The sequence below is a fragment of the Flavobacterium sp. LK-23 genome, assembly GCF_058135255.1.
The window spans coordinates 115,344-173,014 of sequence record NZ_JBYUVT010000006.1; the positions used below are offsets into that span (position 1 = coordinate 115,344).

Consider the following 57,671-nt stretch of genomic DNA (forward strand, 5'->3'; position numbering starts at 1 on the left):
CAGTTCTTCCTGTTGGAGTCTGCATATAATTGCTGAAAGGTGCCCACACAATCGAAAGCATTGCTGTGGTCATGATATAATTTGAATATAAATTTCCATTTAGATTAAAAAGATAATCAAATTTTGGCTCGATATAATTTCGCGAAAATTCCAAAACGGCTTCAGTTTTCGGAATAAATTTGGTTTGAACATTGGCGCGCCATCCTATATACTCATAGAATGTACTAATGTTTATCGGACGCGGATCGTAAATTTTAAAAACACGTTTATCAACAGAAAAAACGGTACTTGCAATTTCTCGCACATCATCAGTATAATAACCATTAAACCAAGTATTGGTGTATTTGTCTAATAAAACGCCACCTCCAACACTGTATTTAAAAACACCATCTTTTGTTCCGTATGCGGTGTAGCCTTCTAGACGGAAGTTTTTAGATAAACGATCGTTTGTAATTCCGCCTACACCAATACGAAAACCTTCGTAATTGTTATAACTTATGATTTTTTTCAAATCTAAATCGACAGGGCCAATCGGGTAGAAGCCATTAATGATTTTTCGGCCAATTCCTAAACGTTTTTCGATTCGATTTCGAATTGAAAGACTATCTAATAGCAAATAAGTTTTTTGGCTTTTTAAATCCAAATTTTCCTTTCGGTAAGCTTCCCAGAAACTTTCCGGTTTTTTGGCCGCATCGTCTTTAATTTCGATATAAAGCGAAGGGTTTTTTATTGGACTGTCGGTGTTTACACGAATATCAAAACTATTACTTTCAGAAAGGAGATAGGTAAAATCTGAAGCCACTTTTTTTCTGGGTTCGAAATTCTCTTCAACATCTCCGTCAAATTGAATTGTACCGCCCAAAATTCGAATATCATCATCATTTTTACCTTTTACGATTTTAAAAGTGGTGTTGCTTTGAAACCATATTTTCTCTTTCGGAATATATTCAAATTCGTGGATTCCACTAATATCCAAAACGCCCTTTATGCGCATTACAGCTTTCGCTACAGCGTAATTTTCTTTGTCGATATATAAAACCCCTTCTAATCCAGAGGTTCTGTGTTTTGATTTATTTTTAAAATAGATCATATACGCGTCACGACCTTTAATGCTAACAGTGTCTAAGAGTTTATAATTGTAGTTAGAAGGCGCATTTTTCGAAATCGGATTTTCATATTTGGTTTCGAATAATTCGTACTTAGAATCATAAATCGAGATAGATTGAAGATTGAAGGCCAGAACTTCATAAATAGGCTGTTTGAAACCTGCAATTTTGGTTCCCAAAACGGTTTCTTTTAGCTTGTGATCTCCAAACTGATATTGAGAAACTTTCTCGGTCTGAAACAAATGCTGTTTGCTTACAATTTCTTTAAACTTATAATCGGAAGAATCGATATTGATAACTTTTTTGCTTAAATCTTTATATGCCGCCGAAGTATCGATACGTCCATCAATCGAATCGGGATTAGCAGTAACTATAAGTTTGTTATAAGTTTTATATTCAAAATTATTGAGTTTTTTCTGCGGATCATTTGTCGCTTTATTGGCAATAACTTTTCTAATTATGGCAAGCGCAGGGTTTTCATTAGAAACAATAACTTCTTTTAGATCATCTGTCTGCTGTAAAAGCGCTACCGAATAAAAGGTTTTGGTATTGATTAATGCAATAGTTTTAGTTTGGAAACCTACATAAGAAACCGAAAGTGATGTAGCCGAACTGCTAATTTTAAAAATAAATTTTCCATCAACATCTGTAATAGTGTTATTGCTTTCTGAGGTGGTAATGGTGGCAAACGGAAGAGGTTTGTTGTTTGAATCGGTTACGATTCCGTTTATTTGAATTTGCGCTTGAAGAGTAAGCGTAAAAAACAAAGTCAAAAAACAAAATAGCTTCATACAGAATGATATAGTTTCAAAAACGAAAAGAATTTAATTTTCGTATGCAAAAATAGCAATAAAAAAATCCGTCTGGTACAATAAACCAAACGGATTTTTTATTTTATCTCAATCTCAAGATTACACCTTCATGATTTCGGCTTCTTTTGCAGCCAATAACTCATCAATTTTTTTGATGTAAGAGTTTGTTAAGTTTTGAACTTCTTCTTCAGCAGATTTGCAGATATCTTCAGAAGTTCCTTCTTTTTCTAATTTTTTGATATCAGTATTAGCATCTTTACGAGAGTTACGAATACCAATTTTAGCATCTTCAGCTTCAGATTTTGCTTGTTTCGCTAAATCGCGACGACGCTCTTCTGTTAATGGCGGTACGCTAATGATTACCATATCTCCGTTATTCATTGGGTTGAAACCAATGTTAGCGATCAAAATTGCTTTTTCAATTGCCTGCAGCATATTTTTTTCAAATGGCTGTAATGTAATTGTTCTAGCATCTGGAACACTGATTTTAGATACTTGAGAAAGCGGAGTTGCAGATCCGTAATAATCTACAAAAACACCTCCAAGCATAGCTGGAGAAGCTTTCCCTGCACGAATATTAAGAAATTCTTTCTCTAAGTGTGCAATAGTACCGTTCATTGATTCCTCAGTACTTTCTAAAATAAAGTCTATTTCTTCAGTCATTTTTTTTTAGTTTTCAGTTTTCATTCTCAGTTTTCAGTTAAAGTCTTGCGTGACTGTAAAACTGTTACTGATGACTATATATTTACTACAGTTCCAATGTTTTCGCCTTCGCAAATTTTCAATAGGTTTCCGATTTTGTTCATATCAAAAACAACGATTGGCAATTTGTTTTCTTGGCTTAATGTAAATGCAGTGGTGTCCATTACATTTAATCCTTTTTTGATTACGTCATCAAATGAGATAAAATCAAATTTTACTGCAGAAGCATTTTTTTCTGGATCAGAATCGTAAACACCATCAACACGAGTACCTTTAAGGATAACATCTGCATTGATTTCGATACCTCTTAAAACAGCAGCTGTATCAGTTGTAAAATATGGATTTCCAGTTCCAGCACCAAAAATTACAATTCTGCCTTTTTCAAGGTGGCGATCTGCTCTTCTTTTAATATATGGTTCTGCAATAGATTCCATTTTCAAAGCAGTCTGCAAACGCGTTTTCATTCCTTTATCTTCAAGAGCGCCCTGCAAAGCCATTCCGTTAATAACAGTCGCAAGCATTCCCATGTAATCGCCTTGTACTCTATCCATTCCAGCACTTGCTCCGGCAACGCCTCTAAAAATATTTCCTCCTCCAATAACAATAGCAATTTCTACTCCCTTTGCGTGAATCTGCTTGATTTCATCTGCATATTCGGCTAATCTTTTCGGGTCTATACCGTATTGTAAATCACCCATTAAGGCCTCGCCGCTAAGTTTAAGAAGAATTCTTTTATATTTCATGTGTGTGTTGCGTTAATTTGTGCAAATATAGACATATTCTGATTTTTAAAAATAATGTTTGCAAAAAATTAATTGGTGTTACAAATTTAGGTTTAGAAAGGCCATACAGTTACTTAATTTGAAATGTGACAAATGTCATTTCTAAGTCATTTCAAAAATTCGTATTTTTATTGTATCCTAAAAATGAAACAAATATGAAAAGCATCGTAGCCAAAGCATTATTCAATAGTCATTCTTATGCTGAATATAGAAAAATAGTGACCGATTTATTGACTGAGGGAAAATCTACAGGAAATGAACAATCTGAAAGTCTTACCAATTATTCCAAGTTGAATGAAGCCAGAATGAATAGGCTAGACAAAACGATTACTATTTCAGATTCGATTGCAGAGAAACTTCAAAATTTGGACAATCATTATATTTGGCTGGTTCTTTCAGAAGGTTGGTGTGGAGATGCAGCACAAATTCTTCCAATTTTAAATAAAATGGCTTTGGTTTCTCATAAAAAGATTGATTTGAGAATTGCATTTCGCGATGAAAATGACGATTTGATGAGCCATTATCTAACTAATGGAGGAAGAGCAATTCCTAAAGTAATCGTTATTTGTAAAGAAGCCGGAATTGTACGTGCAGATTGGGGACCAAGACCAAAAGGCGCGACCGAATTAATGGCCAAACATAAAAGAGAAGTTGGTGCTATTGATGAAAAAATAAAAACTGATTTGCAGTTATGGTATTTAGCAGATAAAGGAATTTCGGTTCAGGAAGAATTGGTTGAAATTATGGAAAATATCAAATATAATCGCCTTTAATCGGATTAAAGTGTTGATAAGCAGGTGATTTAGTTAATAAAATTATCTTAAAGTCTTTTTGACTTCAATAGATTTTTGTAACTTAGTAAAAGTAACCCACTTCTATTATAACTTTTAGATTTACTCTTTTTATTGGTGTTTTATTTATTGTTCAACAATTAAAATACACTATTATGAAAAAGTTATTCGAAAGGTTTTATGATTTCTTTTCTAAATTTCTATTTGGAGGGAAGAATGTGCCTCACTATTAAACAGAGATAAGTATGAAATAATTTTTACTTATTTTAGGAGCTTGGCACATTACTTTTCAAATTGTAATGTGCTTTTTTTTGCACCAAATATTTAGTTTGCTTCTGATGTGTAATAAAGGAAATCTTGAAGAGTTATTCCAAAAGAAATCATGCCAATACTTTTTTCATTGTGAAGTGGAAAATCATAATCACAGATTTCTGCAAAAAGAATAAAATCATCTGAGCCAATTCCGAGTTTTAATTTTTTGTATTCTCCATTCAAATTGCCACGTCCTATGGCAAAACCTTTTCCGTAACCAACCTGTAGCATAATTCGTGTTTCGGGTCCCACTTTTGGGCTTAAACCAAGATTTAAAAACACTGGAACAGCAACAAGTTTGTCATCCCATTTCCAGTCAATACCACTGTGAATGCCTAATGTCAGCCATTTTTTATAATGAACTCCATAGCCAATTTTTGAACCTAAACCATTTGGGACAAAAAAAGCATTTGAGGATGTTGATTCTGATTCTGAATATGAATCGTTTGTGTTATTAGGGTTTCCAGTTATAGAAACAGCAAAATCAAATTGTGAGTATGTGAATTTAGTTGCCTGACTATGTATAAATGAATTAAAAAAGGTAATAAATGTAATAGTCAGTAAAATTCTCTTCATACAAGGTTTTATTTTTTCAGGAGTTCTTCTTCAAACAAAGTAATGTCGATCGCATTTTTCACGTCATAATCGCCAATTTTAGTTCGGCGTAAAACAGTTAAATGCGAACCTGAATTCATTGCTTTTCCAAAATCATAAGCCAGAGAGCGAATGTAAGTTCCTTTAGAGCAAACTACTCTAAAATCTATTTCAGGCAATGCAATTCTTGTAATTTCAAATTCGTGAATCGTAGTTTTTCTGCTTTCGATTTCGATAGATTCTCCAGCACGAGCGTGTTCGTACAAACGAACGCCGTCTTTTTTAATAGCCGAGAAAATAGGCGGTTTCTGATCGATTTCTCCCAAAAATTGTTTTACAGTTTCATGAATCAAAGCTTCATCGATATGATCGGTTGGAAAAGTCTTATCGATTTCGGTTTCCAAATCATAAGATGGAGTAGTGGCTCCTATATAAAACGTACCTGTATATTCTTTTGCCTGACCTTGAAGTTCTGAAATTCTTTTAGTGAATTTTCCTGTGCAGATTAATAAAAGTCCAGTTGCTAAAGGATCTAAAGTTCCTGCATGACCAATTTTAAACTTCTTTGGAAGTCCAACTTTATTAATTAAAAGGTATTTTAATTTATTGACAGCTTGAAATGAACTCCATTTTAAAGGTTTGTCTATCAATAAAACCTGTCCTTCTAAATATTCTTCAGGTGTCATTATATAATCGTAAGCGGATGAATAAAAAAGTGAATCAATAATAAAATGATTCCAGCAATGATTCGGTAGTAACCAAAAACTTTGAATCCGTTTTTAGTCAAAAATCCGATGAAAGTTTTAATCGCTAAAAGCGCTACAACAAAAGCAACAATATTCCCAATAACCAACATGTTTACTTGGTCGTGAGATAATTCAAAACCAGCTTTGTAATAATCGTAGCATTTTTTTGCAGTTGCTCCCAACATAGTAGGAACGGCTAAGAAAAATGAAAATTCTGCGGCTGTCGTTCTTGATAAATTTTGAGACATTCCCCCAACGATGCTAGCTCCGCTTCGAGAAACTCCAGGAATCATAGCAATACATTGAAACAATCCGATTTTGAAAGCTTGTAAATAACTTATTTCTTGAGAAGTTTCAGCTGTATTTGGATTATTGAACCATTCGTCAACTTTCAATAAAATAATTCCACCGATTAAAAGTGAAATTGCGACAGTTACCGGATTTTCTAATAAGCCATCAATAAAATCGCTTAATAATAATCCTAAAACAACTGCTGGAATAAAAGCAACAAGAAGTTTAAAGTAAAAATCAAAAGTTTGAAAGAAACGTTTGAAGTATAAAATAACAACAGAAAGTATTGCGCCAAGCTGAATTACAATAGTAAAAAGTTTAGTGAAATCGTCATGCGCGATTCCAAAAAAAGAAGAGGCAATAATCATGTGACCTGTAGAAGAAACAGGCAAAAACTCTGTAATTCCTTCAATAATAGCAAGAACAATAGCTTGTAGTGTATTCATTTAAAATTTTAGATTTCAGATTTTAGATTTCAGATTGATTACTTCGCTTTGCTCAGTGTCTAAAATCTATAAATCTTTATTATTTAGATTTTTTGAATATAGAATAAATCGTGATTCCGAAACCGATTAAAACGGTAGTTGGTGCTAAACGAATACGTCTAAAGTTAAAAATATCTTCGTTAAAAACATTTGGATCTTTACTTCCTCCGCCAGACATTAAAATAAATCCTAGCGCAATTACAGCAATACCAATCAATAAAATTTTATAATTGATGCTGTCAAAAAGGAATTCCTGTTTTTGAACTTGTTGTTCTTCTTTATTATTGTTGTTTTTCATTTTTATCTTTATGTTAAACCAGCAAAGCTAAGTTTGTTTATTTGTAGCCTGAGCAAAAGCGAAGGCGTTATAATCTAAAATCTACAGTCTGCAATCTAAAATCAAAAATTAATAAAGATCGTCAGTTCTTAAATTCAAGAAACGTTGTGTTGCAAAATGCGTGCTAACCCAAGTAATTAAAACTCCTAATCCGAAAACAGCAACCAAAACTAAACCAGTTAAAGCTTTGTCTTCTAGGATTCCTAAACCAGGGAAATTAGTGTCTACATAAAGCAACAGTGCGATTAAAGCAATAATGGCCAAACCTGCGCCCAGCATTCCAAGTTTTACGCTTCGCATTACAAAAGGTTTACGGATAAACGCTTTTGTCGCTCCAACCATTTGCATGGTTTTGATAATAAAACGATTTGAATGTATAGATAAACGTAGCGAACTGTTGATTAATAAAACAGCAATTACAGTCAAGAAACCGCTGATAATCAAAATCCACATACTTACTTTTCTGATGTTATCATTTACCAGATTTACTAATTGTTTGTCGTAAACAATATCTGAAATCATAGTATTTTTGCGAAAATTACTTTCGATCTTAACGATGCTGTCTCTTTCTACGTAATCTGCTTTTAAGTGAATATCGTATGAATTCAATAATGGATTTTCTCCCAAAAAGGTTAAAAAGTCTTCTCCAATGATGTCAGTATGGTCTTTTGCCGCTTTTTCTTTGGTTACATAAACAAAAGATCTCGCAAAAGGAGCTCTTTTAAGTTCGGTATTAAATGCTTTGATAACACTGTCATTTGCTTCATTTTTAAAGAAAACCGTCATAGCGATTTTTTCTTTAAAATCGTCCGCCAGCTGTTTAGAATTAATAATGAATAATCCTAGTACTCCCAAAAGGAATAAAACCAAGAAAACACTTAATACTACCGAAAAATAAGAGGAAATTAACCTGCGTTTTTGAAATTTATCAAAGTTAGAACTCATAGTTTGCTTAAATTATGTGGTAAAAATAATAAAGAATTTCTTTATTTAAAGTTAATAACAAACTTTTATACTTAAAAGTACAATTTAAATCTTGAATAAAGTTTTTATTTAATCCCAAATTGTGCAAGGTTTTATGTGTAGTTTTTAAAACAAGCTTATTTAATCTCGCAAAGTCGCAGAGTCGCAAAGTAAAAAGTATAGCCACAGATTAAAAGGATTAAAATGATTTTTAAAATCTGTGTAAGTTCTTTAATCTGTGGCAAAAAAACTAAGCTTTGCATTTTGCACGTATTGTTTTTCAAATATAGCCCGTGGTTTCAAGCACGGGGACACAATCATGGGCACGATCCGTATTTCAGTGGATTTGATCACGGGACGAAAAATATATAAAAACGTTTCCCGTGGTTGAAACCACGGGCTATGTTTGACAATAAGATATTAAATTGGTTGAACAAAAACTTTGCGACTCCGCGACTTTGCGAGCAAAAAAACTTAGTAGCTTAGAATCTCAGAATCTTTACTTAACCTTATAAACTTCGATGCTTTTTAACCAATAAACATGACGCGGTCCAGTTTTAATATCATTTTTGCAAATCGCAATCATCTCTCCGTTTTTAACTGGTTTTCCATTTTCTTCAAAAAGGATATAAGCATTTTCGCCCGTCGGATTATTGAAAAGTTCTGCCCATGAAAAAGTAGCTTTGTAATCATCTGAAGCCCTTGCTACAATATAGAAGTTTCGATCTTTATGATCTTCCTGCTTGATTTTTGCTTTTTCGAGAATATCTTTTAAAAGAACGCCTTTGCAAACTTTAATTTCTCTTTTTACTTCTCCATTTTTCCCAGTAATTTTAAAATTGTCAAGGGTAACAACTTTCATTTTTTTAAGAGAATCGACTGTTAATTGTAGCGGAAATTCAACCTCGCCTTTTACTTCAATTTGACGATTGACTAATTTTAAACTGTCCTCTGCCGTAAGCGTTCCATGTTCATGTTTTTTAGTTTCAGAATTTTTTTCAGTTGAATTTTTTTCTTCTTTTTTAGATGAATTGCACATGGAGCATGAAAATGCAATTAAAAGAACGAGAATGTAATTTTGTGTTTTCATATAAGTTGTGATTTAAATTTTACTGCTTTCCCAAACCAATGATAAATAATATAATCCGCCAATTGATGGGCCGCCTAGAATTGAAGTGTAGGGTTTGTTAAGAATATTGGTTCCGCCTAATTTAGCCGAAATTCCTTTTTTGAAAGCATAATTAACCTGTGCATCCATTGACCAATATGCAGGAACCGTTCCGCTAACTAAGAATGAAACATAATCAAAATTGTTTTGATAGCGTGCCGTAACACTCGCGCCTAGATTTTTCCAGATATTTTGGGCAATCAAAGTTCCGTTTACATTAAATTCTGGCGTGTTGAAACCGTCTTCTAAACCATCTTTATCATCTGTTCTGTCTAGTTTGGTATAAGTTAAATTGGTAAGTGCGCTAAAAGTGTTATCAAAACGGTATTTCAAACCTAAACTTCCTCCGTAATTGTAAATTTTACTTTTAGAATTGGTCCAAAGTCTGTAGCAATTTTGTGTGTTTTTTGAATATAAAGCAGTCGGAATCAAATTTGGATCTGTTGTATTCGGAATGCTGGCTTCAACTTGTGCAATGAAATTTTTATAAGAGTTGTAATAGAAATCGGCATCAATAAAAAGATTTCTGTTTAATGCCAATCCTCTAAAACCAACTTCAAACGATTTTACAAATTCAGGTTCTAAATACGTGTACGGATTTTTCTGAATCGTATTTTTATTTTTTTCGATCGCCTGCGCTTGAGTCAAGCCATTTGTGTTCACATCGGTATTTACCTGCGCTTGAAATTTATCAATTGAAGCTTTGGTATAAGAGTTTTCGAAAATTCCGTCAGACATAATTCGAAGTCCGCCCACACGTTTAACGCCGCCTGAATTTACATTCGAAAACCCTTCAAAAATACTCGGAAAACGATAACCGTTTTGATATGAAGCTCTAAAGTTTAGACTTTCTTTTGGTGAATAAACTGCTGTGAACTGAGGCGTAAATTTCGCTTCAAAATAATCCGCTTTGTCCATTCTAATAGTTGCACCCAATCTTAATTTATCTGAGAAAAAATCTTTGGTTAATTGCGTGAAAGCACCGTTTTTTTGATACGTCAGATTTTCGTCAGCATGAACGGGATTAATAAAATAGTTTCCGTCGGGAACAATAATGTAATTTCTGTAATCGACACCGCTCAAAAGTTTCGCATCGATTTTTTCGAAAAAAGAAACAAAAGCTTTATCCCAATTAATCAATCCTTCGCCATGAACCAAAGTTGATTTTACACGCAAAGCCGCACCAATATCCCAATTATTGATATCAATCAATTCCTTTTTCTTCTCTTCATAAGCTTCGGTTCCAGGTAAAAATCGCCCCGCGTCAGATTGTGTTCTGGCAATTCTGTGGGCATCAGCAACGCTTGCTCCGCCTGTAACAGCATTTTTATAAGCTGTGCTGTAATCGGCAAACCATTTATCGTCAGATTTATAAGCGCGATCCATATTTTCTGCTAGCGAACGCATATTGTATGAATCTCCAGTATTTTCGGTAGTTGCGTAAGCTTTTACCTGAAAAATAGGAGTATGATAATCTGCCGAAAATTGATTTAAAGTATAGTTATCTAATCTAAATCTATTCGAGCGCTGATAAATCGTATTGATAAGAGCAGTTTTATAAGTCAGAGAAAGTTCATGATCTTTTTTTGGTCGAAAATACAATCCGAAATCGGCTTTATAATTTTTGATTTCGTAGTCAGAAATGTCGGTTTCTCGATAACCTGTTCTGGCAACAACATAATTTTTGCCATTTAAGTTTAATGTCTTTCGATTGGCCGATTCGTTCCCGTAACCGTTAACTTCGTCATAAGCTGGGTTATCTGCGCCAAACAAACCTGTCGAAGCATTTGCGTTTGGAGCTAAATCTGTTCGGTCATCTGCAACCCAGTCTGTTCCTCCTGTAGTTGAAGCATTGATTTTGAGAGCCAATTTTTCATTGAAAGCTTTGGCCAATCTTAAATTAAACTGCGAATATACTTTCGGTGAAAACCGATCAATATTCCCTACATGATTTACGCCAGTTAATTGTTGAATGGCGATTCCCTGATATTTAAAAGGATTTTTGGTCTGAATATTGGCTAAACCATTAATCGCATTCATTCCATACAAAGCGGCTGCAGTTCCGGAGATGATTTCGATTTTATCAATATCCAAATCATTTGCGCCCAAAGCGTTTGCAATTGGAGCGCCCAAATGCGGAGCCTGATTATCGATTCCGTCTACCAATTGAGCAAATCTTACATTGGTAGAATTGGCAAAACCGAGTGTGTTGATGACTTTAAAGCCCAAACTTGGTGTAATAATCTGGACCCCTTTTACATTTTCTAGTGCTTCGTAAATACTTGGCGATCCCATTGCTTTGGCTTCCGCCGATTTTAATTGCTCGATACTGATGGGAGAATGCATTAATCTTTCGGAACGGCGAGAAGCTGTTATGACAATTTCATTCAGTTCTTTTTTTTTAATGCTGTCTTGTGTTTTCGAATTTTGGACTTGAGAAAAACTTTTCAGGCTTATAAAAACAAAGAATAAATACAGTTTTTGGTTCATGGTTTTTTGGCTGTTAAATTCAGTATGTTTTAAAATGAATACTGATAGTTAAAAAAAAGTCGGTTTGGTTTGTTATTTTTTTTAACACATAGAAACATAGGTTTTTTTATCCTCAAAAAGATTGTAAAAAAGAAACTAGTTTCTAAAACATAGATTTGCTATGTGTATTTGAATTAAGTGAAACGTCTTTTTACGATTGCTAAAGCTATGTTTCTATGTGTTTAAATATTTGTTTTTAAAACTTCAAATTCTGAGTTTCTTTTTGAGCAAAATCTTTAATGCGTTTTTCAACTTCATAAAAAACAGTAATGGCTCTTTCTCCAGCATCAGTTAATCGTGCACCTCCGCCGCCTTTTCCTCCAAGAAGTTTTTCAACTAATGGACTTTCGGCACGCTGATTCATTTCTTCGACCAATTGCCAAGCTTGACGATATGCCATTTTCATTTCTTTTGCAGCATTGGTAATCGATCCCGTTTTCTTGATGTTTTCAAGAAGCCAGATTTTGCCAATGCCAAGAAATGCGCCTGCAGCTTCCTCAATCCAAACACGGACTTCAACATTGTATTTTTTACTGTCGGCCATTTTAATTTTTTAAATGCTATTCAAAAATAATTCTTTTCTGATAAAAATATTCTGTCTGCGCTATATATTTTCTAAGTATTAAAATGCAAACATAAGTATTTTTACGTAATTAAAATTAAGTATTTTGTTATTTTATTTGTTTGACAGTGAAATAGCTTTGCTACAATCCGCAATAAATGTAAATTTGCGGCTTAATTAATTTAGTGAAAAGCTTAGAACCTTAGTAACTTAGAATCTTAGTCACTTAGAAATGAAGTACAATCCAAACGAAATTGAAGCCAAATGGCAAAAATATTGGGCAGAAAATCAAACTTTTGCAGCAAAGAACAACTCTGAAAAACCGAAACATTATGTTCTCGATATGTTTCCTTATCCATCTGGAGCAGGATTGCACGTTGGGCACCCGCTGGGTTACATAGCTTCAGATGTATATTCTCGTTTCAAGAGACATCAAGGTTTCAATGTTTTGCACCCAATGGGTTACGATAGTTTCGGATTACCAGCAGAACAATATGCGATTCAGACCGGACAGCGTCCAGAAGATACAACGCGTGTAAATATTGACGGTGGAGTAGACAAAGAAGGAAAACAAATTGCGGGTTATAGAAAACAATTAGATAAAATCGGATTCTCATTTGACTGGGCGCGCGAAGTACGTACATCAAATCCGGATTATTACAAACATACACAATGGATTTTTATTCAATTGTTCAACTCTTGGTATTGCAGAAAACAAGGTCAGGCTTTTGATATTTCTGAGCTTGTAACTGTTTTTGAAGAAAGCGGAAATGCATTGGTTGAAGCAGTTTGCGACGATAATGTTGCAATTTTTACAGCTGACGAATGGAAATCTTATTCTGATGATCAAAAAGAGAAAATCTTGTTGCAATACAGAATGACTTATTTGGCAGAAACCGAAGTAAACTGGTGTCCAGGCTTGGGAACTGTTTTGGCAAATGACGAAATTGTAAACGGAGTTTCAGAACGTGGTGGCTTTCCTGTTATAAGAAAAAAAATGACACAATGGAGTATGCGAATTTCTGCTTATGCCGAACGCTTGCTTCAAGGTTTAAATGATATTGATTGGAGCGAGTCTATCAAAGAATCTCAAAGAAACTGGATCGGGAAATCGGTTGGTGCTTTGGTAACTTTTAATGTGAAAAATCACGATGAAGTAATCGAAGTATTTACAACAAGACCTGATACTATTTTCGGAGTTACTTTTATGACTTTAGCACCAGAACATGATTTGGTTGCTAAAATTACAACTCCAGAACAAAAAGAAGCTGTTGAAGCGTATATCGAAAAAACAGCAAAACGTTCGGAGCGTGAGCGTATGGCCGATGTAAAAACGATTTCAGGAGTATTTACAGGAGCTTATGCAGAACATCCTTTTACAAAAGAAGCTATTCCGGTTTGGATTGGTGATTATGTTTTGGCTGGTTACGGAACTGGTGCTGTAATGGCGGTTCCTTGTGGAGACGAAAGAGATTATGCTTTTGCTAATTTCTTTAAAGGTCAGAACGGAATGCAGGAAATCAAAAATATCTTCGCTAATGTTGATATTTCTGAAGCCGCTTATGGATCAAAAGACAACGTTGAAATCGCAGCTTCTGATTTCTTAAACGGATTAAATTACAAAGACGCTACAGCAAAAGCAATTTATAAGTTAGAAGAAATCGGACAAGGAAAAGGTAAAACCAATTACCGTTTGCGTGATGCAGTTTTCTCTCGTCAGCGTTATTGGGGTGAACCATTCCCAGTTTATTACGTGAATGGGCTACCTAAAATGATCGATACACAACATTTGCCAATTATTTTACCAGAAGTAGAGAAATATTTACCAACAGAAGACGGTTTACCTCCATTAGGAAATGCAGCAGTGTGGGCTTGGGATACAAAACAAAACAAAGTTGTCAATACAGATTTAGTTGATAATGTTTCGATTTTTCCTTTAGAATTGAATACTATGCCAGGTTGGGCGGGAAGTTCATGGTATTGGATGCGTTATATGGATGCACACAACGAAAATGAATTTGCAAGCAAAGAAGCTTTAGCTTACTGGGAAAATGTAGATTTATATATTGGAGGAAGCGAACACGCAACTGGACATTTATTATATTCTCGTTTCTGGAACAAATTCTTGAAAGACAAAGGTTTTGCTCCAACCGAAGAACCATTCAAAAAACTGATCAATCAGGGAATGATTTTGGGAACTAGTGCTTTTGTTTACAGAATCAATATTGATTATTTAATAGATCTTGATATTTTTAATGAACCACACCCAGTATTTTTTGTTTCTAAAACCGTGGCAGAAAGAATCGAGAGAGAAGGTTTGAATAGTAATGAAAAGGAAATCATTAGAAAGAAATATTCTGAACTAAATAATGGTTTGCCAAATGAACCTCATTTTTTAAGTATTTCTAAAATTCACGCAGATGTTTCAATGGTGAATTCTTCGGATGAATTAAATATAGAAAAATTCAGAGCTTGGAGAGAAGATTATGCTGATGCTGAATTCATTCTAGATGATAATGGAAAATACATTGTAGGTCGTGAAGTCGAAAAAATGTCGAAATCGAAATACAATGTTGTAACACCAGATGATATTTGTGACGAATATGGAGCAGATACATTACGTTTATACGAAATGTTCTTAGGTCCGTTAGAGCAGGCAAAACCTTGGAATACTGCTGGTATTTCTGGAGTATTTGGTTTCTTGAAAAAATTATGGAGATTGTATTTTGATGATAACGGTTTAATCGTAAACAACGACGAACCAACAAAAGATAATTTGAAATCATTACATAAAACGATCAAAAAAGTAGCAGAAGACATCGAGAATTTCTCTTTCAATACTTCGGTTTCTCAGTTTATGATTTGTGTAAACGAATTGTCTTCTCAAAACTGTCATTCGAGAGCGATTTTAGAACCGTTAGCGATTTTGGTTTCGCCTTATGCACCTCATATCGCAGAAGAATTGTGGGCACAGTTAGGACATACAACTTCAATTTCAGAAGTTGCGTTCCCTGCTTTTGAAGCAAAACATTTATTGGAGACTAACAAAGAATATCCAGTTTCTTTCAACGGAAAAATGCGTTTCACCATCGAATTGCCTTTGGATTTAACCAAAGAACAAATCGAAGAAATCGTAATGAAAGACGAAAGAACACAAAAACACTTAGACGGAAAAACGCCAAATAAAGTGATTATCGTTCCTGGAAAAATCATCAACCTTGTAGGGTAATAATTTTAAAATTTCAATATAAAAATTCCAAATTCCAAATTCCAATTTTACGATTGGGGTTTGGGATTTTTTTTGTGCTTATTTTTTTTTCGCCACGAATTCACGAATTATTTTTGACAATCTTTGAGAATAAAAAATAATTCGTGAATTCGTGGCGGAAAAAACCTTGCGTTCTTTGCGTAAATCTTCCCGCTCTTCGCGGTTAAAAACCCGCACCAGCACTGGGATTTGGTTTTTTTTTATTGAAATTTTCATTTTCGTTGTAACATTTTAATAGTTGTCGTATCAAAAGCATGGATCCGATTTAATTAACAACTTAAAACTATTAAAAATGAAAAAGTATATCATCTTAATTATCGCATTCTTATTCTCAGCATTATGTTTAAATGTTTTTGCGCAAACGAAACAATTTCCGTTTGAAGTTTTAAAAACCGGAAATGGAAATCAGTCTATTATATTTATTCCTGGTTTTGCATCTTCTGGAGATGTTTGGAATGAAACTAGGGCTACATTCGAAAATCAATTTACTTGTTATACCCTTACAATGGCTGGTTTTGCGGGAAGAAAGCCACAGCCGAATGCTTCGTTCGAAAACTGGAAGAATGGAATTGCCAATTATATCAAAGAAAATAATATTGAAAAACCAATCTTAATTGGCCATAGTATGGGAGGCGGACTTGCGCTTGCCATTGCAGCAGATTATCCAGATTTGATCAGTAAAATTGTAGTAGTAGATGCGCTTCCTTGTTTGGCGGCGTTAAGTGATCCTGCTTTTAAATCAAAAATGAATAACGATTGTTCTTCAACTGTAAATCAGATGACAGGAATGACCAATGATCAGTTTTATGATATGCAAAAAAAGACCATGCCAAGACTTTTGGCAGATGCGTCTAAGCTAGATATGGTTGTAGATTGGAGTGTAAAATCAGACAGAACAACTTTTGGGCAAATGTATTGTGACTTTTACAATATTGATTTAAGAGAAAGAATTGCACAGATTAAATGCCCAGCTTTAATTTTATTAGAATCTTATTTTATAAATTTAAAACCAGCTATAGAAGATCAGTATAAAAATTTGAAAACTGCCAATTTTCAGTACGCTACAAATGGACTGCATTTTATTATGTACGATGATACAGCTTGGTACTTAGAGCAATTAAGCACTTTTTTAAAATAGAAAGAATGGAATTTGAACAAATCTACAAAATGTATTGGGATCGAATTTTCAGGCTCTGTATGGGTTTCGTGAATGATTATGATGCCGCTCAGGATTTGACCCAGGAAACTTTTATAATTGTTTGGCAAAAGCTGGAAACCTTTAGAAATGAATCGGCTATTGGAACTTGGATTTTTAGAATAGCTTCCAATAACTGTCTAAGGCAGATAGAAAAACAAAAACGTTTCCCGAAATCAGAACTTCCTATTCATCTTTCAGAAGAAAAACAGCATTCTATAGAACCTCAGATTCAATTCTTGTATAAGTGTATTGCTGAGCTTCCCGAAACCGATCGTATTATTATTTCATTAGAATTGGAAGACATCAAACAAAATGAAATCGCAAAAATTGTCGGACTTTCTGAAGCCAATGTTAGAGTGAAAATTCATAGAATAAAAGAAAAACTGACTCAAAAATTTAAAGAAAATGAACAACGATAATAATATAGATTTTAAAGATTTATGGAAAAAACAATCCGTAAGTCAGCCAGACCTAACCGATTTGCTGGCGCGATTAAGTAAATTTAAAAAAGCGGCTTTACGCAGTTTATGGATGATCAATATTTTGCTTTCGGTAACAAGTGTCTTTATTGTTTTTATTTGGATATATTATCAGCCACAATTTGTTTCGACTAAAATCGGAATTGTGCTTACCATTCTGGCTATGGTCGTTTATGTATTTGTCTATAATAAGTTAATGGGCGATTATAAAAACATAGATGCTACACAGCCCAATCAGGAATACCTTCAAAAACTGATTTCGATAAAAAAGAAGCAACAGTTTCTGCAAACCAAAATGATGAGTTTTTACTTTATAGCACTAACACTTGGAATTTGTTTGTATATGTACGAATACGTTAGTAGAATGAGTGCTTTAGGAGCGAGTTTAACGTACGGAATCACTTTGCTTTGGATGATGTTCAATTGGTTTTACATTCGTCCAAAACAAATTAAAAAACAGCAGGAAAAAATAAATACTTTAATAGAAAAGTTTGAAGAAGTCAACAATCAATTAAAAGCGTAAAAAAAAAAAGAAGCTTCGTAAAATCTACGAAGCTTTCTTTTTACCAAAAACTTAAATCTAAATTCTAAACTAATTTTTAAAGAGGAAAAACGTACGGTGTAAGAGATAATACAATTATTCCGTCGCTATTTGCCGTTGCAGTTAATTCATTCTCTAATTTTCCTCCAATGTAAAGTTTTCCAGTTAAGGTTTGTCCAGCAACTCCACCGTATCCACTTGCGCTCAGTGATGCTCCCATAGATTTTGCTTCAGCAGTAAATTCTTTAGTCCAAGGAAGTTTGGTCATATCTTCATTTAATGCATTACCTCCTTTTTCAAAATAAGTAACTGAAGCTGTTCCTGTATAATTTCCAGTTATTTCATATTTAACATCTCTTGATGCACTTCCTGAGCCATTATCATCATTATCGCTGCTGCAAGAAACTGCTGTAAAAGCAAGAGTCATTACAATTGCTAAGGTTTTCAAAATTGATTTCATAATAAAATTCTTTAATTAAAATTCATAACTTAACAAAGTTAGACGCTTATCCTACGGACGGCAATACCTGATAAAATGTATTTTTTATTACCTGATATCAGGTAAAAGCAAGCGATTTTTTTTTGAAAGTCGTTAAGCTTTAATAACTTTGAGTAAATGCCACATTTATGAAGAAACTCTACGCCTTATTCTTTTTTTTATTTTTCACTGCAATTTCCAGTTCGCAAGTAATTCTTTCATTAGATGATGATACGGTTTATATTGACAGTATTGTTAAAATCACAAAAAACACAAAATCCGACAGTGTCAAAAGTTTGAATAGTTTCAGATTGTCAAAACTATTTTTAATGGCCCAAGATGCAGAAAAATCAAAGGAATACTTGGATCAAGCAAATCGTCTAAAAGTTAAATTTCCTTTTTTAAAAGATGCTTCTATTTTTTATAATGCGTACAGCTTTATCGAAAAAGGCGATTTGGAAGGTTTTGAAAAAGCTTTACTAGATGCAAACGCGAAACTTAAAAAGTATCGTAATAAGGAAGCCTATAAACTTCGTGCCGTGATACTTCAGAACTACGGCATTATGCAGCAAAGAAAGAATAATGAAAACGCTTATATGAAATTGCTAGTCAACGAAGCGATTCCAATTGCTAAAAAAAGTGGTGATTATGAATTGATAAGTGCTTTAAATAAAGCCGTTGCCATTATTTTTATGAATAATGATGAACGCGAAAAAGCGGCAGAATATCTAGATCAAGCGCAGAAATATATTGAAAGTGCTACGAAAAAATCGGCAACTTTAGCCGAGTCTAAGATGGAGACGTATATTATAAATGCAGAAAATTTAGTTGAGCTGAAACATTTTTATGATGCTAAAGAAATTCTGGAGAAAGCTTATGCAACATTAGAAAAATACCCAGAATCTAATCTAAATGATTCTTATTTTTATTCGGAAGGACTTTATTATGCGAAACAAAATAAGCATAATGAGGCACTGCAAAGTTTTGATAAAGGAATTAAATCGGCAGAAAAGCATCATAATGCTATAGCGGTAAATAGATTGAAGTTTGCAGAATATGAAGTGCTCTTTAAACTTAAAAATTATGATAAGGCCAAAAGCAATTTAGAATATTTAATAAAAAATACTCCTTTTATTGTAGACAAGAAAAACTATTATAAAGAGTTGTCAAAAGTTTATAACGCGACAAAAGAATATCCGAAAGCCTATTATTATTCAAATAAATACAATGTAATTAATGATAGTCTAAATGATGCGAAACTGAAAAATGAAATTGTAGAGCTCGAAGCTAAATATAAAAAGGCAGAAAGCGAAAAGAAAATTGGTTTGTTGCAATCTGAAAATGAAAAAGCGGTTTTGCAGGTTAATAATAATCGCTTGAATATGATGCTTTTTGCAGTGCTTTCGTTTGTATTGTTTTTGACTGTTTTGTTTTTGTGGAGTTGGAATAATTATCAGAAAAAGATAAGTTTTCAAAAAGAAGTCAATCATAAGCAAGAACTTGAAGCATTAGAGAATCAGCAGAAATTATCCGTTTCAAATGCCTTGATTGAAGGGGAAGAAATCGAACGAAAAAGAATCGCAAGAGATTTGCATGACGGACTCGGAAGTATGCTTTCTGGATTAAAAATTCATTTGAATCTTGCTGAACGTGAAAACAGTGAAAATGTTTCCAATATAAACGGAATGCTGAACGATTCCATAAAAGAGCTTCGCAATATTTCTCAGAATTTAATGCCTGAAAGTTTAATGAAATTAGGGCTCGAACATGCGCTGAGAGATTTGTGTGCATCGCATTCAACACCAGAGACAGCAATCGAATTTCAGTATTTGATTAAAAAAACAACTTTACCGCAGCATTTTAAAATAATGATTTTCAGGATTATTCAAGAACTTTTAAATAATGCTTTAAAATATGCAAAAGCTTCTCAGATTTTAGTTTCCTGCTCTCAAAATAAAGACGTGTTTTTTATAACAGTTGAAGATAATGGAGTTGGTTTTAATGTGGAGTATGCAGAAAAAAGAGACGGAATGGGATTGCGAAATATTAAAAACCGCGTGGCTTTTTTAAACGGAAAATTAGAAATTGATTCTGTCCTTGATAAAGGGACTTCAACTTATATCGAATTAAAATATAACCCAAATCATGATTATGAAGTATAAAACGGTAATAGTAGACGACCATCCAATTGTGATTTCTGGAATTGCGGGCTTACTTTCAGAGTTAGATAATATAGAAATTGTAGAAAAATTCGAATCGGGAATTGCGCTTTTAGATTATATAGAAGACAATAAAGTCGATTTGATTTTAATGGATATTTTTCTGCCTGTAATAAATGGAGTAGATCTGTGCAAAACAATCAAGCAAAAGCATCCTAAAATTGTAATTATAGGGATGAGCAGCCAGTCTGAAAGAAGTTTGGTTATGCAGTTTATCCAGAATGGAGGAAACGGATATATTCTTAAAAATGCTTCTTTTGATGAATTTAAAAACTGTATTTACAAAGCAATTGAGGGCGAAATTGTTTTTAGTGAAGAAGTAAAAACGATAATCAGTCAGCCTTTGTCTGAAGATTTGGAACGAATTCCGGGTTTGAGCCGCAGAGAAAGAGATATTGCATTACTACTTTCGCAAGGAAAATCGACTCAGGAAATTGCTGATGATTTATTTTTGAGTTTTTTAACCGTTCAAACACATCGACGCAATATTCTTCAGAAATATAAAATGAAAAATGTGGCAGAATTAATTGCCTTTCTACTTAAAAACAATATGTTGAATTAGGTCAAAAGTGGTAAAATAATGTCAAAATGACATTTTGTTAAAATGGTTCGCAATTTGCAGTTTGTTTTGTAAATTTAAAAAATCAATCTAAAAACATAAAAAATGGGATCAGGATATTTAATTATTGCTGGAGCTATCATGCTGTTCAGCTGGCTGGTAAGCTCGCAGCTGAAAAGTAAATTTGAATTGTATTCGAAGCTGCAATTGAGAAACGGAATGAGCGGAAGAGAAATTGCTGAAAAAATGCTTGCCGATAACGGAATCACAGATGTTCGTGTTATTTCGACACCAGGTCAGTTAACAGATCATTATAACCCTTCAGATAAAACAGTAAATTTAAGTGAAGCAGTTTACAATCATCGTAATGCAGCCGCAGCGGCCGTTGCAGCACACGAGTGCGGTCACGCTGTACAGCATGCAATTGGTTACGAATGGCTGACTATGCGTTCTAAGTTAGTGCCTATTGTAAGCGTTGCTTCAAATTATGTACAATGGATTTTAATTGCAGGAATTCTTATGATTAAAGTTTTTCCTGGATTATTATTAATCGGAATCATCATTTTTGCTGCAACGACTTTGTTCTCGGTTATTACGCTTCCGGTAGAATACGATGCAAGTAATCGTGCTTTGGCTTGGCTAGAAAACAAACATATGCTTACGCAAGAAGAGCAGGCTGGAGCAAAAGATGCCTTAAAATGGGCGGCAAGAACGTATGTAGTAGCAGCAATTGGTTCAATCGCAACGTTGTTGTACTATATATCTATTTATTCTGGAAGCAGAAGGAACTAATTAGTTAATTGAGATAATTAGTAAATTAGATAATTTATAGCAAACCTGACAGATTTTTAAAATCTGTCGGGTTTTGTTTTATAATAACTCTTTGATCAATTGTCAGGCTGAGCGAAGTCGAAGCCCTTATGTCTAATTAAGCCTTCCACTTCGCTCAGGATGACAGTAGGATATTATTCGTTTTCAAGAATTATCTAATTATCAAATTGACACATTATCTAATTCTAAAGTTGAATCTGTCTATCAATCTGCTGGTCCAGTGAGATAAATGTTTCTGTTCTTGAAACCCCTTCAATTGCTTGGATTTTGTTGTTTAAGAGCTGCATTAAATGTTCGTTGTCTCGACAGATAATTTTGATCAGAACCGACCAGTTTCCTGTCGTATAATGGCATTCTAAAACTTCGGGTATTTTTCTAAGTTCTTTTACGGCTTCTGAGTTTCTTGAAGCTTTATCCAAATAAACTCCCACAAATGCCATTGTGTTATAACCTAAAACTTTTGGATTTACAGTAAACTTAGAACCAGAAATTACGCCCGATTGTTCCAGTTTTTTTAATCTCTGGTGAATTGCGGCTCCAGAAATTCCGATTTTATTGGCGATTTGCAAAATCGGTTTTCTAGCGTCATCCATAAGATAGCGAAGAATTTCTTTGTCGATTCCGTCAATTTCAATTAAGAGGGAGTTGATTTTCATAACTTACAATTTGAAACTATTTTTGCGATTTGGGTTTTGAATAGAAATCAAATGTAATTAAAATGCAGAACAAAAGAAAATTCCAATTTTTTTAAATTCCAAAAACTAAAAAGCAAATTCCAAATTCCAAATTGCTTCACCTGTTCACTACGGCTCGAGTCCAAATTTCAAAATTCAAATATAACGCGTGGTTTCAACCACGGGAAACGTATAGAATAGATCCCAAATCTCCAATCCCAAAATTTAAAATATAACACTTTGTTTCAGCCACAGGACAAATCGTGAAAATCCTAAAAACAAAAAATCCAAATCCCAGTGATTAGTTGGAATTTGGATTTTTAAAATTTGTATATTTTTATTCTTAGGTTATTTTCCTTTGTTTGCTTCGGCAACGTATTTTTCTAAAGCCATTGTCATAGAAGGAGTTTCAGGTGTTGGTGCAAGAATATCAATTCTTAAACCATGATCTAAAGCTTCTTTCTGAGTAGTGCTTCCAAATACAGCAATTCGAGTATCATTTTGTTTGAAATCTGGGAAATTTTTAAACAATGATTTGATTCCTGTTGGACTGAAAAAAGCTAAAACATCATAATAAACGTCAGCTAGATCAGATAAATCGCTCATTACAGTTCTGTAGAAAATAGCTTGTGCCCAATCTACTTTTAAACTGTTTAAGGTAACAGGAGCATCTGCATTTAATTGGTCAGATGCAGGAAGTAAAAACTTCTCGTCTTTGTACTTCTTAATTAGCGGAGATAAATCTGCAAAATCTTTTGCTCCAACGTAAATTTTACGTTTTCTGTACACAACATACTTTTGAAGGTAAAACGCAACAGCCTCAGATTGACAAAAATACTTCAATCCTTCAGGAACTTTGTAACGCATTTCATCAGCCACTCTAAAAAAATGATCTACAGCATTTCTACTTGTTAAAATGATCGCAGTGTAATGATTAAGATCGATTTTTTGTAATCGAATCTCTTTTGCGCTAACCCCTTCTACATGAATAAATGGTCTGAAATCAATTTTTATTTTGTGTTTTTGTTGGAGCTCAAAGTAAGGAGAATTCTCCACTTTAGGTTCAGGCTGTGACACCAAAATTGTTTTCACTTTCATATTATAAATATTTACTAAGCACTCCCTTTTGCTATCCAATAATAGAGAAAATAATAAGGGGCTATTTCAAGAGCGCAAAGATACAAAATAAAATAAAATAACTTACCGATTATTACGTTTTGATACGTTTTAATTGAAATAAAGTAAGAGTATACACTAATACACAGTGAAATACCTATGATTGCTAGCGGAATAATCTGCGGAATATTGTTATAATAGAACAAAATAGCATTGATTGGAAGGATTAAAACGCCAATATAAGTCCTATAAGTTACTTTTTGGAGGTTAAATAGCTCTACAAAATCGTCAATATTGAATGAAGCTGCTACAATTTTTTCGATTAAATACTTTCCTAAAATGAAATAAAGCAAAAAAGTGGCAATCTGAATAAATAGAACCCAGTCGGTTTTTGAAGCATAACCAAAAGCATTCATGGTAAGCAGAATAAAAAAGGCAAACGATACAATTTGTACAAAAAATAAACCAACCGTAAAGCTGTTTTTCATGTGGCTGTTGTCTCGATAAATTTTAGCGTATTTATCAGAAAAAATAAGTTTACTAAACTCACTAAATCTTGTTTCGTAAGCAGATTTTGTCATGGCAACAACGGCAAAGGTCACCACAAATAAAAGTGTTGCCCAGTCCTTGTTTTCGATTATTCGAGGATGAAGTTGTTCAATCATAGCGATACAAAATTAGTAATTTTTTGATGCAATACTTTTATTATATATTTATTATGAATCAAATGCTATAAAAAGTTTACTTTTGCGATGAAATTACCGAGAAAAAAATGAATGATAGTATTGTCATAATTCCCACTTATAACGAAATTGAAAACATAGAAAGTATAGTAAGAGCTGTACTTTCGCAACATAAATCTTTTCATCTGCTTATTATTGATGATAATTCTCCAGATCATACTGCTAAAAAAGTGATCGCTTTACAGGAAGAATTTCTAGGAAAACTTTTTTTAGAACAAAGAACAAAAAAATCTGGATTAGGAACTGCGTATGTTCATGGCTTTAAATGGGCTTTGGAGCGTGACTATCAATTTATTTTTGAGATGGATGCCGATTTTTCGCATAACCCAAATGATTTAGAAAAATTATATGATGCTTGTCATTTTGGCGGAGCAGATCTTGCAATTGGATCTCGTTATGTAACAGGAGTAAATGTGGTGAACTGGCCTTTAAGCCGAGTTTTGATGTCTTACTTTGCATCTGTTTATGTGAAATTTATCACAGGAATGAAAATTCATGATGCTACTGCAGGTTTTGTTTGTTATAAAAGAGAGGTTTTGGAAAAAATTAATCTGAACAAAATAAAATTTGTCGGATATGCGTTTCAAATCGAGATGAAGTACAGAACTTATTGTGCTAAATTTCAAATTACCGAAGTCCCAATTATTTTTACAGACCGAACAAAAGGAGTTTCTAAAATGAGCAATGCGATCATTAAAGAAGCGATACTTGGAGTAATTTCACTTAGAATAAGAAAATTAGTCAATTCATTATAAACCAACCAAAATGAACAGGATTTTAATAAAGAATGCCAAAATTGTAAACGAAGGGACAATTGTTGAAGGTGATGTTTTAATTGAAAATGATCTGATTGTTGAAATTGCAGACAGCATTTCATTAAAAACTTCAGATTGCATTGTAATCGATGCTGAAGGAAATTATTTAATGCCTGGCGCGATAGACGATCAAGTGCATTTTAGAGAACCAGGTTTAACACATAAAGGAGATATCGAATCGGAATCTCGTGCTGCTGTTGCGGGAGGAATTACTTCTTTTATCGAACAGCCCAATACAGTTCCGAATGCGGTTACTCAAGAAATTTTAGAAGATAAATACCAAATTGCTTCTCAAAAATCATTTGCGAATTACTCTTTTATGATGGGGGCAACAAATGATAACTTGGAAGAAGTTTTAAAAACAAATCCAAAGAATGTTGCGGGAATTAAAATTTTCTTAGGTTCATCTACAGGGAATATGTTGGTGGATAATGAAGCTGTTTTAGAAAAGATTTTTTCAAGTACTCCAATGTTAATTGCAGTTCATTGTGAGGATGAGACTACGATTAAAAATAATCTTGCTGCTTTTAAAGAGCAATATGGAGACGATGTTCCAGTTACGGCACACAATTTAATTAGAAGTGCAGAGGCTTGTTATATTTCTTCTTCAAAAGCAGTGGCTTTGGCTAAAAGAACTGGAGCAAGATTGCATATTTTCCATCTATCAACTGCGAAAGAAATGGAATTGTTTACGAATAAAATTCCATTAGAAGATAAAAAAATTACCGCTGAGGTTTGTGTGCACCATCTTTGGTTTACTGACGAAGACTATAAAACAAAAGGAAATTTCATTAAATGGAATCCTGCGGTTAAAACTGCCGAAGATCGTGCAGAACTTTGGAAAGCTTTAAATGACGGAAGAATTGACGTAATTGCAACAGATCACGCTCCTCATACAAAAGAAGAAAAACAACAGTCTTACTTGAATGCGCCTTCTGGAGGTCCGTTGGTACAGCATGCAGTTGTAGCAATGTTCGAAGCGCATCATCAAGGAAAAATTAGCGTGGAGAAAATTGTGGAGAAAATGTGCCACAATCCAGCTAAGATTTTTAAAATAGAAAAAAGAGGTTTTATTAAAGAAGGATACCATGCCGATTTGGTAATCGTAAATCCAAGTTTGCCTTGGAGTGTGAAACCAGAAAACATTTTATACAAATGCGGATGGTCTCCATTTGAAGGTTTTACTTTTAAATCTAGAATCACACATACTTTTGTAAACGGTGAATTGGTTTATAATAACTTTAAAGTAAAAGATACCAGAGCGGGTAAAAGATTATTGTTTGACAGATAAAAAGCAACTATGAAGAATTTTATTGTAATAATATTGGTTATATTTCTTTCTATAAGCTGTAAAAAGGATGTTGTAAAACAGCCTGCAAAGCTTATTGAGAAAGATAAAATGATTGATATTATGTACGATTTATCTCTTTTGGAAGCAATGAGATATCAGAAACCGTTGTCTTTGGATTCTATAGAAAATGATCCGACGAAGTTTATTTTGAAAAAATACAAAGTAGACAGTCTTCAATTTGCTCAAAACAACATGTATTATGCTTCAGATTATGAGAATTATAAAGACATGTTTGATCAAGTGAACAAAAGGATTTCTGTAAACCAGCGAGCGGCAGATTCTTTAGCCAAAATTGATGAGAAAAAAGCAGCTAAGGAAATTAAAAAGAAAGCTCAAGAAGTTTCAAAAGATTCGGTGAAGAAAGTAACTCCTAAGGTTAATATCGATTCTATAAAAAGAGCTCACATGCAAATGCAAGACAGAAGAAAAAAACGATTATAGTTTAGAACTGTCCTTAATATATTGATGAATATTAGTAAAAACCGTTCCTAGAGCGGTTTTTATTTTTTCATTACTATACAGATTTTTTGAGTACGAAGCTTTTGCTGTTGCTTTTGTAATGCTTCTTTTTCTGAAAAATAAAGTAGAAAATATTCCATCAGTAATCCATAAGAAATTCATTAAGAGAGGCTTTGCATGAGTGTGAGGTCTTTTTGCTTTTAAAGCATCAGAAACGGTGTCTAAAAGATCTTTAAAAACAATATTGTCTGAGATAAGTGTGAAACGTTCGTTTTTTATTTCGCTTTTCATCAATTCAAAACTTATTTTTGCAACATCGTCAACCGAGATAAAACCAGTGCTTCCAAGTGTGTAGAATGGAAGTCCTTTTGAAACTTTTCGATAAATTTCACTACTGCCTTCATCAAAAATATCCATCATTTTTGGCGGTCCTAAAATAACTCCCGGATTTACAATAATAACATTTAAGCCTTCTTGATGCCCTCGCCAAACTTCCATTTCGGCACCATATTTAGAAATGGCGTAATCGCTGTGAGGTTTCTCCGGATTCCAATCGGTTTCTTCTGTAATATATGTTTCGTGAGGAGCGATATCGCCTAAAGCGGCAATCGAACTGACATAGCAAAACTTTTCTACTTCTTTGGCAATGGCAAAATTAACCATGTTGGCCGTTCCTTCGATGTTAGTTTTTCTAAGGATTTCTTCGTCTTTGGGTTCAAACGAAATAAAAGCAGCACAATGATATACTTGTTTAATATCGATAAAAGCAGTTTCAAGTGAAGGTGTGTCTAGGATATCGGCTTCAAGCCAATTGATTTTTTCAAACAAATCTGCTTTTTTATAAAAATCAAAAACCGATTTTGTTTTTTCAATTTTGTTTTCACTTCTGTAAATAGCCCGAACATTTTCTCCATTTTCAATTAAATGAAGCAATAAATGTGCGCCTACTAAACCAGTTCCTCCAGTTACTAATATCATGTTGTAAAGATAGTACTTTTGTATAAATGAGGTTTGGTTACAAAGGGAGTTGTTGATAAAATTCGATAAAAAAACAGTTTATAGAAATCATTAATTTCTATAAACTGTATAATTATTAAGTCGTGAAAAAAATTGGCTTAAAATATCGTGTATGAAAAGATAAAATCAACAGCGCCATAGTTTGCAGCAAGATCGCTATACTCGCTCATTAAATCTTTTTTGGTGTTTAATCTTGCTTCTACACCAAATTTATCTTTAAAGTTATAACCAAAACCAAAGGCTAGATTAGATCCGGCTGTACTTTCACTAACTCTATCTTTATCATAGACCACTTTACTTTTTCCTGCATCGAAAGTAAATCCTGCGTTGATAAAGAATTTTGAATTTTTGTTCAAGAAAAGGTAGTGGCGAATTCCCATCGGAATCTGTATTCCGCTGTATTCTACATCTACTTCATGTTCCTCTAAAGGAGATGTAGGGAAAAGACCAGGAAGGCTGTAGCTTTTTTGATTTTTGTATTTCTGGTATGTCGGATTTAAAAATACGCTCCATTTATTTTTGTTGAATGGAAGAATATATTCTGCTTCAAGACCGATTTTAAAATTGGTTTTATTGTCTAATTTTATATTGCGGTAGGGAAGACTTTTACTGTCCATGGATAAAGAAATTAAGCTTATTCCAGGAGTAATTTTAATATGGAAAATGTTTTTCTCTCCATCATCTGATGTTTTTTTAGTTTCCGTATCAGGAGAAATATTGTTGAATTTTATAAAATATTTCGTCAAATCAGATTTTGTGTAAGACAAGTTTTTAATATCGTTATCAGTAATGTTTGACGATCTTACATTTAGGTTTAGCTGTTGCTTATAATAAGTGTTCTCCTTAATATTTTTGCTAGCGTTTTCATTTTGTGTTTCAATGTATCTAAGGTACACAAGCTGTTCAAGCGGCACTTCTTTTGTTTCATAAAAGTATCTGAAAAGATTGGCTTCTCTATAAGAATATAATGAGGCTTCGCCAATAACTAAAACACGAAGAAAAAGAGTGCTTTCTTCCCAAACTGGTTTTCCTGTTTGTGATATTTTGGATAAGTCATCAGTTGAACGATCTATCTTTACTTTTGCCCTTTTGAAGGTAATACTGTTTCCAATTCCAAATTCTGAAACGTTTGCAATAGTTTCGCTTACATAGTCCTTGTCGTTTGGATCTATTTTGTATCTAAAATCGGTTGGGTTGTCTTTCCAGTCTAAGTTTCGGATTAAACATTCTGTTCGATTTCCATTGTTGGAAATAAAGTATCCTTTTTCAAAAGTAACCTGTGCATTGATAAAAGTGCAACAAAGAAAAAGAATAAGTAAAAAAGTTTTTTTCATTATGGGTAGTTTTTTTGGGAGGCGAAACTAAGGAAAAAACTAGATGCATCTTTACGGCTTTCCGTAAGCTAATTTATTTAATGTGCTTCGGTCTGCTTTTTAGAAAACAAAGTATCTGAATAGATGTATTTATCATATCCATTGCTTAAATGATAAATTTTATAAAAATAAAAAACTTTGTGCCTTAGTGTCTTCGTGGCAGACTTTTTTGATATTGCCATTGACATTGATTACATTTGCGCAAATTATTTAAAAAAATGAAGAATCTAGTTGAAGAATTAAAATGGCGCGGGTTATACCATGATAGTATGCCTGGAACGGAAGAACAATTGCTAAAAGAAGCAACCACTGCCTATATCGGTTTTGATCCAACGGCAGATTCACTGCACATCGGAAGTATGGTTCAGATTATTTTATTGGTTCACTTAAAGAATTTTGGTCACAGACCGATTGCTTTAGTAGGTGGAGCAACAGGAATGATTGGTGACCCTTCTGGTAAATCTGATGAAAGAAACTTGCTTGATGAAGTAGCTTTGGCTAAAAATGTAGCTGGAATCAAAAGTGTTTTGTCTCGTTTCTTGGATTTTAATTCAACCGAAGCAAATGCACCAGTAATGGTGAATAACTACGATTGGATGAAAGAATTCTCTTTTATTGATTTTGCACGTGAAGTTGGAAAAAGAATCACTGTAAATTATATGATGGCTAAAGATTCTGTAAAAAAGAGATTTAGCGGAGAAGGTGAGGGAATGTCTTTTACAGAGTTTACATACCAATTAATTCAAGGTTACGATTTTTATCATTTATATAAAAACAATAATTGTATTCTGCAAATGGGAGGTTCTGACCAATGGGGTAATATTACCACAGGAACAGAATTAGTGCGCAGAATGGGAGGAGAGAATGCAAAAGCGTATGCTTTAACAACGCCTCTAATTACAAAAGCAGACGGATCTAAATTTGGAAAATCTGAAGGTGGAAACGTTTGGTTAGATGCTGATAAAACTTCTGTATACAAATTTTACCAATTTTGGGTAAACACAACAGATGTTGATGCAGAGAAATACATTAAAATCTTTACTTTCTTAGGTAAAGAAACTATCGATGGATTAATTGAAGAACACAAAGCGGCTCCTCATTTGAGAGTTTTACAAAAGAAATTGGCAGAAGAAATCACCGTTTTTGTTCATAATAGAGAAGAGTTGGAAAAAGCAATTCAGGCTTCGAATATCTTGTTTGGAAATTCAACTGCAGAAGATTTGAAGAAATTGGATGAAGCGACTTTTTTAGAAGTTTTTGACGGTGTTCCGCAAGCTGAAATTGCAAAAGCTGATTTAGAAAACGGATTGGATATTATTACGGTTTTAAACGAAAAAACGGGTTTCTTTAAATCTAATGGAGAAGCGAGACGTGCTTTGACAGCAAACTCAATTTCTGTAAACAGAGAAAAGATAAAAGAAGATTTTGTTTTAACGGCAAATGATTTAATTAACGATCAGTTTGTGTTGTTGCAAAGCGGAAAGAAAAATTATTTTGTAATTCGCGTTGTTTAAAAACGTTTAACTCTTTAATTGATTAATTGTTTTAATCAATCTCTAAGAATCTTGTAAATTAAATATATAAATCCCAATGTTCGGAAAGGATGTTGGGATTTTTTATTTTTAATTCGCTGACAATGAAAATATAAAACTTTTTTTATTAAGTTTATTCCCTAAAAACTAACAAAACGATTATGATTGGAATTTTACTTATTTATTGGATTTGGAAAGGGTATACCAATTTGGCTCTTGAATATGATAAGAACAAATGGGGTTATTTCGGAATTGGAATAGCGTCTTATTATGGAGGCACTCTTGTTTCTGGATTTGTTGTTGGACTTTTATCCGTTCTTATCAGCGGCGTTGAAAATGTAAACGATGACAGTTTTAGCAATCCAGGATGGAATATACTTTTTGTGCTTTTTGGCGCTTTAGCTTGCTATGGAGTTTATAAGCTTTTAGAAAGTAAAGGTGAAAAAGAAAAAGCGCTTCAAAAAAGAGAAGGAATTGAAAGTATCGGTGTAATAGAGGAGAATTAATTTTGTTTAACTGTTTAATCGATTTTTTTGTGATTAAACGATTTCACAAATCAACGATTAATCAATTTAAAGAACCATCAAATTACACCCGCGAATATCAGAATTATCAAAACGTCCCAATACTTCAAAAGAGTTGTTGGGATTTTTTTTGCCTAAATCCTGCGTGGCAATAAAAGAGCATGAATTGATGTTGGCTAAATCAATTACATTGATTCCACCAGTTTTTCCGTCTTTCACGTAAGTGAGAGCATCTTCGGGATCTCGAACCAAAATATGCATCCAAGAAGGGCATTCAAAGACACCTTCGCCTAAAGAATAGGCTTGCGCTAAAAGCTCGGTCATTCCGTATTCTGAATGAATAGAAGAAACGCCGAAACCTTTACAAAGTATTTCATGTAATTCTTCACGAATCATTTCTTTACGTTTTCCTTTCATTCCTCCAGTTTCCATAATAATGGTATTTTGAAGGTTGAATTGGTGTTTTTCGATCAAATCTAATAAAGCGTAAGTTACCCCAATTAGAATTACATTTTGACCCGCTTCGTCCAATTCAAGAAGTTTTTTGATTAAGTCGTCGTGGTTGTGCAAATAAAACCCACTTTCAGGCTGATTAGAGAGTTTTATTAGATCTTCTACCATATAAATTAAAGAAGAGCCTTCGCGTTCTAAATAAGACGGCAAAAGAGCTAAAACAACGTAATCTTCGATATTGCCGTAAAATTGCGAAAATCCTTTGCGGTAACTTTCCTCATATAGGGAAATATCGGTCACTAAATGTCTGCTTGTAATCATTCCAGTTGTTCCACTGCTGGTAAAAGTTACTTGTGTCGGATCTGTATTAGAAACAACATCATGACTTTTGAAAAACTGAATGGGTAAAAAAGGAATTTGCTGCAGTGATTTTACTTGTTGCGGATTAACATTTAAAAAATCACAAAAATCACGATAAACTTTGTTGTTCTCGTGCTGAAAACGAAACACTTTTAATGCTATTTTTTCAAATTGTTTCTGACTTGAAATGGTAAAGATATCGTTGGCTGTGATCAAAACTTTTTTTTGCAAAGATATTGTTTTTTAGTGTTCAGTCGCGGTATTCAGTCGCAGTTTTCAGTCGCGGTATGGAGCAAAGCGTGTAAACTGAAAGCAGGCACTGAGACTGAAAACTAAAAAAAGCTCCAAAGGAGCTTTTATCGTATAATGAGTTTTCTTGTTGCCGATGCATTCTGTTCGCTTATTTTGATAATGTAAACGCCAGGCGGCAGGTCTGAAACACTTAGTTCTTTTGATACTAAATGTGCCTGCAATACTTTTTTGCCTAGAATGTCAAACACAATAATTTCTTTCTCTAAATCGTTTTTAGATGAGATATAGACTTTTCCGTTTGTAACTGGATTAGGATACAAGCTAAGACCCTCGATAGAAGTAGATTCTTGAGTTTTTGGTAATTGCTTGCTGTCCTGAGCCGAAACGCTTACAGTGAAGAAAAATGCCAATAAGAAAGTAATATAAAAGTAGTTTTTTGCCATCGCGTGTATTTGATTAATGTAAATATACAAAAAAAATTACAAAAAGTACGCCAAAAAAAAACATCCTAAAGAATTAGGATGTTTTTAACATTATGTTTTCGAAGCGATTAAGAGATTACATTACTTTAGAGGCGATCTACATTACTAAAAAGCAAAAAAAAACACCCTAATAAAGTTAGAGTGTTTTTACTATTTTTTGTTTTCTTATTATAGACCTTTTGTCCATCCAGCAGCCCAAGTTGGAACTCCTGATCCGTTTCCTGCTCCAGTTGCAGTTGTAGATTCTGTGTAAACTTTAGATACATCAGCAGTAAGTTTTCCTGTAGTTGTACCTTTTGATTTAGTAGGAACGTCTTCAAATTTAACGTTAGTAGCTAATAAGTCAGCTCCAACATATGAGATAGTTTCGTCATGTTCTACGTCAAATCCAGTTTTCCAACCTTTTAATACAACGTTATCAAATTTACCTTTTGTACCAACTCTTAATTTGAAAGCTTGAGACTCTGCACTTGTGTCAGTAGATCCGAAACCAATTAAAGTAAGGTTTTTGATAGTTGGGAAAGAAATTGGTGTAGCTAAGTGGTTGTTAGAGTTGTTATCAGCTTCGATACCTCTGTTACCAGCGTTAGTTCTGATTCCGTAGAAGTTTTCTCCTGTTCCACTCCATCCTTCAGTCCAGTCAAATAAATCATCACCTACAGCTGTATTGTCTTTATTAGAAACTACTAAGTGAGATGCATTTACAGTTCCACCAAACCACTCGAATCCGTCGTCAGAGCTTTCGTAAATTTGTACATAATCAATAACAGTTCCGTTTCCAACTCCAAATAAAGAAAGTCCGTTGAATTCTTTGTCACTGCTGTAAGAGAAACCTGGGTACTCAATTCTTAAATATTTAATTGATCCAGAGTTGTCGTTAGCTACAGTTCCACCGTAAGTTAACTCAGAAACTTCAGCACTAGCAGTAGTTCCTTTGTTGATAGGTGCTTTTCCACAGATTACTAAACCACCCCAAGCAGCTGGTTTTTTAGTTTCTGAAGTCATAATAACTGGACTAGCAGCAGTTCCTTGAACGTCGATTTGTCCTCCTTGTGCTACAGCAATATATCTTACTGCTTGTAATTGGTCAGCTGCTACTGCAGTTGCTTCAATGATAACTCCAGGTTTGATTGTAAGTTTAGCAGTGTTTTTAACTACTAATTTCCCTGTTAGTTTATAAGTTCCAGATTCTAATACTACCTCTCCGCTGTTGATTTCTCCTTGTAAGTTATCTCTAACTACTACGAAATCAGATTTTGGTCCCTCGTTTTTGTTGTCATCACTTGAGCAAGAAGTTGTAAGTGTTGCAAGCGATAATGCAGCTAAACCGAAAATTGTTGAAATTGTTTTTTTCATTACTTTTTTAATTAGTTTGTGTTTATGCAAAGATTAGAACTTAAGCTTTAATCAACGTTAAGCCGTTGTCATCTATTTGTTATGTGTTTTTTATTCTAACGTTAAGGAATTGATAACTCAATATTTCCAGTATGTTTCTTAGAATTGGTAGTTCATTCCCAATCCGAATGTCAGACCTTTTTTGTAGTTGAAAACCAAGACGTCTCCACCTGCATTTTCTTGAACTCTTTTGAATTCTGGATTCAATAAGTTTCTTGCTCCAAAATCAATTCCAAAGCTTTTAGTCAATTTTGTTTTTAAAATAAGGTCTAAAGATCCCATTGCTTTGTCAACTAAATTTCCTTTTCCTTCGTTTCCAATTGCGTAAAGCTTATCAGAATAATGGTTGTAAGCAAGAGTTGCCATAATTCCAGAGTCGTTTTTGAAGTTTTTAGTATACGATAAATCAGCATTTAAAATCAAATCTGAAGCTCCTGTAAATCCTGAACTACTATCTGTAGTGTTGATGTTTAATCTTCCATCTGTTTCATTTCTAACTTTTTCCGCATCAATGTCTTGATGTGTTTTCATTAAAGAAGCATTAAATCCAACAGAAAGTTTGTTAGTGTATTCTCCTTCAATTTCAAAAATATTCTTTCTTGCTTCTAACTCAACTCCATATGCGTAACCTGTATCTCCAATATTAACAAAAGAAATATCATTTGTAGAAGAAGCAATAATGATTTGGTTGATTGGGTCCATGATATATTTTCCAAAAGCAGTAACAGATAATAACTCATCGCTTTTTGGGAACATCTCCCATTTTAAATCAAGATTGTAGTTTTGTGAAGGATATAAGCTTGGATTACCAATTACAGATTCCATTACATCTTCATAGATAAACAAAGCACGTTCTTTAAACTGTGGCAATGTGTATGTTTTACTAGCCGCTAAACGAAGATTTTGTTTTTCGTTTAATTCATATTTTAAAACAGCACTTGGTAAAAATTCATTTCTTTCAAAAGTATTTGTTCCTCCACCTGCATCAAGCTGTGTTCTCCAGTTAACTGTTTGAGAGATTCTTTCGTATCTTACGCCAATAACAGAGCTTAATTTGTCAGTGAATTTATATTCGAAATTACCAAAACCTGCGTGTATATCTTGTTTTCCATCATAAGTTTGAGGAGCCATTCCTGCAAAAGATGCAGTTGAGAATAAACCACTTTCGTAATTTGCTTGGTTAAAAAAAGCATCTAAATTGTTTGGATCTACACTTGTGTTTTGACCAGTTTGGCTAATGTTGAAGTTGAATTGAATAGCTTCAAAATCACGTTTTTTAAATCTTCCGTTATAACCTGCAGTGATTTTTCCTTTAGAAGCCCCATCTTGATCTTGTAACTTGTATGAGAAGGCAAGATTGGCGGCTGCTTCATTTTCTGTAAGATCTTGGAAATATCTTTGGTTATCGGTAGTGGTTCTTTGAGCAAGTGTATAAATGTCAGTTGTTGGATTGTAGAACATTTTGTTTTGGGTTCTATCTGGCATATTACCTTTCACAGTATTGTATGAAACACCCCAATCCAAATCAATTTTATCAGTTATTTTGTCATTTCCTAAAAGCTGATTGATCATTACAGTGTTTTGTGTAAACGTACCTCTTTGAACTAAAAGACTTGCATCAGCATTGTCAAAATCACGATCACTTCCAAAATAAGTATCTCTAGTTTGCTCAGATGAGTTAACATACAAGAAGTTGTATCCAATTTTATGGTTTTTGTTCAAACGGTAGTTAGCATTGAACATTCCAGTAGTATTGGTGTTGTACGTAAATTTTTCTTGTTGGAAAGATTTTAATGAAGCACCCTGAGCATTTACACTTTGGCTAAGCCCTTCTCTATACTCGTAACCATTTCCAAAACCTGCAGTAGCAAAAAGGCTTAATTTTCCTTCTTCACCAATGTTGAAAGTTTTACCTGCTTTTAGATTGAAGTTTCCGCCAAAAGGAGATTCTTTTTTAGGATTTAAACTGTTTTCAAAACTAAAACTGGTTAAAGGATTGTTTGGAACTCCGTAAGAAACAAAACCAGATTTGTTTGGGCCTTGTTGTAATAAGAAATTGCTAGAATTTGATACTGCATTAGTGTTAACTTTTGATCCTAATGAGATTTCGAACATTCCTTTTCCGCGGTAATCTTTAGATACTATATCTACATTTCCTCCAGCAAAATCTCCATACATTTTTGCGCCGTATGATTTGTCAATTGAAATGTACTCAACAATGTCAGTTGAGAAAAGATCTAGAGCAATGTTTTTTCTTTGTGGATCATTGGATGGAATTGGCAATCCGTTCATCGAAGTCGAGTTGTAACGATCACCCAATCCTCTTACGTAAACGCTGTTGCTTCCTTCTTGTTTAGAAACTCCAGATGTTTTTGCAACAGCTGCAGCTACATCGCCCACACCTTTTCTAGAAAGTTCCTGCGCGCCAATAGTTTGTTTAATATCTACAGCATTTTTTTGTTCCAAAAGTAATGCAGTTTCTTTTTGTTTGCTTACTGCACTTGCTTGAACGACTACATCTTTAAGAGTATAACTTCCTGCTGAAAGCCCTTGATTAACCGTTACAGTTTCGTTTGCTTTTACAGCTACAGGAGCTTCTACAGATTCATATCCTAAAAAACTAAAAATTAAAGTATAATTTCCAGGATTTACGCTTAAGGAATATTTTCCATCTACGTCCGTATTTACGCTAATATTTGTACCTTTAACTAAAACATTAGCAAATGGTAGCGATGCGTTGTTCATATCTTTGTCAGTCAGAACTCCAGAAATCGTACCTTTGTTTTGCGCGATCGAAATCGTACAGATAAATAATGCAATAAAGAGAAATCTTAAATTGAATTTCATTTTTTTTCAGTGTTGTGTTTGTGTCTTATTATTTTTGTGCAAAGAAAGAACCGCTCTGTGAAGTCCATGTTACCGACTTGTTATGTTTTTGTGTTGTTAAGATTATCAAATTGTTACGAGATTAAATTACGGTTAACACCATTTTTTAAAGGTTCTTTTGTTAGTATATTTACCCTGTGAAATAAGAAATATCGAATGTTTAATGAAGAAGTTTCGATATAAAAATCTCAATTTTTGCTATTTATGAAAAAAACACAAACTAAGATTTTATTAGTTGACGACGAACCAGATATCTTAGAAATCGTTGGCTATAACCTTGCTCAGGAAGGCTATCAGATTGTTACAGCTTCTAATGGAAAAGATGCTATAGCAAAAGCACAGAAAGAGCTGCCAGAATTAATCATTATGGACGTGATGATGGCAGAAATGGACGGAATGGAGGCTTGCGAGCATATTAGAAAAATTCCTGAATTAAATAATGTTATCATAACATTTCTTACAGCAAGAAGCGAAGATTATTCTCAAGTAGCTGGTTTTGATGCAGGTGCCGATGACTATATTACTAAGCCAATTAAACCAAAATTATTGGTCTCAAAAGTAAAGGCGCTGTTAAGAAGGTTAAAAGAACAAGAAGTTGTTACAGATACTTTAAATGTAGGCGGAATCGAGATTAATCGTGAAGAATACAAAATCATAAAAGGCAATGTAGAAATTGCTTTGCCAAGAAAAGAATTCGAATTATTTTATCTATTAGCTTCAAAACCAGGGAAAGTTTTTAAAAGAGACGAAATTCTGGATAAAGTTTGGGGTAATGAAGTTGTGGTTGGAGGTAGAACAATCGATGTTCACATCAGAAAACTGCGCGAAAAAATAGGCGAAGACCTTTTTAAAACCATAAAAGGTGTTGGTTATAAATTTGAGGTTTAGATTTTAAGATGCTAAGGTTCTAAGATACTAAGTTGCTAAGTGATTTTAGAATTTTGGTAAAGATTTAAGCCCTTTCAAATTCTTTTAAAAATATTCAATACATTTAAACCATATAAGAATTGAAGCTGTACAATCTTCATTTTCTTATATGGTTTTTGAGTTATTCCTTTTTTGTTTTTTGATTTATTCAAAAGAAAATAACTTAAAAGCAAAGCTTAATTTTCTTAATTTCTTAATGGCTCAATTTTTTCAATGAAAATTAATTTTAAAAAAACATACAAATTCGCCATAAAATCGGCATTATATATCAGTCTCTTTACAACAGCATTTGTATTGATGTTAATGTCATTATTTTATAAAAATCAATTAAAACATCAAGTTGCGTTTGGAATAATTTTCATTATCGTAATCTATATTTTCTCTTTTCTGGTTTTGCAATATCGTGTAGAACGATTTATTTACCGAAGAGTAAAGAAAATTTATGATGAGGTTTCGCTGTTAGAATCAACAACATTAATCAATCAGCCGATTAATACCGATATGGAAACGCTTTCGCGTGAAGTAAAAAAGTTTGCCACCGATAAAAAACTCGAAATCGAAATGCTCGAAATTCGTGAACAATATAGAAGAGAGTTTTTAGGAAACGTTTCGCACGAACTAAAAACCCCTTTGTTTACCGTTCAAGGCTACGTCTCAACTTTACTTGACGGAGCAATGGATGATAAAAATATCAGAAAAAAATATTTAAAACGCGCCGAAAAAGGAGTAGAGCGTCTTATCTATATAGTAGAAGATTTGGATATGATTACCAAATTGGAATCGGGCGATTTAGATTTGAATATGACTGATTTTGATGTTGTCGAATTAATTCAGAATGTCTTTGAATTGCTTGAAATGAAAGCTGATAAAAAGAAAATTAAATTGGCTTTTGAAAGTAAAAATGTACAGTCGGTAATAATTAGAGGAGATCAGGACAGAATACAGCAAGTGCTAGAAAATCTGATTGTAAATTCTATTAAGTATGGAAAAGAAGGCGGTCTGACAGAAGTTGGCGTAGTAAACCTAACCAAGAAAAAAGTATTAATTCGTATTAGTGATAACGGAGAAGGTGTCGAAAAGCAAAATATTCCAAGGCTTTTTGAACGTTTTTACCGAGTGGATAAAAGCGGAACAAGATCGGAAGGTGGTTCTGGTTTAGGATTAGCAATTGTAAAGCATATTATTGAAGCGCATAAAGAGAAAGTTTATGTAGAAAGTGAGTTCGGAATTGGTTCTGAATTCTCTTTTACGCTCGAAAAAGCAAATAAAGCATCAAAAATCGACGTTAAAAAATCGTAACGGCGGTTTTGCTGAAAGCCCTAAAACAAAGGTGTTTAACAATAAATAAACATAGTGATTTAGGTCATAACATTAAATTTTTATTATAGTAACATCTGGTTAATGATTTCTTAACATAGGTGCTCCATCTTTGCATCCTGAAATTAAGGGAATTACAGAACTAATGATAAAAAGAAAACTTTTAGCCGTTTTATTACTGTTAGCTTGTGTTGCAAATGCACAGGAAACAAATAAGCAAGAATTAAATAAACAGGATGTAAAAAACGAAGTAATGCGTATTTTAGATTCTATAAACAAAGCTAAACTTCCAGAGACAAAATCTGGAGGAGGAGTTGAAGAACATTGGTACGATAGAATCTCCTTAAGAGGTTACGCACAAATTAGATACAATGGCTTGCTTTCTACAAACGATAAAGTGTCTTGCGAACAATGTGATAGATCTTGGGGAACAACTTCTACAGCTCCAGATGCAAAAGCAAACAACGGACTTTTTATTCGCCGTGCTCGTTTAGTATTTTCTGGTCAAGTTCATCCGAATATATTCTTTTATTTTCAGCCCGATTTCGCGAGTTCGCCTTCTACTGGAATTAATAATTTCGTACAGATTCGTGACTTGTATTTTGATCTTTCTTTTGATAAAAAAAGAGAATATCGTGTGCGTGTAGGACAAAGTAAAATTCCGTACGGATTTGAGAATATGCAGTCAAGTTCACAGCGTTTAACTTTAGACCGTGCTGATGGAATTAACTCTTCAATTTTAAATGAACGTGATTTAGGGATATTCTTTTATTGGGCTCCGGCCGAAATCAGACAGCGTTTTGAAATGCTGGTTAGAGATGGTTACAAAGGTTCTGGAGATTTTGGTGTTTTTGCTTTAGGTGTTTACAATGGTCAAATCGCAAATAAATTAGATGGGAACAGAGACTTAAATGTGGTGGCTAGAGTAACCTATCCTTTTGTTATTGGAAGCCAAATTATAGAACCTGGAATTCAGGCTTACACTGGTAAATGGGCTTTTACAGGAGAAGTTTCGCCTGGGGTTACGGTTAACGATCCTCAATATGTAAAAGATCAGCGCGTTGGAGCGACTTTCGTTTTATATCCAAGACCATTCGGAATCCAAACCGAATACAACATTGGTACTGGGCCTCGTTACAATACCATTACCAATTCAATAGACCAAACCGATTTGAACGGAGGTTATGTTTTGTTAAACTATAAATGGGATATTAAAAAACAGCATATTTATCCTTTCGCCAAATTTCAATATTATGACGGAGGAAAAAAATACGAAAAAGATGCTAGAAGTTATGTAGTAAGAGATTTTGAATTTGGTGTAGAATGGCAGCCAATTAAAGCCTTAGAACTAACTGCAGAATATGTAGTAGCAGACCGAACTTTTGAAGACAGCGCCTTGCCAGTAAACCGACAGCAAGGAAATGTTCTTAGAATGCAGGTACAGTTTAATTTCTAAAATCAGTACGCAGAAAACAGATTCGCTTTCGCGAAGACGCGGATAAAAACTGATTTTTTATTTGAGAAAAAATTCAAGCCTCCAGCTTTAACTGGAGGTTTTTTTATTGTAGTAATAAGGCTTTAGCCAAATTAGTTTGTTGCAATTATGCTGTTTTGTCTTCAAAAACCTTAAATAAAGAATCCCAGTCAATATTGTTTTCAAATTGAGACAATCCTTGAAACGATTTTACTTTTGATAAATCTTCAATGCTAAAGTCGTCCTGCATGGCATAAGGTACAAGATTTTCTTCCTGAAGTTTTATGGCCAAATATTCCTGTTCATATTGACCAGGTGTTGGAATAAAAAAAGCTTTCTTGCCCAGCTTTGCCAAATCCATTACAGTCGTATAACCAGATCGGCACAATACAAATTCACTTTCATTAAAAGTCTGCTCCAACTGTTTCGAGTTCATGAAATTATAATAGGTAACATTTCCAGCCTGCCATTTTTCTTGCGATTTTTCTACAATTCCCTGTACAAATACCACTTTTCCGGGATAGTTTGCTGCTTCTTTCTGTAGTTTTTCATCCAAGAAAGTACGCTGAGGTTCAGGGCCAGACAATATAATCATCAAATCATATATTTTCGGAGTATCCTTTTTCTTCATGCGGCTCAACGGGCCAATATATTTTAGATTGAGTTCATTCGATTTTAAATGACCTAAATCTCCCGTTAAGTTAACTTTTCCGTCTGTATCAGGAACCCAGCATTCATTGTATTTTTTAATAATATGCTGGTGACATTTACTCGTAAACCAAGTCGTATTTCCTGTCATTACATTCAATTGATGCGTCATAAAAACCGAAGGCACTTTTTTACTGAAAACCCCCAATCTGTTATCTGAGATTATTCCGTCAATGCCATGTTTTTTGATCCAATGATTTACCATTTTTTTCTCATCCAAAATGGCAGTAATCATTTTCGGAAGATTCTTAATAAGTTTCCATTTAAAGTTTTTACCATTCTTTGCATATTCAATATGATAAGAAGGCAATTCTAAAGTTTGTATATAAGGAAATTCTTTTCGTAATAGAGCCAGCGCAACACCATCTGAGGCGATAATCGGAATGTAATTATTCTCTTGAAGCGCTTTGATAATTGGAATGCAGCGAGTGGCATGCCCAAGTCCCCAATTTAATGGAGCTACTAAAATAGTTTTATTCGCAGAATAATCTATGCTCATTTTTAACACGTTTTAAAAACGAAGATAGACAAATATGTTTTCTGTGTTATTTCGAGGGTATTACTAAATTATTAATTTAAGGTTCTAAGTTTTGGAGTTGCTAAGCTACTAAGATGCTAAGTCTCTAAGCTCAAAGATTTTCTTTTTAAAAAAGAAAGCCGAACTATAAGTTCGGCTTAATCTTAGAATCTCAGCGTCTTAGCATCTTAGAAACTTAATCTTGAATATAGGTTTTATTTCCATTTTTGTTAATATAATATTTACCGCCTCTTGGTCCAGTATATACTTTTTTACCATTGTATTCGCCAGTTACTTTGTCTGGAACAGATGGTGCTTTTTCGTTAGTTTCTTTTAAAGTTTTTGTGGCCGATTTTTTAGCAGCAGTTGCATCTTTCTTTGCGGCGTCAGCTTTTGCGGTCGATTTCTTTGCGTCGGCTTTGGCTTTGTCGGCAGAGCTTTTTGCTTTGTCAGCAGTAGTTTTTGCTTTATCAGATTCTACAGTAGCTTTTTTTGCATCGGCTTTAGCTTTTGCAGCTTCCTTATCAGCGGTTTTTTTTGTAGCGTCAGCAGATTCTTTCTTGGCTTTTGTTGAAGCAGCTTTTGCATCGTCAGCGGCCTTTTTCGATTTTGTGGCTTCTTTTTTTGCGTCAGCCGAAGCTTTGTCCGCACTTGCTTTGGCTTTTTTTGCCGAAGTTTCTGTTTTACTTTTTGTAGTCTTTGCAGTTGTTTCCTGAGCATAAAAATTAGAAGAGAAAGCAACCATTAAACAGAACAATACTAATTTTTTCATAAGGCTAAAAGTTTAAATTTCAATTAAAATTAAACAATTTATTGTCATCTTTTTCGTGTTACATTAAAAATATGCACGAAGCTGAACATTTCCTGTATGAATCGTATTTCCGGTTTCGCTTTTTCTTCCTTGATAATTTAAATTAACATCCAAAAAAGACGTAATGTTCTTTTGTAGAAGCAGTTTCCAAACCAAATTTGATCCCGCTTGAAGTCCTTCCAGCATCTGAAAACCGACTGATGAAAATTCATTTCCGTTAAATTTGTTTTCATAAAAAGAAAATTCTCCATTAACCGTAACTTTCTTTTCGCCTGCATAAGAAAAAGAAGTTCCAATTCTATTCTGGTCTAAAGTTTCCAGATTTCCAATTTGATTTTTTTTGTTTTGAAGTTCGTAAAAGAAATCCAATTTAGTGTTTTTAGAAAATAAATAACTGATTTTTGGCGCCAGCTGCCAGCCTTGAATATCATAATTTTTCTCTGTAAAATCTTTAGAAACCAAATCGGTTTTAATGGTTTTGGTAAAGAGATTAAACAGCCAGCTTTTTTGATACAAATGGGTGTATTGAATTTGATGCGAATAATTCTGTACGTTTTGCGAACCAATAGAAAGCAGGCTTTTGCCTTTATTGACCAAATAGGAATAGATTACCGAATGTTTTTGTTTGCCTCGATTGTAAAACAAACTGTTTCTAAAACTGGAATTCAAGCCTAAAATATTTTCTTCTGAGGAATCAAACGGATTGAGTTCTAATTTTTCGCCTTCGCTTTTAACCTTTCGATCCATTATAAAAGAGGTCTGATTATAGAAATAAGACAGCAGTTTTTTGACGCCTTTTTCATTTTGCCATTGCAGCGGATTCAAAGTTAAAGACTGCGAAAACTTATTTTGGTTGGTTTTTATGTAAACCTGATTCGGTAAAAATACTCTAACATATCTCGCCTGATCTTGGTAAACCGCAACTTCAAACTCTTCCAATTCCTGAATTCCGTTCCCGTTATAATCATTCCAAGTGTAAACTCCTTGGCCAGTTGGAACTTCTACATATGTAAATTCTTGTTGAGCAATAGTTCCAGAACTCGTTTCGTAAGCTGTTCCAATCTGCATGAACTGATTAAAAAAACGATCATTGTACAGAATTCTCGAATTTAAAGAAGGTTCGTTCTGTCTCGATTTGTCTGTAAAATCTAAGTTTCGATAACTCGCATAAACTGCTAAATCGGTCTTTTTGGTCTGAATTAATTTCGACTTTAAATAATACGTCTGCGAATTGTTTACATGCTGCAATAATCCGTTTTGTAAACTATCGTTGCGTCTTTGCAGAAAACCAACTTCAACGAAAACTTTGGTGCTGTCGCCACGTCCTGTAAATAAACCATATTCTGTAAATCTTTGGCTTAAAGCCGAAAACTGATTGGTCACTTTGTCTTTTTCCTGATTGTTTTCTAGTTGCATAGTTCCACCAACCCAGTTTTTTCCAAAATGATATTTGGTTCTAGTCTGGTTTCTAATAAATTTTGAAGTCGAAGCTGTAGCATCAGAATTCAGGAAACTTCCGTTGTTTTCTATCGTCCAATTTTTCAATTTGAACAAAGCATTTGTGGTATGTCGAATGCCTGTGTAGCTTTCGCTAAAATCTAATTTTTCAAATTGATACGTTAGCAAACCGATATTTGAAGTCTTATTTTTAGAAAATAAATCAAAATTTAATCCCGTAACCAAAAGGCTCTGATTGCCATAAAGTGTTCCAGTTAAATTCCAATCGCGATTAAACTCAATATTGTATAAACGTTCAACCGATTTAAAATTCTGCTGCACGTATTGATAATTTGCGAAAGCGTCTAAACTCCAGTCTCTAGAAAAAAGACGTTTTTTAAGATTGGTTTTAAAAGCCACTCCTTCATTATTAGCATCATCAATTGTAGAAAATAAATTCTGGTCATTATTACTAACCGCTAATTCAAAATCAACCAACGTTTTTTCATCAGGATTGTATTTTCCTAAAAAAGTAGCCACCTGAAGTTTCATTGGCGCGACAAGCTGTACAATTGGCTCATAATTTCCTTGCAGAATTCCGTTAACAGGTTCCACATATTGATAAATTCGTTCAACAGAATTATTATTTTGAATAATATAATTTCCAGCATTTGCACCAACTTGACTAAATCTTACATTGTACAAAACATCGGCAGAATTATTCGAATATTCATAAACTTCAACAGAATTGACGAGTATTTTTCGATACAAAATTTTATTTTCGGCATAAGTATCTTCGTAAGCAGAAGGCGCTTTCATTAAATTGATGTCATCACCCGCCTGACTTAATATCTGAACTTGTTCTGAAGAAAGATTTTGCTGCAAAGGCTGATTTTTCATATCATTTTCAGAATATAAATAACCGCCAAAACTCCAGTTTTTGTTTTCGTGAGTCGCGCCTGCGTAGGTAACTAATCGGTTATAATTTCGTTCCGAATATTGATATTCCACATTAATACGCATTTCTGAAGTAATGGTAAAAAGTGAAGTAAAGACAATTTCTCCTGCATTGTAATCAATCACATAATCGTTGTTTTCGCCTCTTTTTAATAAAACCCCGTTTACATAAACGCGTTCTGAACCCGAAATAACGAGAACATACAATTCGCCATTCTGGCCTTTTAGTTTATACGGACCTTGATTTCCTTCCTGACCCGTAAAAGTGCTTTTGGCATATTGCCCTTTTACAAAAGCGACCGAAGCAAAAACATTGGTCTTGCTTTTTCCGGTATCAAAATCAAAGTTGGCAGACAGTCCCTGAACCTTTTTATTAAAACCCAAAAATTGAGTTTTTCTGTTTTCTAAAAATACATCGCCGGCGCGAATGTTCCAATCATCACTAAAAAGTTCGATGAAAATATTGTCAAACTGATCAAGTTTTTGCGAATAACCGCCATCTTGCAACGGAATATTATTGTCTTGCAACGAAGCTCTCAAACTTACCTTGTCTGAAAGTTTTCCTGTAATCTGCAAATCTAAATTGGAATTTAAAACCGTACTTTGATTATTACCAACCGTAATGCCTCGAGTAATGCTTCCAGAAGTTTCCAGGCCGTCAAAAGGAGTTACTTTTTTGGCGTTTGAATTGTTGTCTATTCGGTAAAGTTTTTCTGTTCCAACATCGCCACTTACAATTTGTTCCGATTTGTAAAGACTGTATTCTTTGGTTAAGAGCTCGGGATAATTAAGATAATTGACAATTAAAGTATCTGAAACCGATTGGAAATTTTCATTTAAAAGCAAATATCCTTTTTGAAAATCGACTTTATAAGATGTCGAATCGATCGGTTGGTTTTTTGTGTTTAGAATTTGAAAAAATCCAGAATTTATAGAGACTTTTTCCAGACGAATAGTGTCTTTTGAAACGATTACTTTTTTGGTTTTGTACAGTGATTCAGTTTCCTGAGCCTGAAGCGCAGAAAACCAGAAGAAAACCGTCAAAAACAGTAATTTTTTCAACATAAATACTTTAACTCTAAAAAGTCAAAAGTAGTATTTATAATTGGGAATTGTGGTTTGTCCAACTTTAGTTTTAAGTTCTTAAATAACTCTAATTTGTGACCTATTAGCGAAGAAACAGTATGAAGATTAACAATACTAAAATTAAAATTATCATCACAGTTACCGAATTTGGGTTTGCAAAGTTTGTAGTCCATCCAAATTCTTTAATTTTTTTGGGAGGAAAGAGCCTTGGATCCTCTGGATTATAATAAAACATTCCCCAAACCCAATTCTCAGGATCATTATGCCATCTGTTTTTTGTTTCTTCACTTGGTTCGTTAGTGTTTTTCATAATTTTTTGTATTAGTTGGCTATTATAAAGTTAATTGATTTTCATTTAGAAATAATCTTTTTAGCTTTGTTAGTGATATGACAAATTTAAATTATGGATACTGGCAAAGAACTTTTATTCTTTTTTAGTGCTTTAGGAGTTTTCAACGGAATTATTCTGGGCGTGTATTTCTTCTTTTTTACTAAGAAAAAATACCTGACGAATTATTTTCTGGGGGCGCTTTTGTTTGCTCTGAGTATTCGTATCGGAAAATCTGTGTTTGTTTATTTTCATCCCGAACTTCCAAAAATGTATCTTCAGTTTGGACTTACGGCTTGTTTTTTTATCGGACCATTTTTGTATTATTTCATCAAATCGGCAGTTGAAGAAGTGCAGATAATGCCCAAATCATGGAAATTTATTTTGGCATTTTGGGCAACTTTAATTGTTGCTGTAGGTATTTTATATCCGTACGAAGCATATCCAAAACTTTGGGGAGGTTATTTAATAAGAATCATTTATTTTCAATGGTTTGTTTATATCGTTTCTGCTGGTTTTGAACTTCGTGGAGTTTTGAAAAAAATCCTGAGTCGAAAAGAAAAAACAACTCCAGCCGAAATGTGGTTTGGAATGTTGTTTTTAGGTAATTTTCTCTTGTTTCTATTTTATTTTCTATCCATCATGGGAGCGTCAGGAGCTACCTATATAAGTGGCGCGGTTGTTTTTTCGTTTATTTTATACTTGGGAATTTCTATTCTTTTGTACCGAAAAAAAACAGACGATTTGTTTTTATTGAATGGAAAGATTTCGAATAAAAAAATAGAATCAGCAGATGCAAGAATGTGGTCAGATAAATTGGAGAACGCCATGTTTGAAAAAAGTTTGTATAAAAATCCGAACTTAACGCTTCAAGATTTATCTCAGGAAATTAATATCTCAAGCCATCAATTATCACAGTTTCTGAATAATAATCTAGGAAAGAATTTTACCAGTTATGTAAACGAATTTCGAATTAACGAAGCGTGTAAAATTATCACTTCTTCCGATAAATTGACATTAGAATCTGTGGGTTACGATGTCGGATTTAATTCCAAATCAACCTTTTTCGCAGCATTCAAAAAACACACTGGAACGACCCCGCTTAATTATCAGCTTCAGGCTTTACAATCCTAATTGGGTATCGATTTATAAATTCGTACTCCTGATTTCGCTTTTTGCAATCTCATTTATTGATTTTCAGATGACTTTTGTTTCAAATAAAAGTCAAACTGCTAATGTCAAAATTTATGAGATTTCTAAAATTGGTTACCCTTAATGTTTTTCTTCTGATTTTTTCATCAATAGAAATAAAAGCGCAACGCTTCAAAAATGTTAAAGACAAAAGTTATTATAGCGATGATGTAATCCTTGGAAAAAAAACATTAAAGTCTGCTCAAGATACTGTAATTATTAAAGACAAAGAGAAAGAGCACAATGAGCTAAATGAAGTGGTTATAAAGAGCCAAGTTTCATTATTAAAATACGGAGCCAACGGTAATATTGATGTCAATGTAAACGGAACTGTTCTGGCAACAAGCAGTTCGGTAAATGAATTGTTAGGAAGAGTGCCCAATGTTGTAGTTGCAGATGGAGAAATTAGCGTTGTCGGAAAAGGAGAAGCTATAATTTATCTCAACGGAGTTTTGATTAATTATGAACGTTTTGCTGCAATTCCTGTTTCGCAAATTCAAAAGATAGAAGTTATTTCTAATCCTTCTGCAAGATATGATGCCGAAGGAAAAGCGGTTATCAATATTATAACCAAAAAAAATATAGAAAGCGGTGTAATGGGAACTGTCAATCAGCATATAACCGTTTCTAAATTTGGTGGAACCATTTATAATACGCTTGTTGATTTTAATTATTCTAAAGGAAAGTTCTCGTTTGTAACCAATTACGGTTTGCAGTTAGGAAGAAATCGCGAGTTGTTGTACACCACAAGAACACGCCCAGATCCTGATGATTTTATGAAATCTGAATTGACAACCGATTGGAAAAGAAGATTTAACAATTATTCTAATTTCGGATTCGGACTTCAGTATAGTTTTTCTCCAAGCAATTATATTTCATTGGCTTACAGTGGAAATGTAAATGATTTGGGCGGAATTACAGAAAGCAGAAATTCGATAACCAATAATTTTGGAAATAGTTTTTATGCCACAGACGTTGACCGAAATGATGTCTTGCTAAATCAGTTTGTTAATTTGAATTATAACTGGACAACGGCTAAAGGTTCGACATTATTTATAGGATCACAATTTTCAAATTACAATCAAACTATAAGAGATTTTATTGACGAAAATAGTCTGATTGAGGAAACAGATTCCGAACGATTTTTAAAGAATAATGTGGGTAGCCGGATTAATATAATTGCAGTTCAAGCCGATTATTCTAAGAAAATAAATGAAAAAACAAAACTCGAAATAGGAGCGAAGTTTAGCCACGCGACAATAAATTCTGGAACAGATTTCTTGATTTCTGATGATGAGATTAATTTTGAGCTGGATGACGAACTTTCAAGCGATTTTGAATACAACGAAAAAATTGCTGCTGCGTACTTTAATTATATCGGGACATTGAACGAAAAGATTCATTTTTCGCTTGGCGTAAGAGGCGAAAAAACAAGTTATGATTTATTTACAAATGCCAATGGAATTCAGAAATTTGATAAATCGTACGGCAATTTTTTCCCCAATGCACTTTTAAACTTTAATCTTTCAGAAGATTGGAAAGGACATTTCTCTTATGTTTCCAGAATTACAAGACCTCGATATCAGGCACTAAATCCGTATGTTATTTATCAGGATCCGTTTACGACCATAGAAGGAAATCCTAATTTGCTGCCAGAAAAAATTCATGCTTTTGAAATTGGTGCGATGTATAAAAAATTTGATTTTAAAATAGGATATACCTATAAAACAGATCCTATTTCTGGTGCGGCTTTGAGAGGTGACACGCCAAATAGTTATATTTTAAGATCGTTGAATTTAGAAAAAGAACATACTTTTTTTACTTCACTCTCAAAATCCTTTACAGCCAAATGGTGGAATTCGACAAATACTGTAAGTATGAATTTGACTAAAGCTATTGATAATTTTTATGAATACGAATTAGGTCCAATCACACCGCAACTCTATCTTTATTCGAATAATACATTTACGATTCCAAATGTTTTCAAGATTCAATTATTGGCTTGGTATTTAGGTAATAAAAGTTATGGATTACGAACAGATAATAGCCGTTCGACGGTGACATTAGGTGTTGAAAGAAACTTTTTTAAAGATGCGCTAAAATTGAATTTTACAGCAAACGACATCTTTCACGATTTTATGGTTTCAGGCGATTACGAAGTCGGTCAAACCGAGATTTACTACCATCGAACTTACACCACAAATTACTTTAAATTAATAGCCACATATAATTTCGGGAATTCAGAAAAGGCAACTTATAAAAAGGCTGAAATTGAGCAGACGGAGAATAATAGGGCGAGGTAAATTACCTGATGTATTGTGATAATATAAGTAAAACAAGTATTATTATTACTGCAAAAAAAACAGAATGCGGGTTGGCAAAATTAATCGTCCATCCCATTTGTTTGATTCTTTTTGGAGGAAACAGTCTTTCGTCTTTTGGATTAAAATAGAAAATTCCCAAACCCAATTACTCGGATCATTGTGCCAATTGTTTTTTGTTTCTTCGGAAGTTTCGTGGTTAGTCATAAATTAAAATTACTAATTTTCTCTCACATATTCACTGTAAAAATTATCACTTTGCATTAACTCTTCATGATTACCAGATTTAAAAATTGTATTATTTTCTAAAATATAAATAGTATCAGCAATATTTCTTAACTTATTTAAACGATGTGAAATGAAAAATACAGCACAATCTTCTTTTATTTTTTGAAGTAATTTAATGGTGAAGTTTTCGGTGTTACGATCCATTGCTGATGTCGCTTCATCCATAATCAAAAATTGAGGTTTTTTATACAAAGCTCTTGCTAATGCAATAATTTGCTTTTGTCCGCCGCTGAGATTTATCCCTTCTTCACCAACAATGGTTGCTAATCCTTGAGGTAATTTATTAAAAAAAGATTCAAAGCCGTATTCTTGAATAAATTTCATTAAGTTTTCTGGTAAATCCTCAACACCTAATAAAATATTGTCAAGTACATTTCCGTTGAAAATTGTTATTTCCTGAGGAATTACGGATAATAAATTTCTGTAACTTTTGAGTCCAATTTCTTGAAGTTTAAGCTTGTTGTTTACTATAATATTTCCATTTTCGAATTGATAAAAGCGTTGTATTATTTGCCCAATTGTACTTTTTCCGCCACCGCTTTCTCCAACTAATGCTGTAATTTTTCCTTTTTCAATTTCTATATTGATATCGTGAAATAAAACACTTCGACCAGCAAATCTAAAAGAGAGATTTTGAATGGATATTTTATTTATTTCGGAAATCTCCAAACCTTCTTCATTTTCTTTTTCAATAGATGCAAATTCATACATTCTACTAAAAGCAATTTTAGCTTCGTTTATTGGAATTGAAATTAATGCGAGATTAGCAATTGAAGGCAATAAAGATCCAGATATTCCTAAAATCGCCATTAATTCGCCAATTTTAATCTGCTTGTTAAAAACCAAAATTGAAGTGTAGATTAAGATTCCTATAGAAAAGGCGACACTTGCTAAACTGGATTGCCAGGATAATGTGATATTGACTTTTCCCAGATTAAATACTTTTTCTTGAAAATTTGAAAATATATGTTCGTTTAATTTCGTGAAAATATCTTGTTTATTGTCATTTTTTATAGTCGAAATTCCCTGAATGCTATTAATGTAGTTGCTTTCGTTAACTGCATTACTTTGCATAATTTCTGTTTGTGATTTGATTATTTTTTTATTATTACTGTAAATTATAAAAAAATAAATCGGTAAACTTAGTAAAGAAATTAAGCCTAGTTTCCAAGAATAAACTAATAAGAAAACTAACGATATAATTGCGACTAATATATCAATTACTAAAGTGCTTGTAAGCATTCTAATTACGCTTTGCACACGTTGAGCATCATTTAATCTCGCAATAAGTTCTCCTGTTTTTCTTGTGTCAAAAAAAGATTTTGGAAGATGCAGCAATGAAGAGAAAAAGGAATTATTTATTCGGTTATTAAAATCTTTAGACTGTTGTAATAAAAAGTATTGTCTTAAAATACTCAGTCCAATTCTTGCAAGAAGTAATAAGGCTAATAAAGAGATTCCGGAGATTAGTTTATTAATATTATGCGAAGGTAAAATATCATCGATCAGTTTTTGAGAAAATAATGCCATCGACATTCCTAAACCGGCAATAAAAACACCAAGTAAAATAGAAATCCAAATAAGTTTATAATCCTCTTTTAAGATTTCCAGAAACCACTTCCGCTGTGCATTTTTTTCTAGTTTTTCTGTTACAAAGTGTTCGTTTGGTTCGAGAGTTAAACATGTTTTCGAAGCCCATATTTTTTCTAAATCCTGTACGGATAAAGTATAAATGCCTTTTGCAGGATCGCCAATCAGGAAACTTTTGTCATCATTATATTTATAACAAACAATATAATGCTGTAATTGATTTTCGATTAGAACATGTAAAATAACAGGTTGTTTGTAATTAATAAGAGCTTTAATATCCGCTTCAAAACCTTCTGAATTAAACCCAAGCTGACCTGCTGCCTGATACAAACCCAACATTGTTGTGCCTAGTTTGTTTGTGCCGGTTATCTCCCTAAGTTTTTCGATAGAATTATTTCCGTTGTATAATTTTATCATTGATAATAGACAAGCTACACCACAATCTGATTGGTCTAATTGTAAAGTATGTGTTTTTTGTATGTGTTTTAAATTCATTACAACTTTATTTTGCATTCATTTTTTTGATTAAACTCTCAACCTTAATTTGCCCTTTTACTTTTTCAATTAGGTTTTGGTTCTTGTCGTAAAGAACTAAACAAGGCAATGAATTCACATCAAAAGTAGTAGCGAAAGTAACTTTGTTATCACATAAAAAATAAACGTTATCATAAGTCGTCAATTGATGTTTTTGAGCAAATTTTTTAATTAATTCTGGTTCTTCAAACGATACAAAGACTAATTGGCTTTTATTAAATCTATTTATATTGTCTTGTATCAGTCTAGCTTCTTCATTGCAAAATTCGCATTCCGTATTAAAATATATAAAAATAGTAGAAGATTCTCTCTCTAAGTTTTGATTCGTAAAAACTCCTCCTTTTATATTTTGATAATTGAATTTAGGAATCGTTTCTATATTTTTCTGAACTTCTTCTATATAATTTATTCTAGAGATTATTCGATAACTTAGAAAAAGAAAAGTACTCGCAAATAATAAAACAAGTATATTTTTGAGTGCGTTTTTCATTTCTCTTTGTTTTCTTTTAATTGGGTTGTTATAATTAATAAAATCATAGGAATAATTCCCAGAACGGTTTGAATTAAATCAGCCTTATAAAAGAAATAATTGATTGCATACCATATAATCATTAGACAGCATAACACGAAAAGTGTTTTTTTAAATTTTGACATATTAACTGTAAGTAAGAGTGAAAAACATTATTGTTGCTACCCATAAAATGAGCGCTGGAACATAACTTAAGGCTACTATTTTTAAACCATAATCTGCGTTTGTATTAGTTAATTTTCCAATTTCAAATCCTAGAAATATTATATAAGTAAGTTCAAATAAGTTAAGTGCCTGAAATGGATAAATAAACCAAGGCTCTAATCCTTTATAACCTGTAATATTTAAAGCTGATAGAGGATAAAAATTTTGAATATCTTCTAATGCATAATTGGTTTGGCCTAGGTAGAACCATAGAGTCTTAATTATTGGGATTAGCAAAAAAATAAATTCTGCTTTTATCACAATATCATGTAAGTTTTATATTTTATCTCTTTGTTAGAAAAGTATATACCAATATAGAGTATGGCAGCAACTATTAAGGTTTTAATTAAAATACTAGCAGGAATGTAAAAATAAGTCCACCAGTGCCATTTATCTTGAAATTCAAGATAAGTGTTTAATTGATCTGAGCTTAAGCTATTGGCTAGGTAATGACGTAGTAAGCTCTTCATATTAATTACCTTTTCTGAAATTTCAGCTATTATGATAAAAGCTATAGAGAGTAATAGATACTTTGAAAAAGTATTATTCATTTTGTTAATGTTTTCTGATATTTAAAAAGCATTATTCTATAAGAATAATGCTTTTAGTAATAAGTAGATAGATTAATTGTTAGAGCGGTTATTTTTATTTTCCTTTTTAATGGCTGTAACGTAAGCTATAAAAAGTGCTACGGATGATAAAAAAGGTCCGATAGCATATTTAAAGTCAAAAAAAGTAATATTGTCGAAATTCTCTTTTTGAAATAACCAACTTAAGTTGATGCCTAAAAAGAATAAGGAAAAGACAAGCACAATGAGTAATATGTTTTTTTTAACTTTCATGATAGAGTGAGTTTGTAGATTTTTATTCTCAGTAGAGAAATAAAATTTTGCATTACTTTAATCTCTTTTTCTTTTAGTTCCTGTAATATTAACGACAAGCTGCCCCCCACTGGGCTGAAGTGTAAATGAATGCTGCAGCGCCAAATCCAGCTCCTACTACTGAAGTCGCACCCATAATTAAACCTGCAAATCCGAATGCTAGACCTACAGATGCGCCAGCACAGTTGGTTAGAAAACCTCCGCCGTTTTGGGGGTCCGCTGCTTCTTGATCAACTTTGTTGGTATAAGGGGCTCCGCCTGACAAGTTTTCCATTTGATTTAATTCTAATTTTTTCATCTTTTTAAAATTTAGAGTTTGATATTGATTAATTGTTATAATGACAAATGTAAATTGGTCAGGAAAAAACTCTTAGTCTAAAATCGGTTTTTTAAAATCTAAATTCAAATAATTGTAAAATAATTCTTATATTTATATTTGTAAAAATGTTAAATATGAATATAATTATAGGAAATAAGCTTAAAAAACTTCGTCAGGCAAAAAATATGTCACAAGAAGAAATAGCAGATTATCTAAACATTTCGCAATCAGCTTATGCTAGAATGGAAAGAGGAGTAAGTACTTCTTGGGCAACTCATTTTAATAAAATCTGTAATCTTTTTGAAATTAAACCCGAAAATCTATTAAGTAAAAATGAAGAGGAATTTTTAAATGAAGAGAAAGAATCAGATTCGATAGAAATTGTAAATCAGTTATCAGAAAAAATAATTGAGCAATATGAAGCACGCATAAAAGAATTAAAAAAAACAATTAAAGATTTAAGAAGAAATAGAGAATAAAAAAGGTTTCATCAATTAAGATGAAACCTTTTATAATGAATTGAATAATTAACGCTTAGAAAATTAATTTAGTTCCTTAGTCACAATCTGCATGGTTTCGCGGCTAACTTGTTTTAATAAAACTTCTTTGTTGGCCTCAACAGTATGTGCGGCATCTTCATTAAAGTGACGAATCGTATACAATGTTACATTTTCATTAAAGTCAACTTTGAATTTTTTCGAAAGAATAGCATTCAAATCGTTGAAATTTCCAAATTTATCTTCCACACAAACAGAGAAACTAATGGCAGAGTTCTGAATTAAGTTTACTTTGATTTTGAATTCGTGGAATAAACCGAAAATCTCACTGATGTTTTCCTCCATAATGAAAGAGAAATCAATTGATGAAAGCGATATTAAAAGCTGCTCTCTTTTTACGATAAAACATGGATATTGCGGTTCCAAGTCAACTCCTTTAGAAACACAAGTTCCTTTTAATAGCGGATTGATAAACGATTTTACGTATAATGGAATTTCTTTCTTCTGTAACGGCTGTAATGTTTTTGGGTGAATAACCGTAGCTCCGTAAAATGCCAATTCGATAGCTTCACGATATGAAATCTGGTTTAACAAACTTGCATTTTCAAAATAACGCGGATCGGCATTCATAACTCCAGGAACGTCTTTCCAAATCGTTACACTTTCGGCATTTAGGCAGTAAGCAAAAATTCCGGCAGTATAATCAGAACCTTCACGGCCAAGAGTTGTAGTGAAGTTATTTTCGTCGGCACCTAAGAATCCTTGCGTAATATTTAATTGTTTTCTCGGTACATTTTTGCTGATGTTTTGTTGCGTTGTTTCCCAATCAACCTCTGCATCTCTGTAGTTTGCATTGGTTTTGATGAAATTGCGAACGTCAAGCCATTGCGTCTGAATTCCCATGAAATTCATAAAATGACTTAAAATATTAGTCGAAATCAACTCACCAAAACTAACAACCTGATCGTAAACAAAGTTGTAATTTGGAGATTTATTATGTGCTAAGAAATATTCTAGTTCAGCAAATTGTGCATTTACAGCTGCAAAAACGGCATGATTTTCATCTTCAAACAAATCCAATAAGATCTGATTGTGGTATTTTTTGATTTCCTGAACAGAAGAATTCAATTCTGTCGATTTTTCAAAGTAATTCTTGATTACTACTTCAAGAGCATTTGTTGTTTTTCCCATAGCCGAAACTACAAGAATTACGTCTTCGTAACCTACTTTTTGTAAAACGTCGTATACGTTTTTAATTCCATCTGCATCTTTTACCGATGCTCCTCCAAATTTAAATACTCTCATTTTTTAATTAATAGATTTTTAGATTTTTTTTCCGCCACGAATTCACGAATTATTTTTTCTAATCTTTACGAATAAAAATTCGTGAATTCGTGGCGAATTGCCAAAGACTTTAAAATCATTTTAATCCTTATAATCTGTGGCAAACTATTTTTTTATAATTTTTCTAAGAACGAATTAACTCCTGCTTCATCCATTTGAACCACTTGCCAATCTTCTAGAATTCTGGCACCAGAATTCTTGTAAAAATTAACAGCTGGTGTGTTCCATGCCAAAACATTCCACTCCACTCTTCTAACATTATCTTTTTTTCCTTGCTTCATGATTTCAGCATAAAGAGCAGAACCTAAACCTGTCCCACGCATCTTTTCTTTTACAATCAAATCTTCAAGATGAATTGTCTTTCCTTTCCAGGTAGAATAGCGATAATAATACAATGCAATTCCAACAATTTCTTTCTGTTTTTCTTCGTTTTCGATTTCTGCTACAAAAACGTGAAATAATGGCTTTTCACCAAAACCATCACGTATTAAATCTTCCTCAGTAATGACAACCGCATCAGGCTCTTTTTCGAATATAGCCAGCTCCTGAATAAGCTCTAACACCGATTTCATGTCTTCAGGATTTCCTTTTCTAATATTCATATATTCCTATTTTTAACTATTTAATATCTAAAAAAGCTTCATTTTATTGGTCGCTTTTTGCAGATTATTAGCAAATATACAATAGTAACAAACTAACAAAATAATTTTTAATTCATTCTCACAAAATAGACGATATTTGTGACTTAAAAATAAAACTATAACGATTTAGCAATGGAAGAACGCAATAAAACACTGGGAGAGTTTATTATTGAGCACCAAAAAGCATTTCAGTATTCGTCGGGAGAACTTTCCCGAATTATTAACTCGATACGTTTGGCAGCAAAGGTTGTCAATCATAAAGTTAATCAAGCAGGTTTAGTAGACATTATTGGCGCCGCAGGCGAGCAGAATGTTCAAGGAGAAGACCAGCAAAAATTAGATGTCTATGCAAACGAAGTATTTATCCAGACGTTAATAAACCGTGAGATTGTCTGTGGTATTGCTTCTGAAGAAAACGACGATTTTATTACAGTTCAGGGGAGCGACAACTGTCATAATAATAAGTACGTGATCTTAATGGATCCGCTTGACGGATCTTCAAACATTGATGTGAATGTTTCTGTCGGAACTATTTTTTCTGTTTTCAGAAGAATTACTCCAATAGGAACTCCGGTAACTAGCGAG

Annotated in this window: 54 protein-coding genes (2 of these 54 cut by a window edge); 20 read left to right on the forward strand and 34 right to left on the reverse strand. The window is 33.2% G+C overall.

Annotated elements, in window-relative coordinates:
• From AC3Y25_RS11670 to pyrH, 3 genes are all read right to left on the reverse strand, one after another.
• Positions 1-1,897: the 5' portion of a DUF5686 family protein gene (locus AC3Y25_RS11670; RefSeq protein WP_489902872.1), read on the reverse strand. The gene continues 599 nt to the left of window position 1, outside the view; only the first 1,897 of its 2,496 coding nucleotides appear in the window; the start codon lies at positions 1,895-1,897; its stop codon lies off the left edge, out of view.
• 120 nt (positions 1,898-2,017) lie between these two features.
• The gene (gene frr, locus AC3Y25_RS11675; RefSeq protein ID WP_263524612.1) at positions 2,018-2,581 is read right to left on the reverse strand and encodes a ribosome recycling factor; all 564 of its coding nucleotides are present in this window, start codon (positions 2,579-2,581) and stop codon (positions 2,018-2,020) included.
• 74 nt (positions 2,582-2,655) lie between these two features.
• Positions 2,656-3,363 (reverse strand): UMP kinase, encoded by a 708-nt coding sequence (gene pyrH / locus AC3Y25_RS11680; RefSeq protein WP_057122376.1) that lies wholly within the window; start codon positions 3,361-3,363, stop codon positions 2,656-2,658.
• Between the two features lie 194 nt (positions 3,364-3,557).
• Between pyrH and AC3Y25_RS11685 the strand changes: the two genes are divergently transcribed.
• Complete coding sequence (locus AC3Y25_RS11685) at positions 3,558-4,175, forward strand: thioredoxin family protein (RefSeq protein WP_489902873.1); 618 nt, start codon at positions 3,558-3,560, stop codon at positions 4,173-4,175.
• Between the two features lie 342 nt (positions 4,176-4,517).
• Here the strand turns inward: AC3Y25_RS11685 and AC3Y25_RS11690 are convergent, their stop codons facing one another.
• From AC3Y25_RS11690 to AC3Y25_RS11725, 8 genes are all read right to left on the reverse strand, one after another.
• Positions 4,518-5,081, reverse strand: a complete 564-nt coding sequence (locus AC3Y25_RS11690; protein ID WP_489902874.1) for a hypothetical protein — start codon at positions 5,079-5,081, stop codon at positions 4,518-4,520.
• 8 nt (positions 5,082-5,089) lie between these two features.
• Positions 5,090-5,785 (reverse strand): tRNA pseudouridine(55) synthase TruB, encoded by a 696-nt coding sequence (gene truB, locus AC3Y25_RS11695; protein WP_489902875.1) that lies wholly within the window; start codon positions 5,783-5,785, stop codon positions 5,090-5,092.
• Positions 5,785-6,582 carry an undecaprenyl-diphosphate phosphatase gene (locus AC3Y25_RS11700; RefSeq protein ID WP_489902876.1) on the reverse strand — a complete coding sequence of 266 codons (798 nt, stop codon included), beginning with the start codon at positions 6,580-6,582 and terminating at the stop codon, positions 5,785-5,787. The genes truB and AC3Y25_RS11700 overlap by 1 nt, the downstream gene beginning before the upstream one ends.
• 79 nt (positions 6,583-6,661) lie before the next feature.
• Positions 6,662-6,919: a DUF3098 domain-containing protein gene (locus AC3Y25_RS11705; protein ID WP_095928298.1), complete on the reverse strand. Its 258-nt coding sequence runs from the start codon at positions 6,917-6,919 to the stop codon at positions 6,662-6,664.
• Between the two features lie 108 nt (positions 6,920-7,027).
• Positions 7,028-7,903 (reverse strand): cell division protein FtsX, encoded by an 876-nt coding sequence (locus AC3Y25_RS11710; protein ID WP_095928297.1) that lies wholly within the window; start codon positions 7,901-7,903, stop codon positions 7,028-7,030.
• Positions 7,904-8,420: 517 nt separating this feature from the next.
• Positions 8,421-9,011, reverse strand: coding sequence for a molybdopterin-dependent oxidoreductase (locus AC3Y25_RS11715; protein ID WP_489902877.1), 591 nt, complete (start codon positions 9,009-9,011; stop codon positions 8,421-8,423).
• Between the two features lie 12 nt (positions 9,012-9,023).
• Entirely contained in the window at positions 9,024-11,579 is a 2,556-nt protein-coding gene (locus tag AC3Y25_RS11720) for a TonB-dependent receptor (protein ID WP_489902878.1), read from the reverse strand.
• A gap of 235 nt (positions 11,580-11,814) precedes the next feature.
• Positions 11,815-12,162 (reverse strand): winged helix-turn-helix domain-containing protein, encoded by a 348-nt coding sequence (locus AC3Y25_RS11725; protein ID WP_489902879.1) that lies wholly within the window; start codon positions 12,160-12,162, stop codon positions 11,815-11,817.
• Positions 12,163-12,412: 250 nt separating this feature from the next.
• On the opposite strand from AC3Y25_RS11725, the gene AC3Y25_RS11730 reads away from it, so the two are divergent.
• The gene (locus tag AC3Y25_RS11730; protein WP_489902880.1) at positions 12,413-15,409 is read left to right on the forward strand and encodes a leucine--tRNA ligase; all 2,997 of its coding nucleotides are present in this window, start codon (positions 12,413-12,415) and stop codon (positions 15,407-15,409) included.
• A gap of 78 nt (positions 15,410-15,487) precedes the next feature.
• On the opposite strand, the gene AC3Y25_RS11735 is transcribed toward AC3Y25_RS11730, so the two are convergent.
• Entirely contained in the window at positions 15,488-15,664 is a 177-nt protein-coding gene (locus AC3Y25_RS11735; protein ID WP_489902881.1) for a hypothetical protein, read from the reverse strand.
• 76 nt (positions 15,665-15,740) lie between these two features.
• On the opposite strand from AC3Y25_RS11735, the gene AC3Y25_RS11740 reads away from it, so the two are divergent.
• Genes AC3Y25_RS11740 through AC3Y25_RS11750 form a run of 3 tightly spaced genes read left to right on the forward strand, consistent with a single transcriptional unit; the run spans position 15,741 to position 17,648 of the window.
• Complete coding sequence (locus AC3Y25_RS11740) at positions 15,741-16,586, forward strand: alpha/beta fold hydrolase (protein ID WP_489902882.1); 846 nt, start codon at positions 15,741-15,743, stop codon at positions 16,584-16,586.
• A 5-nt stretch (positions 16,587-16,591) separates the two neighbouring features.
• Positions 16,592-17,065: an RNA polymerase sigma factor gene (locus AC3Y25_RS11745; RefSeq protein WP_248728467.1), complete on the forward strand. Its 474-nt coding sequence runs from the start codon at positions 16,592-16,594 to the stop codon at positions 17,063-17,065.
• Entirely contained in the window at positions 17,052-17,648 is a 597-nt protein-coding gene (locus AC3Y25_RS11750; protein ID WP_489902883.1) for a hypothetical protein, read from the forward strand. Before AC3Y25_RS11745 ends, AC3Y25_RS11750 begins: the two co-directional genes overlap by 14 nt.
• A 76-nt stretch (positions 17,649-17,724) precedes the next feature.
• Here the strand turns inward: AC3Y25_RS11750 and AC3Y25_RS11755 are convergent, their stop codons facing one another.
• A complete protein-coding gene (locus AC3Y25_RS11755; protein WP_095928290.1) occupies positions 17,725-18,126 on the reverse strand; it encodes an MmpS family transport accessory protein in 402 nt (133 codons plus the stop codon).
• 167 nt (positions 18,127-18,293) lie between these two features.
• Between AC3Y25_RS11755 and AC3Y25_RS11760 the strand changes: the two genes are divergently transcribed.
• The 3 genes from AC3Y25_RS11760 (at position 18,294) to AC3Y25_RS11770 (ending at position 21,714) form a co-directional block, all read left to right on the forward strand.
• The gene (locus tag AC3Y25_RS11760; protein WP_489902884.1) at positions 18,294-20,306 is read left to right on the forward strand and encodes an ATP-binding protein; all 2,013 of its coding nucleotides are present in this window, start codon (positions 18,294-18,296) and stop codon (positions 20,304-20,306) included.
• Positions 20,296-20,925 (forward strand): response regulator, encoded by a 630-nt coding sequence (locus AC3Y25_RS11765; RefSeq protein ID WP_250834990.1) that lies wholly within the window; start codon positions 20,296-20,298, stop codon positions 20,923-20,925. Before AC3Y25_RS11760 ends, AC3Y25_RS11765 begins: the two co-directional genes overlap by 11 nt.
• A gap of 102 nt (positions 20,926-21,027) precedes the next feature.
• The gene (locus AC3Y25_RS11770) at positions 21,028-21,714 is read left to right on the forward strand and encodes a zinc metallopeptidase (RefSeq protein ID WP_095928287.1); all 687 of its coding nucleotides are present in this window, start codon (positions 21,028-21,030) and stop codon (positions 21,712-21,714) included.
• Positions 21,715-21,938: 224 nt separating this feature from the next.
• Here the strand turns inward: AC3Y25_RS11770 and AC3Y25_RS11775 are convergent, their stop codons facing one another.
• The 3 genes from AC3Y25_RS11775 to AC3Y25_RS11785 all read right to left on the reverse strand — a co-directional run bounded on the left by AC3Y25_RS11775 (position 21,939) and on the right by AC3Y25_RS11785 (position 24,208).
• The gene (locus AC3Y25_RS11775) at positions 21,939-22,409 is read right to left on the reverse strand and encodes an Lrp/AsnC family transcriptional regulator (protein ID WP_111365821.1); all 471 of its coding nucleotides are present in this window, start codon (positions 22,407-22,409) and stop codon (positions 21,939-21,941) included.
• A 366-nt stretch (positions 22,410-22,775) separates the two neighbouring features.
• Positions 22,776-23,525 carry a uroporphyrinogen-III synthase gene (locus AC3Y25_RS11780; RefSeq protein ID WP_109190797.1) on the reverse strand — a complete coding sequence of 250 codons (750 nt, stop codon included), beginning with the start codon at positions 23,523-23,525 and terminating at the stop codon, positions 22,776-22,778.
• A gap of 14 nt (positions 23,526-23,539) precedes the next feature.
• Positions 23,540-24,208 (reverse strand): DUF4271 domain-containing protein, encoded by a 669-nt coding sequence (locus AC3Y25_RS11785; RefSeq protein ID WP_095928285.1) that lies wholly within the window; start codon positions 24,206-24,208, stop codon positions 23,540-23,542.
• Positions 24,209-24,315: 107 nt separating this feature from the next.
• Between AC3Y25_RS11785 and AC3Y25_RS11790 the strand changes: the two genes are divergently transcribed.
• Genes AC3Y25_RS11790 through AC3Y25_RS11800 form a run of 3 tightly spaced genes read left to right on the forward strand, consistent with a single transcriptional unit; the run spans position 24,316 to position 26,893 of the window.
• Entirely contained in the window at positions 24,316-25,041 is a 726-nt protein-coding gene (locus AC3Y25_RS11790) for a polyprenol monophosphomannose synthase (protein WP_489902885.1), read from the forward strand.
• Between the two features lie 10 nt (positions 25,042-25,051).
• Positions 25,052-26,392 (forward strand): dihydroorotase, encoded by a 1,341-nt coding sequence (locus tag AC3Y25_RS11795; RefSeq protein WP_482503066.1) that lies wholly within the window; start codon positions 25,052-25,054, stop codon positions 26,390-26,392.
• 9 nt (positions 26,393-26,401) lie between these two features.
• Positions 26,402-26,893, forward strand: coding sequence for a DUF4296 domain-containing protein (locus AC3Y25_RS11800; protein WP_379798202.1), 492 nt, complete (start codon positions 26,402-26,404; stop codon positions 26,891-26,893).
• Here AC3Y25_RS11800 and AC3Y25_RS11805 read toward each other — a convergent pair.
• Together AC3Y25_RS11805 and AC3Y25_RS11810 are read right to left on the reverse strand one after the other, a co-directional pair.
• Entirely contained in the window at positions 26,888-27,889 is a 1,002-nt protein-coding gene (locus AC3Y25_RS11805; RefSeq protein ID WP_489902886.1) for an NAD-dependent epimerase/dehydratase family protein, read from the reverse strand. The genes AC3Y25_RS11800 and AC3Y25_RS11805 overlap by 6 nt on opposite strands.
• A gap of 137 nt (positions 27,890-28,026) precedes the next feature.
• Positions 28,027-29,262, reverse strand: a complete 1,236-nt coding sequence (locus AC3Y25_RS11810) for an outer membrane beta-barrel protein (protein WP_489902887.1) — start codon at positions 29,260-29,262, stop codon at positions 28,027-28,029.
• A gap of 257 nt (positions 29,263-29,519) precedes the next feature.
• Between AC3Y25_RS11810 and tyrS the strand changes: the two genes are divergently transcribed.
• Both tyrS and AC3Y25_RS11820 read left to right on the forward strand, forming a co-directional pair.
• The gene (tyrS, locus tag AC3Y25_RS11815; RefSeq protein WP_489902888.1) at positions 29,520-30,815 is read left to right on the forward strand and encodes a tyrosine--tRNA ligase; all 1,296 of its coding nucleotides are present in this window, start codon (positions 29,520-29,522) and stop codon (positions 30,813-30,815) included.
• Positions 30,816-30,994: 179 nt separating this feature from the next.
• Positions 30,995-31,339 (forward strand): hypothetical protein, encoded by a 345-nt coding sequence (locus tag AC3Y25_RS11820; protein ID WP_095928277.1) that lies wholly within the window; start codon positions 30,995-30,997, stop codon positions 31,337-31,339.
• Between the two features lie 66 nt (positions 31,340-31,405).
• Here the strand turns inward: AC3Y25_RS11820 and AC3Y25_RS11825 are convergent, their stop codons facing one another.
• The 4 genes from AC3Y25_RS11825 to AC3Y25_RS11840 form a co-directional block, all read right to left on the reverse strand.
• A complete protein-coding gene (locus AC3Y25_RS11825; protein ID WP_250835067.1) occupies positions 31,406-32,386 on the reverse strand; it encodes a LuxE/PaaK family acyltransferase in 981 nt (326 codons plus the stop codon).
• A gap of 140 nt (positions 32,387-32,526) precedes the next feature.
• Positions 32,527-32,865: a T9SS type A sorting domain-containing protein gene (locus AC3Y25_RS11830; protein WP_489902889.1), complete on the reverse strand. Its 339-nt coding sequence runs from the start codon at positions 32,863-32,865 to the stop codon at positions 32,527-32,529.
• Between the two features lie 207 nt (positions 32,866-33,072).
• Entirely contained in the window at positions 33,073-34,260 is a 1,188-nt protein-coding gene (locus AC3Y25_RS11835) for a hypothetical protein (RefSeq protein WP_095928274.1), read from the reverse strand.
• A gap of 138 nt (positions 34,261-34,398) precedes the next feature.
• Entirely contained in the window at positions 34,399-37,146 is a 2,748-nt protein-coding gene (locus tag AC3Y25_RS11840) for a TonB-dependent receptor (protein WP_095928273.1), read from the reverse strand.
• 243 nt (positions 37,147-37,389) lie between these two features.
• On the opposite strand from AC3Y25_RS11840, the gene AC3Y25_RS11845 reads away from it, so the two are divergent.
• The 3 genes from AC3Y25_RS11845 to AC3Y25_RS11855 all read left to right on the forward strand — a co-directional run bounded on the left by AC3Y25_RS11845 (position 37,390) and on the right by AC3Y25_RS11855 (position 40,885).
• A complete protein-coding gene (locus tag AC3Y25_RS11845) occupies positions 37,390-38,073 on the forward strand; it encodes a response regulator transcription factor (protein WP_008465097.1) in 684 nt (227 codons plus the stop codon).
• Positions 38,074-38,325: 252 nt separating this feature from the next.
• On the forward strand, positions 38,326-39,411 hold the full coding sequence (locus tag AC3Y25_RS11850) for a sensor histidine kinase (protein WP_320494153.1): 1,086 nt from the start codon (positions 38,326-38,328) through the stop codon (positions 39,409-39,411).
• Between the two features lie 163 nt (positions 39,412-39,574).
• Entirely contained in the window at positions 39,575-40,885 is a 1,311-nt protein-coding gene (locus AC3Y25_RS11855; protein WP_489902890.1) for a porin, read from the forward strand.
• A 145-nt stretch (positions 40,886-41,030) separates the two neighbouring features.
• Here the strand turns inward: AC3Y25_RS11855 and AC3Y25_RS11860 are convergent, their stop codons facing one another.
• From AC3Y25_RS11860 to AC3Y25_RS11875, 4 genes are all read right to left on the reverse strand, one after another.
• Complete coding sequence (locus AC3Y25_RS11860; protein ID WP_320494151.1) at positions 41,031-42,110, reverse strand: glycosyltransferase; 1,080 nt, start codon at positions 42,108-42,110, stop codon at positions 41,031-41,033.
• Positions 42,111-42,324: 214 nt separating this feature from the next.
• Positions 42,325-42,900, reverse strand: coding sequence for a hypothetical protein (locus AC3Y25_RS11865; RefSeq protein WP_489902891.1), 576 nt, complete (start codon positions 42,898-42,900; stop codon positions 42,325-42,327).
• Positions 42,901-42,963: 63 nt separating this feature from the next.
• Positions 42,964-46,398, reverse strand: coding sequence for a DUF8818 domain-containing protein (locus tag AC3Y25_RS11870; RefSeq protein WP_489902892.1), 3,435 nt, complete (start codon positions 46,396-46,398; stop codon positions 42,964-42,966).
• A gap of 103 nt (positions 46,399-46,501) precedes the next feature.
• A complete protein-coding gene (locus AC3Y25_RS11875; protein WP_095928268.1) occupies positions 46,502-46,729 on the reverse strand; it encodes a DUF5808 domain-containing protein in 228 nt (75 codons plus the stop codon).
• 93 nt (positions 46,730-46,822) lie between these two features.
• Between AC3Y25_RS11875 and AC3Y25_RS11880 the strand changes: the two genes are divergently transcribed.
• A complete protein-coding gene (locus tag AC3Y25_RS11880; protein ID WP_320494148.1) occupies positions 46,823-47,881 on the forward strand; it encodes a helix-turn-helix domain-containing protein in 1,059 nt (352 codons plus the stop codon).
• Between the two features lie 113 nt (positions 47,882-47,994).
• Positions 47,995-50,241 (forward strand): TonB-dependent receptor domain-containing protein, encoded by a 2,247-nt coding sequence (locus AC3Y25_RS11885; RefSeq protein WP_320494147.1) that lies wholly within the window; start codon positions 47,995-47,997, stop codon positions 50,239-50,241.
• 1 nt (position 50,242) lies between these two features.
• Here the strand turns inward: AC3Y25_RS11885 and AC3Y25_RS11890 are convergent, their stop codons facing one another.
• From AC3Y25_RS11890 to AC3Y25_RS11915, 6 genes are all read right to left on the reverse strand, one after another.
• Positions 50,243-50,407 carry a DUF5808 domain-containing protein gene (locus tag AC3Y25_RS11890; protein ID WP_489902893.1) on the reverse strand — a complete coding sequence of 55 codons (165 nt, stop codon included), beginning with the start codon at positions 50,405-50,407 and terminating at the stop codon, positions 50,243-50,245.
• 71 nt (positions 50,408-50,478) lie between these two features.
• Positions 50,479-52,632, reverse strand: coding sequence for a peptidase domain-containing ABC transporter (locus tag AC3Y25_RS11895; RefSeq protein WP_489902894.1), 2,154 nt, complete (start codon positions 52,630-52,632; stop codon positions 50,479-50,481).
• A gap of 7 nt (positions 52,633-52,639) precedes the next feature.
• Positions 52,640-53,161, reverse strand: a complete 522-nt coding sequence (locus AC3Y25_RS11900) for a TlpA family protein disulfide reductase (protein ID WP_489902895.1) — start codon at positions 53,159-53,161, stop codon at positions 52,640-52,642.
• Positions 53,162-53,326: 165 nt separating this feature from the next.
• The gene (locus tag AC3Y25_RS11905) at positions 53,327-53,665 is read right to left on the reverse strand and encodes a hypothetical protein (RefSeq protein WP_489902896.1); all 339 of its coding nucleotides are present in this window, start codon (positions 53,663-53,665) and stop codon (positions 53,327-53,329) included.
• 362 nt (positions 53,666-54,027) lie between these two features.
• Positions 54,028-54,246, reverse strand: a complete 219-nt coding sequence (locus AC3Y25_RS11910) for a hypothetical protein (protein WP_320494139.1) — start codon at positions 54,244-54,246, stop codon at positions 54,028-54,030.
• 88 nt (positions 54,247-54,334) lie between these two features.
• The gene (locus AC3Y25_RS11915; protein ID WP_320494138.1) at positions 54,335-54,559 is read right to left on the reverse strand and encodes a hypothetical protein; all 225 of its coding nucleotides are present in this window, start codon (positions 54,557-54,559) and stop codon (positions 54,335-54,337) included.
• A 179-nt stretch (positions 54,560-54,738) separates the two neighbouring features.
• On the opposite strand from AC3Y25_RS11915, the gene AC3Y25_RS11920 reads away from it, so the two are divergent.
• A complete protein-coding gene (locus AC3Y25_RS11920) occupies positions 54,739-55,083 on the forward strand; it encodes a helix-turn-helix transcriptional regulator (protein WP_320494137.1) in 345 nt (114 codons plus the stop codon).
• 63 nt (positions 55,084-55,146) lie between these two features.
• On the opposite strand, the gene AC3Y25_RS11925 is transcribed toward AC3Y25_RS11920, so the two are convergent.
• Positions 55,147-56,406 (reverse strand): aspartate kinase, encoded by a 1,260-nt coding sequence (locus AC3Y25_RS11925; RefSeq protein WP_320494135.1) that lies wholly within the window; start codon positions 56,404-56,406, stop codon positions 55,147-55,149.
• A gap of 152 nt (positions 56,407-56,558) precedes the next feature.
• Positions 56,559-57,047 (reverse strand): GNAT family N-acetyltransferase, encoded by a 489-nt coding sequence (locus AC3Y25_RS11930; protein WP_250835009.1) that lies wholly within the window; start codon positions 57,045-57,047, stop codon positions 56,559-56,561.
• Positions 57,048-57,218: 171 nt separating this feature from the next.
• Here AC3Y25_RS11930 and fbp point away from each other — a divergent pair, with 171 nt between their 5' ends.
• On the forward strand, positions 57,219-57,671 hold the 5' end (the start) of the coding sequence (fbp, locus tag AC3Y25_RS11935; protein ID WP_320494131.1) for a class 1 fructose-bisphosphatase. 552 nt of this gene lie beyond the right edge of the window; the window shows 453 of its 1,005 coding nt (coding positions 1-453); its start codon is at positions 57,219-57,221; its stop codon lies beyond the right edge, outside the window.

What these genes read in the sequence shown, in the direction of transcription:
- AC3Y25_RS11735 (WP_489902881.1), bottom strand. Translation starts at nt 15,664, where the DNA reads ATGAAAATTTCAATAAAAAAAAACCAAATCCCAGTGCTGGTGCGGGTT.
- AC3Y25_RS11800 (WP_379798202.1), top strand. Translation starts at nt 26,402, where the DNA reads ATGAAGAATTTTATTGTAATAATATTGGTTATATTTCTTTCTATAAGC.
- AC3Y25_RS11700 (WP_489902876.1), bottom strand. Translation starts at nt 6,582, where the DNA reads ATGAATACACTACAAGCTATTGTTCTTGCTATTATTGAAGGAATTACA.
- AC3Y25_RS11750 (WP_489902883.1), top strand. Translation starts at nt 17,052, where the DNA reads ATGAACAACGATAATAATATAGATTTTAAAGATTTATGGAAAAAACAA.
- AC3Y25_RS11840 (WP_095928273.1), bottom strand. Translation starts at nt 37,146, where the DNA reads ATGAAATTCAATTTAAGATTTCTCTTTATTGCATTATTTATCTGTACG.
- AC3Y25_RS11785 (WP_095928285.1), bottom strand. Translation starts at nt 24,208, where the DNA reads ATGATTGAACAACTTCATCCTCGAATAATCGAAAACAAGGACTGGGCA.
- AC3Y25_RS11690 (WP_489902874.1), bottom strand. Translation starts at nt 5,081, where the DNA reads ATGAAGAGAATTTTACTGACTATTACATTTATTACCTTTTTTAATTCA.
- AC3Y25_RS11885 (WP_320494147.1), top strand. Translation starts at nt 47,995, where the DNA reads ATGAGATTTCTAAAATTGGTTACCCTTAATGTTTTTCTTCTGATTTTT.
- pyrH (WP_057122376.1), bottom strand. Translation starts at nt 3,363, where the DNA reads ATGAAATATAAAAGAATTCTTCTTAAACTTAGCGGCGAGGCCTTAATG.
- AC3Y25_RS11930 (WP_250835009.1), bottom strand. Translation starts at nt 57,047, where the DNA reads ATGAATATTAGAAAAGGAAATCCTGAAGACATGAAATCGGTGTTAGAG.
- truB (WP_489902875.1), bottom strand. Translation starts at nt 5,785, where the DNA reads ATGACACCTGAAGAATATTTAGAAGGACAGGTTTTATTGATAGACAAA.
- AC3Y25_RS11855 (WP_489902890.1), top strand. Translation starts at nt 39,575, where the DNA reads ATGATAAAAAGAAAACTTTTAGCCGTTTTATTACTGTTAGCTTGTGTT.
- AC3Y25_RS11910 (WP_320494139.1), bottom strand. Translation starts at nt 54,246, where the DNA reads ATGAAAGTTAAAAAAAACATATTACTCATTGTGCTTGTCTTTTCCTTA.
- AC3Y25_RS11745 (WP_248728467.1), top strand. Translation starts at nt 16,592, where the DNA reads ATGGAATTTGAACAAATCTACAAAATGTATTGGGATCGAATTTTCAGG.
- AC3Y25_RS11870 (WP_489902892.1), bottom strand. Translation starts at nt 46,398, where the DNA reads ATGTTGAAAAAATTACTGTTTTTGACGGTTTTCTTCTGGTTTTCTGCG.
- AC3Y25_RS11730 (WP_489902880.1), top strand. Translation starts at nt 12,413, where the DNA reads ATGAAGTACAATCCAAACGAAATTGAAGCCAAATGGCAAAAATATTGG.
- AC3Y25_RS11710 (WP_095928297.1), bottom strand. Translation starts at nt 7,903, where the DNA reads ATGAGTTCTAACTTTGATAAATTTCAAAAACGCAGGTTAATTTCCTCT.
- AC3Y25_RS11880 (WP_320494148.1), top strand. Translation starts at nt 46,823, where the DNA reads ATGGATACTGGCAAAGAACTTTTATTCTTTTTTAGTGCTTTAGGAGTT.
- AC3Y25_RS11850 (WP_320494153.1), top strand. Translation starts at nt 38,326, where the DNA reads ATGAAAATTAATTTTAAAAAAACATACAAATTCGCCATAAAATCGGCA.
- frr (WP_263524612.1), bottom strand. Translation starts at nt 2,581, where the DNA reads ATGACTGAAGAAATAGACTTTATTTTAGAAAGTACTGAGGAATCAATG.
- tyrS (WP_489902888.1), top strand. Translation starts at nt 29,520, where the DNA reads ATGAAGAATCTAGTTGAAGAATTAAAATGGCGCGGGTTATACCATGAT.
- AC3Y25_RS11795 (WP_482503066.1), top strand. Translation starts at nt 25,052, where the DNA reads ATGAACAGGATTTTAATAAAGAATGCCAAAATTGTAAACGAAGGGACA.
- AC3Y25_RS11925 (WP_320494135.1), bottom strand. Translation starts at nt 56,406, where the DNA reads ATGAGAGTATTTAAATTTGGAGGAGCATCGGTAAAAGATGCAGATGGA.
- AC3Y25_RS11790 (WP_489902885.1), top strand. Translation starts at nt 24,316, where the DNA reads ATGAATGATAGTATTGTCATAATTCCCACTTATAACGAAATTGAAAAC.
- AC3Y25_RS11685 (WP_489902873.1), top strand. Translation starts at nt 3,558, where the DNA reads ATGAAAAGCATCGTAGCCAAAGCATTATTCAATAGTCATTCTTATGCT.
- AC3Y25_RS11875 (WP_095928268.1), bottom strand. Translation starts at nt 46,729, where the DNA reads ATGAAAAACACTAACGAACCAAGTGAAGAAACAAAAAACAGATGGCAT.
- AC3Y25_RS11895 (WP_489902894.1), bottom strand. Translation starts at nt 52,632, where the DNA reads ATGAATTTAAAACACATACAAAAAACACATACTTTACAATTAGACCAA.
- AC3Y25_RS11740 (WP_489902882.1), top strand. Translation starts at nt 15,741, where the DNA reads ATGAAAAAGTATATCATCTTAATTATCGCATTCTTATTCTCAGCATTA.
- AC3Y25_RS11920 (WP_320494137.1), top strand. Translation starts at nt 54,739, where the DNA reads ATGAATATAATTATAGGAAATAAGCTTAAAAAACTTCGTCAGGCAAAA.
- AC3Y25_RS11865 (WP_489902891.1), bottom strand. Translation starts at nt 42,900, where the DNA reads ATGAAAAAATTAGTATTGTTCTGTTTAATGGTTGCTTTCTCTTCTAAT.
- AC3Y25_RS11810 (WP_489902887.1), bottom strand. Translation starts at nt 29,262, where the DNA reads ATGAAAAAAACTTTTTTACTTATTCTTTTTCTTTGTTGCACTTTTATC.
- AC3Y25_RS11765 (WP_250834990.1), top strand. Translation starts at nt 20,296, where the DNA reads ATGAAGTATAAAACGGTAATAGTAGACGACCATCCAATTGTGATTTCT.
- AC3Y25_RS11835 (WP_095928274.1), bottom strand. Translation starts at nt 34,260, where the DNA reads ATGAAAAAAACAATTTCAACAATTTTCGGTTTAGCTGCATTATCGCTT.
- AC3Y25_RS11830 (WP_489902889.1), bottom strand. Translation starts at nt 32,865, where the DNA reads ATGGCAAAAAACTACTTTTATATTACTTTCTTATTGGCATTTTTCTTC.
- AC3Y25_RS11780 (WP_109190797.1), bottom strand. Translation starts at nt 23,525, where the DNA reads ATGAAAGTGAAAACAATTTTGGTGTCACAGCCTGAACCTAAAGTGGAG.
- AC3Y25_RS11715 (WP_489902877.1), bottom strand. Translation starts at nt 9,011, where the DNA reads ATGAAAACACAAAATTACATTCTCGTTCTTTTAATTGCATTTTCATGC.
- AC3Y25_RS11820 (WP_095928277.1), top strand. Translation starts at nt 30,995, where the DNA reads ATGATTGGAATTTTACTTATTTATTGGATTTGGAAAGGGTATACCAAT.
- AC3Y25_RS11725 (WP_489902879.1), bottom strand. Translation starts at nt 12,162, where the DNA reads ATGGCCGACAGTAAAAAATACAATGTTGAAGTCCGTGTTTGGATTGAG.
- AC3Y25_RS11755 (WP_095928290.1), bottom strand. Translation starts at nt 18,126, where the DNA reads ATGAAATCAATTTTGAAAACCTTAGCAATTGTAATGACTCTTGCTTTT.
- AC3Y25_RS11860 (WP_320494151.1), bottom strand. Translation starts at nt 42,110, where the DNA reads ATGAGCATAGATTATTCTGCGAATAAAACTATTTTAGTAGCTCCATTA.
- AC3Y25_RS11845 (WP_008465097.1), top strand. Translation starts at nt 37,390, where the DNA reads ATGAAAAAAACACAAACTAAGATTTTATTAGTTGACGACGAACCAGAT.
- AC3Y25_RS11705 (WP_095928298.1), bottom strand. Translation starts at nt 6,919, where the DNA reads ATGAAAAACAACAATAATAAAGAAGAACAACAAGTTCAAAAACAGGAA.
- AC3Y25_RS11805 (WP_489902886.1), bottom strand. Translation starts at nt 27,889, where the DNA reads ATGATATTAGTAACTGGAGGAACTGGTTTAGTAGGCGCACATTTATTG.
- AC3Y25_RS11775 (WP_111365821.1), bottom strand. Translation starts at nt 22,409, where the DNA reads ATGAAAATCAACTCCCTCTTAATTGAAATTGACGGAATCGACAAAGAA.
- AC3Y25_RS11720 (WP_489902878.1), bottom strand. Translation starts at nt 11,579, where the DNA reads ATGAACCAAAAACTGTATTTATTCTTTGTTTTTATAAGCCTGAAAAGT.
- AC3Y25_RS11760 (WP_489902884.1), top strand. Translation starts at nt 18,294, where the DNA reads ATGAAGAAACTCTACGCCTTATTCTTTTTTTTATTTTTCACTGCAATT.
- AC3Y25_RS11900 (WP_489902895.1), bottom strand. Translation starts at nt 53,161, where the DNA reads ATGAAAAACGCACTCAAAAATATACTTGTTTTATTATTTGCGAGTACT.
- AC3Y25_RS11770 (WP_095928287.1), top strand. Translation starts at nt 21,028, where the DNA reads ATGGGATCAGGATATTTAATTATTGCTGGAGCTATCATGCTGTTCAGC.
- AC3Y25_RS11915 (WP_320494138.1), bottom strand. Translation starts at nt 54,559, where the DNA reads ATGGAAAACTTGTCAGGCGGAGCCCCTTATACCAACAAAGTTGATCAA.